31 protein-coding genes (1 of these 31 running past the window's edge) are annotated in these 44,478 nt (G+C 65.8%); 20 read left to right on the plus strand and 11 right to left on the minus strand.

Features of this window, described 5'->3' with window-relative positions; all coding sequences use genetic code 11:
• On the minus strand, nucleotides 1-283 hold the beginning of the coding sequence (locus tag Q0105_RS06010; RefSeq protein ID WP_298209781.1) for a histidine kinase. Its footprint begins 926 nt before the window's first position; 283 of the gene's 1,209 nt are visible here — the first part of the coding sequence; it begins with the start codon at nucleotides 281-283; its stop codon lies beyond the left edge, outside the window.
• Nucleotides 284-335: 52 nt separating this feature from the next.
• Between Q0105_RS06010 and argH the strand changes: the two genes are divergently transcribed.
• The 3 genes from argH (at nucleotide 336) to Q0105_RS06025 (ending at nucleotide 4,399) form a co-directional block, all read left to right on the plus strand.
• Complete coding sequence (gene argH, locus Q0105_RS06015) at nucleotides 336-1,805, plus strand: argininosuccinate lyase (RefSeq protein WP_298209784.1); 1,470 nt, start codon at nucleotides 336-338, stop codon at nucleotides 1,803-1,805.
• 57 nt (nucleotides 1,806-1,862) lie between these two features.
• Nucleotides 1,863-2,852: a Bug family tripartite tricarboxylate transporter substrate binding protein gene (locus Q0105_RS06020; protein WP_298209786.1), complete on the plus strand. Its 990-nt coding sequence runs from the start codon at nucleotides 1,863-1,865 to the stop codon at nucleotides 2,850-2,852.
• A 74-nt stretch (nucleotides 2,853-2,926) separates the two neighbouring features.
• Complete coding sequence (locus tag Q0105_RS06025; RefSeq protein WP_298209787.1) at nucleotides 2,927-4,399, plus strand: rhomboid family intramembrane serine protease; 1,473 nt, start codon at nucleotides 2,927-2,929, stop codon at nucleotides 4,397-4,399.
• Between the two features lie 1,057 nt (nucleotides 4,400-5,456).
• Here the strand turns inward: Q0105_RS06025 and Q0105_RS06030 are convergent.
• Together Q0105_RS06030 and Q0105_RS06035 are read right to left on the minus strand one after the other, a co-directional pair.
• Complete coding sequence (locus Q0105_RS06030; RefSeq protein WP_298209789.1) at nucleotides 5,457-6,782, minus strand: hypothetical protein; 1,326 nt, start codon at nucleotides 6,780-6,782, stop codon at nucleotides 5,457-5,459.
• Nucleotides 6,783-6,798: 16 nt separating this feature from the next.
• A complete protein-coding gene (locus Q0105_RS06035) occupies nucleotides 6,799-7,341 on the minus strand; it encodes a hypothetical protein (protein WP_298209791.1) in 543 nt (180 codons plus the stop codon).
• 160 nt (nucleotides 7,342-7,501) lie between these two features.
• Between Q0105_RS06035 and Q0105_RS06040 the strand changes: the two genes are divergently transcribed.
• From Q0105_RS06040 to Q0105_RS06060, 5 genes are all read left to right on the plus strand, one after another.
• Entirely contained in the window at nucleotides 7,502-13,510 is a 6,009-nt protein-coding gene (locus Q0105_RS06040; protein WP_298209793.1) for an Ig-like domain-containing alpha-2-macroglobulin family protein, read from the plus strand.
• A 237-nt stretch (nucleotides 13,511-13,747) separates the two neighbouring features.
• Nucleotides 13,748-15,832 (plus strand): BCCT family transporter, encoded by a 2,085-nt coding sequence (locus Q0105_RS06045; RefSeq protein ID WP_298209796.1) that lies wholly within the window; start codon nucleotides 13,748-13,750, stop codon nucleotides 15,830-15,832.
• Between the two features lie 41 nt (nucleotides 15,833-15,873).
• Nucleotides 15,874-18,147: a penicillin-binding protein 1C gene (pbpC, locus tag Q0105_RS06050; RefSeq protein ID WP_298209839.1), complete on the plus strand. Its 2,274-nt coding sequence runs from the start codon at nucleotides 15,874-15,876 to the stop codon at nucleotides 18,145-18,147.
• A gap of 84 nt (nucleotides 18,148-18,231) precedes the next feature.
• Nucleotides 18,232-20,514 carry a diguanylate cyclase gene (locus Q0105_RS06055; protein WP_298209798.1) on the plus strand — a complete coding sequence of 761 codons (2,283 nt, stop codon included), beginning with the start codon at nucleotides 18,232-18,234 and terminating at the stop codon, nucleotides 20,512-20,514.
• 264 nt (nucleotides 20,515-20,778) lie between these two features.
• A complete protein-coding gene (locus Q0105_RS06060) occupies nucleotides 20,779-21,948 on the plus strand; it encodes an alpha-hydroxy acid oxidase (protein WP_298209800.1) in 1,170 nt (389 codons plus the stop codon).
• Here the strand turns inward: Q0105_RS06060 and Q0105_RS06065 are convergent, their stop codons facing one another.
• Nucleotides 21,949-22,407 (minus strand): c-type cytochrome, encoded by a 459-nt coding sequence (locus Q0105_RS06065; RefSeq protein WP_298209803.1) that lies wholly within the window; start codon nucleotides 22,405-22,407, stop codon nucleotides 21,949-21,951. It abuts the gene before it with no gap.
• Between the two features lie 198 nt (nucleotides 22,408-22,605).
• On the opposite strand from Q0105_RS06065, the gene Q0105_RS06070 reads away from it, so the two are divergent.
• From Q0105_RS06070 to Q0105_RS06090, 5 genes are all read left to right on the plus strand, one after another.
• Entirely contained in the window at nucleotides 22,606-23,181 is a 576-nt protein-coding gene (locus tag Q0105_RS06070; RefSeq protein ID WP_298209805.1) for a sigma-70 family RNA polymerase sigma factor, read from the plus strand.
• A gap of 16 nt (nucleotides 23,182-23,197) precedes the next feature.
• Nucleotides 23,198-23,989, plus strand: coding sequence for an anti-sigma factor (locus Q0105_RS06075; protein ID WP_298209807.1), 792 nt, complete (start codon nucleotides 23,198-23,200; stop codon nucleotides 23,987-23,989).
• 130 nt (nucleotides 23,990-24,119) lie between these two features.
• A complete protein-coding gene (locus Q0105_RS06080; protein ID WP_298209809.1) occupies nucleotides 24,120-25,058 on the plus strand; it encodes a DUF3034 family protein in 939 nt (312 codons plus the stop codon).
• Between the two features lie 127 nt (nucleotides 25,059-25,185).
• Nucleotides 25,186-25,554, plus strand: a complete 369-nt coding sequence (locus Q0105_RS06085) for a group 1 truncated hemoglobin (RefSeq protein WP_298209841.1) — start codon at nucleotides 25,186-25,188, stop codon at nucleotides 25,552-25,554.
• Between the two features lie 86 nt (nucleotides 25,555-25,640).
• Entirely contained in the window at nucleotides 25,641-26,360 is a 720-nt protein-coding gene (locus tag Q0105_RS06090; RefSeq protein WP_298209811.1) for a plastocyanin, read from the plus strand.
• 34 nt (nucleotides 26,361-26,394) lie between these two features.
• Here the strand turns inward: Q0105_RS06090 and Q0105_RS06095 are convergent, their stop codons facing one another.
• Together Q0105_RS06095 and Q0105_RS06100 are read right to left on the minus strand one after the other, a co-directional pair.
• The gene (locus Q0105_RS06095; RefSeq protein ID WP_298209813.1) at nucleotides 26,395-27,360 is read right to left on the minus strand and encodes a c-type cytochrome; all 966 of its coding nucleotides are present in this window, start codon (nucleotides 27,358-27,360) and stop codon (nucleotides 26,395-26,397) included.
• A gap of 192 nt (nucleotides 27,361-27,552) precedes the next feature.
• Nucleotides 27,553-28,236 (minus strand): DUF4336 domain-containing protein, encoded by a 684-nt coding sequence (locus Q0105_RS06100; protein ID WP_298209815.1) that lies wholly within the window; start codon nucleotides 28,234-28,236, stop codon nucleotides 27,553-27,555.
• Between the two features lie 242 nt (nucleotides 28,237-28,478).
• Here Q0105_RS06100 and Q0105_RS06105 point away from each other — a divergent pair, with 242 nt between their 5' ends.
• Nucleotides 28,479-29,204, plus strand: a complete 726-nt coding sequence (locus tag Q0105_RS06105; protein WP_298209817.1) for an AraC family transcriptional regulator — start codon at nucleotides 28,479-28,481, stop codon at nucleotides 29,202-29,204.
• Here the strand turns inward: Q0105_RS06105 and Q0105_RS06110 are convergent.
• Nucleotides 29,186-30,121, minus strand: coding sequence for a LysR family transcriptional regulator (locus Q0105_RS06110; protein WP_298209819.1), 936 nt, complete (start codon nucleotides 30,119-30,121; stop codon nucleotides 29,186-29,188). The two genes, Q0105_RS06105 and Q0105_RS06110, sit on opposite strands and share 19 nt — an antisense overlap.
• Nucleotides 30,122-30,364: 243 nt before the next feature.
• On the opposite strand from Q0105_RS06110, the gene Q0105_RS06115 reads away from it, so the two are divergent.
• The 6 genes from Q0105_RS06115 to Q0105_RS06140 all read left to right on the plus strand — a co-directional run bounded on the left by Q0105_RS06115 (nucleotide 30,365) and on the right by Q0105_RS06140 (nucleotide 38,813).
• Nucleotides 30,365-31,900 carry an aldehyde dehydrogenase family protein gene (locus Q0105_RS06115; protein WP_298209821.1) on the plus strand — a complete coding sequence of 512 codons (1,536 nt, stop codon included), beginning with the start codon at nucleotides 30,365-30,367 and terminating at the stop codon, nucleotides 31,898-31,900.
• Between the two features lie 135 nt (nucleotides 31,901-32,035).
• The gene (locus Q0105_RS06120; protein WP_298209823.1) at nucleotides 32,036-33,226 is read left to right on the plus strand and encodes an FAD-binding oxidoreductase; all 1,191 of its coding nucleotides are present in this window, start codon (nucleotides 32,036-32,038) and stop codon (nucleotides 33,224-33,226) included.
• Between the two features lie 186 nt (nucleotides 33,227-33,412).
• On the plus strand, nucleotides 33,413-35,110 hold the full coding sequence (locus Q0105_RS06125) for a thiamine pyrophosphate-binding protein (RefSeq protein WP_298209825.1): 1,698 nt from the start codon (nucleotides 33,413-33,415) through the stop codon (nucleotides 35,108-35,110).
• A 139-nt stretch (nucleotides 35,111-35,249) separates the two neighbouring features.
• A complete protein-coding gene (locus Q0105_RS06130; protein ID WP_298209843.1) occupies nucleotides 35,250-36,446 on the plus strand; it encodes a DNA polymerase IV in 1,197 nt (398 codons plus the stop codon).
• A gap of 267 nt (nucleotides 36,447-36,713) precedes the next feature.
• Nucleotides 36,714-38,276, plus strand: coding sequence for a PAS domain-containing methyl-accepting chemotaxis protein (locus tag Q0105_RS06135; protein WP_298209827.1), 1,563 nt, complete (start codon nucleotides 36,714-36,716; stop codon nucleotides 38,274-38,276).
• Between the two features lie 273 nt (nucleotides 38,277-38,549).
• Nucleotides 38,550-38,813: a hypothetical protein gene (locus Q0105_RS06140; RefSeq protein WP_298209829.1), complete on the plus strand. Its 264-nt coding sequence runs from the start codon at nucleotides 38,550-38,552 to the stop codon at nucleotides 38,811-38,813.
• Between the two features lie 3 nt (nucleotides 38,814-38,816).
• Here Q0105_RS06140 and queF read toward each other — a convergent pair whose 3' ends face one another.
• The 4 genes from queF to Q0105_RS06160 form a co-directional block, all read right to left on the minus strand.
• The gene (gene queF / locus Q0105_RS06145; protein ID WP_298209831.1) at nucleotides 38,817-39,665 is read right to left on the minus strand and encodes an NADPH-dependent 7-cyano-7-deazaguanine reductase QueF; all 849 of its coding nucleotides are present in this window, start codon (nucleotides 39,663-39,665) and stop codon (nucleotides 38,817-38,819) included.
• Nucleotides 39,666-39,751: 86 nt separating this feature from the next.
• A complete protein-coding gene (locus tag Q0105_RS06150; protein WP_298209833.1) occupies nucleotides 39,752-40,663 on the minus strand; it encodes a 2OG-Fe(II) oxygenase in 912 nt (303 codons plus the stop codon).
• A 40-nt stretch (nucleotides 40,664-40,703) separates the two neighbouring features.
• Entirely contained in the window at nucleotides 40,704-41,489 is a 786-nt protein-coding gene (gene yaaA, locus Q0105_RS06155) for a peroxide stress protein YaaA (RefSeq protein WP_298209835.1), read from the minus strand.
• A 359-nt stretch (nucleotides 41,490-41,848) separates the two neighbouring features.
• On the minus strand, nucleotides 41,849-44,478 hold a 2,630-nt coding region (locus Q0105_RS06160), incomplete at its 5' end, for a ribonuclease E/G (RefSeq protein WP_298209837.1).

The raw sequence follows: 44,478 nt of genomic DNA on the forward strand, positions 1-44,478 counted from the left end.
TAAGGCTGCAGGCCGTGATGAGCCACAGCAGCGTGGCCGGCAGGGCGCCGCCTGTGAGCAGAGCCAGGCTGGCCAGCCATTGCAGGGGGTTGTGGGCGCCGTACATGGCCCCCACGCCGATCACAATCTCCACAAACAGCACGGCCCGCAGCACCACGCCGACCTGGCAGGCGTCGAACACCAGCGCCCGGCCACGGGGCGGCGGCAGGCCGCGCCGGGGGGGCCTGGAAAGGGCCGAATCCTGCGGCGGGGGCTGGGTCGATAAAATTTGCGTGTTTTGCATTGCGGCATCCGGGCAGTCCGGGTGTCTGAACCATCGGATTATTGCCCTCCTTATGTCCAAAGCCCAAGCCACCAGCTCCGCGTCTGCGCCGTCCCACAACCAGCTCGACACCAAGGCCCAGGCCTGGTCGGCGTTGTTTTCCGAGCCCATGAGCGACCTGGTCAAGCGCTACACCTCCAGCGTCTTCTTCGACAAGCGCCTGTGGCAGGCCGACATTGCGGGCAGCCTGGCGCACGCCGAGATGCTGGCCGCACAGGGCATCATCGGCGCCGATGACCACGCCTCCATCCAGCGCGGCATGGCGCAGATCACGCAAGAGATCGAATCCGGCGCGTTTGAATGGAAGCTGGACCTGGAAGACGTGCACCTGAACATCGAGGCCCGCCTCACGCAACTGGTGGGCGACGCGGGCAAGCGCCTGCACACCGGCCGCAGCCGCAACGACCAGGTGGCCACCGACGTGCGCCTGTGGCTGCGCGGCGAGATCGACCTGATCGGCGATTTGCTGAAAGAGCTGCAGGTGTCTCTGGTCGATGTGGCCGAGCAAAACGTCGAGGTGATCCTGCCCGGCTTCACCCACCTGCAGGTGGCCCAGCCCGTGAGTTTTGGCCACCACATGCTGGCCTATGTGGAGATGTTCAAGCGCGATGCCGAGCGCATGGCCGACGTGCGCCGCCGCACCAACGTGCTGCCGCTGGGCAGCGCGGCACTGGCTGGCACCACCTACCCGCTGGACCGCGAGCGCGTGGCGCGCACGTTGGGCATGGAGGGCGTGTGCCAGAACAGCCTGGACGCCGTGAGCGACCGCGACTTCGCCATCGAATTCACCGCCGCCGCCAGCCTGTGCATGGTGCACGTGAGCCGCCTCTCTGAAGAGCTCATCATCTGGATGAGCCAGAACTTCGGCTTCATCAAGATTGCCGACCGTTTCACCACGGGCAGCTCGATCATGCCGCAGAAGAAGAACCCCGACGTGCCCGAACTCGCACGTGGCAAGACCGGCCGCGTGGTGGGCCACCTGATGGGCCTGATCACCCTGATGAAGGGCCAGCCCCTGGCCTACAACAAGGACAACCAGGAAGACAAGGAACCGCTGTTCGACACCGTGGACACCTTGAAGGACACGCTGCGCATCTTTGCCGAGATGGTGGGCGGCCAGCTCAACCCCGCCACGGGTAAAAAAGAAGGCGGCATCACCGTCAACGCGCCCGCCATGGAGCGGGCCGCGCTCAAGGGCTACGCCACCGCCACCGATCTGGCTGACTACCTGGTCAAGAAGGGCCTGCCCTTCCGCGACGCCCACGAAACCGTGGCCCACGCGGTGAAGGCCGCCACTACACACAACTGCGATTTGTCAGAGCTGCCCCTGGCCGTGTTGCAGGGCTTTCACCCAGAGATCGAAAAGGATGTGTACGAGTGCCTGAGCCTGCGCGGCTCGCTCAATGCCCGCAACACGCTGGGCGGCACCGCGCCCGCGCAGGTGCGTGCCCAACTGGCGCGCCACCGCGCACGCCTGGGCTGAAGAGCCTGTACCCCGCATCGTCTTTTTTGATCACCCCCGTCTCCCGGAGTCTGTTTTATGACCACTTCTCGCCGCAACCTGTTGTCTCGCCTGGTGCGCACCGGTGCTTTTGTGGGGGCCGCGCTGACAGTGGGCCTGGCCTCGGCCCAGTCGGCCAAGCCGATCCGCCTGCTGGTGGGTTTTCCGCCCGGCGGCGGCTCGGACGCGATTGCGCGCACGCTGTCTGAGAAGCTCAAGGATGAACTGGGTGTGCCCGTGGTGGTGGAAAACCGCCCCGGCGCGGGCGGCCAGATCGCTGCGCAGACCCTCAAGGCAGCGGCGCCCGATGGCACCACGCTGTTCCTCACGCACGACCACACCATCTCCATCCTGCCCCAGGTGGTGAAGAACCCCGGCTTCGACCCGGTGCGCGACTTCGTGCCCGTGGCAGGCTTTGCCACCTTCGTGAACGCGTTCGCCGTTTCGGGCGGCACGCCCGCCAAGTCGTTCACCGAGTACGTGGGCTGGGTCAAGACCACGGGCCATGGCAAGGGCGCGGTGGGCATTCCGGCCCCTGCCTCCACGCCCGAGTTCCTGGTCAAGCTGCTGGGCCAGAAGTACCAACTGGACCTGGTCTCGGCCCCGTACCGTGGCGCTGCGCCCATGATCTCCGACATGCTGGGCAACCAGATCGGTGCGGGCGTGGCCTCGGTGCAGGACTTCATGGAAAACCACAAGGCGGGCAAGGTGCGCGTCGTGGGCGTGCTGGGCACCAAGCGCCAGGCCGCCATGCCCGATGTGCCCACGTTCGACGAGATGGGGCTCAAGGGCTTTGAAGACCTGCCGTACTACGGCATCTACGCGCCCACCGGCACGCCGCAGAAGTTCATCACCGACTTCTCGAACGCGCTGGCCAAAGTGGTGGCCATGCCCGACGTGCGCGACCACCTCACGGCCATGGGCCTCACCGTGGGCCACATGACGCCCCAGCAGTTGGCCACCCGCCAGCAGGCCTACACAGAGGCCTGGACGCGCATCATCAAGGCCAGCGGGTTCGTGGCGCAGTAACCTAACCGTCCCCGGCCGTCCATTCGCACGGCCTCGTAACGCGTTCCAGGGCCACAAACCCGCAAAATCGCCCCATGTTTTACGCCATACCCCTGGAACACCGCCCCACCTGGCGCAACCCGCCGTGGATGACGGTGCTGCTGATCGTGGTCAACATGGTCGTGTTCTGGGGCCCCCAGCGCAGCGAAGAAAACGCCCGCGACCGCGCTGCCGCCTTTTACGTGGCCAGCCCCTTGCCCGCCATCGAAGTGCCGCGCTTCGTGGCCTGGCTGGAGGAAACCGGCGACAAGCACTTGAAGGAAGCGCGCACCCTGCAAAAAGCGGGTGAAAACGAACTGTTGCTGCGCTGGATGGAGCAGAAAGACGACTTTCAGAAGCGCCTGAAAAGCCCGGGCTTTGTGCCCCCCGAAGACCCGCAGTATTCCGACTGGAAGGCCGCCCGCACCCAGTACGAAGCCCGGCTGCCCGCGCCCTTCACCCGCAAGTGGTCCCAAAGCTACGCCAAGGATGCCGAGCTACGCCCCATCACCTGGCTCACGGCCACCTTCTTGCACGGCAGCAACGGGCACCTCATCGGCAACATGGTGTTTTTGTTTCTGTTTGGTTTTTCGGTAGAGCTGGCGCTGGGCCGGGGCTTGTATCTGGCGTTTTACCTGCTGGGCGGCGTGGGCGGCTCGCTGCTGGCGGGCTGGGCCTATGCGGGCACGGGCAGCTACGGCCTGGGCGCATCGGGCGCTGTGTCGGCCCTGATGGGCATGTATGCCGTGCTGTACCGGCTGCGGCGGGTGCGGTTTTTCTACCAGTTGTTCTTTTATTTCAACTACGTCACCGCACCCGCCTTGCTGCTGCTGCCCGCGTGGATTGCGAACGAGCTGTTGCAGCACTGGCTCAGCGGCCAAGGCGTGGCCTACATGGCCCACCTGGGCGGCCTGATCACGGGTGCATCGCTGATGGCTCTGACCATGCTGCTGCGCAAGAAGCCGCTGGAGGTGCCCGTGACGCACGATGCCGTGGAAGACGACGGCTTTGACACCCACGTGGCCAACGCCCAGCGCCTGGCGCAGGGCATGAAGTTCGAACAGGCCCTGACCCAATGGCGCGCCGCCGCCAAGCTGCGCCCACAAGACCAGACGGTGCTGAGCGCCTGGTTCAAAACCGCATCGCTCTGGCCCGACAGCGAAGATTTTCACCGCGCCGCGCGCCGCATCTTCCGCCTGCAGGCCCACGATGCGCTGACGCTCAATTTTCAGCACGCTAGCTACCGCACGTATTTTGAAAAAGCCAAGCCCGGTGCCCGCTTGCAGCCCGAGGACATGGCCCGCCTCTCACGCCGCTTTGCGCGTGCGCAGCAGTGGGGCGATGCGGAAAAGCTGTTCAACGCTTTGCATAAAACGGCCCCCACACACCCGGAGCTGGGCGAGACCTTGGGCATGCTGGTGTCGGCCCTGTGCCAGGCGGGGCGGCGGGAGCAGGCGGCTGCTTTCAGGCCGCAGTTGCAGCAACTGGCGCCGGGGAGTCCGGCGTTGCGGGGGTTGGGTGGGGTTTAGGGTTTGAGCTTGATTGGGGTCTAGCGCTTGTTGGATAAGCGCAAATAGCTATTAAATTAATAGCATTTTTTTATCCCCCCAGCCATTCGGGTTTGTCGATGCCTGTGTGTATCCCCGCCCGTTCGGGCTGAGCTTGTCGAAGCCTGGGCTGGTGCACTGGTTTGGTTGCATGCCTGTGCTGAGGGCGGGAGCCGGGTTGTCGCCCCGGCAGGCGAGGTACTTTTCTTTGCTTCGCCAAAGAAAAGTAAGCAAAAGAAAGGCGACCCACAGTCTGCGACCCCTGCGCTTCGCTGCGGGGCAAACCTGCGTCGGGGCGGTTGCGGGGTGCGCCGTGGAACTCGCTGTGCGCTGCGCGCGCCGCTCGGACAACCACGGCGAGTCAGTTCACGAAGCATGGGCGCTTCGACGCCCATGCTCACCCCACAACCGCCCCGCCGCAGGCGCAGCCAGATGGGGTGGATAGCCGAACATCCAAACACCCACACGGGCCATCGCTGCGCCCGGCCGCGCCTGCGCAGCGCGTGGCGCTTGCGCCCGCGAGATGAGGCCGAGCAACGCGATGGCCCGTGTGGATGTCCGATTCGTGGGTTCCCTTCTGTATGCGCCTCGGGCGCGCAGGGCGCGGGGTGGCACGCGCGTCGGAGCGCGCGTGCTTCGTGAACTGACTCACCGCAGTTGTCCGAACGTAGCTGCGTAGCAGCGAAGTGAGTTCTGCGGTGCACCCCGTGACCGAGCACCCCAGGTTGCCCCGCAGCGCAGCGAAGGGGTCGCAGACAGCAGGGTCGCCTTTTCTTTGGTGACTTTCTTTTGGCGAAGCAAAAGAAAGCCACTGCGCCGCCGGGCGCACACCCCGGCTCCCGCCCTGAACGCAGGCACACGGCCCAAACCAGCCAACGAGCCCATGCTTCGACAGACTCAGCCCGAACGGATTGGCGTGGCGCGTTGGCTTCGGCCTTTCAACAAACTCAGCCCGGTAGGATGAGGGTTGTCCATGCGTTTGCTATAAATTCAATAGCTTCTGATGCTTGCTCTACAAGCGCTAAAGACCAATTGAATCCTAAGACCCCGCCGCCCCCTGCGGCACATGGTTGCGCAGCAGCCAGCGCGTCTCCCGCGTGGCTTCCGCATCCGGGTGGCGGGATTCCAGCGTGGCCAGCACGCGCAGGGCCATGTCGGTGCGGTTCATGCCTTGCAGCAGTACGCGAGCGACGAGTTCGTAGGCGGCGGGCACGGTGTCGTGGTTCTTGAAGCGGCGGTCAAAACCTTGCAGCAGGGCCAGGGCCAGCGATGCGTCGCCTGCGTTCCAGGCGGCTTTGGCCAGGTTCAGGGTGGCGGTGGCGTCTTGCAGTGCGAACTGGGCGTCTTTGCTGCGGCAGGTCTGAAAGACCTTGAATGCCTCGCTGCTCTGGCCTGATCGCAGCAGCATCGGGATGTAGCGCTGGGCGTGGTCGAGCAGGGTGGCGGTTTTGCCCTCGGCCAGCGCCAGCACGCGGTGGTAGCGGCGCTGTGCGGGCAGTTCGTCGCCACGGGTGCGTTGCTCTTCATAGGCCAGGCCCAGGGCGCCTGCCACGTCGCCTGCGGTGACCAACTGGGCCACTTGTGCGTCGATGGCGTCTTGCTGGATTTGGGACGGGGTGCGGCGGTCGACGGGGGCGCCGTCGTCGTCGCCCACGCCGGCGCCGGGCAGCAGGTCAATGCCAAAGGCCTCGTGGTTTTGGTACATGGCGTAGCCCAGCAAGCTGGCCATGACCCAGCTGAAGTAGATGAGCACCCAGTTGAGGATGGGCAGCACGATCCAGCCCTTGAAGATGGGCAGCAGCAGGCCCAGCGCAATGCCGGTGCCCTGGCTCAGCAAGAAGAGAAAGAGGCACAGCAGCAGATAGGGCCAGCCGATGGCGCGCACGGCATTCCAGGCGTTGGCGGGGTTCAGGGTTTCGGTGAAGCTGCAGGTCTGCACCAGCACGATCTGGGTGGCGGGCAGCAAAAAGCACATGGCCAGCAAAGCCAGCGTGCCCAGCGTGGGGTTGATGCGCTGCAGCCAGCCCACGGCGAAGGATTGCGCGAACAGGATGGCGAACAGCTTCCAGGGCAGGTTCTTCCAGTCCGGGTCCAACTCGGTGGGGTAGTCCTCGGCCCGGTAGATGCCGCGCGATCCCAGGGCCGTGACTTTGAAGGCATAGCGCGATGTGGCCAGCAGGATGCCGATCTCCACGATCAGGATCGCCAGCGCGTCGGGCAAAAAGAAGATCGCCTTGAACAGCATGCTGGAGAGCGCCAGCAGCACGCTGTACATCAGCGGCTTGCGCTGTAGCGGAAAGGTGAAGAAGGTGTTGAGCCGGTGCCAGAAGGGACGGGGAGCGGTCGTGATTTCGTGCTGCTGCATGTAGGCGGCCCTGGGCTTATTTGGAGAAGAAGTCAGACTGCGCCATCCCGCGCCCGCCCGCCATGCGCACCACGGTGCGCTGGTCAGAGCGCAGGAGCTTTATATGCCCCATTTCGCGCACCAACTGCTGATCGAAGGTGGTGTTGAACTGCATGACGGCTTCCCCCATCTTCAGCAGGCTGGTGCCTTTGACCTTGGCGCTTTTGCGGCCCGGTTCTATCTCGACGCTGTCGATGTGGAATTCGTATTCGATCGTCAGGGTGCCGCCCATGCGGTCGCCGATTTGCTCGAACATCTGAAAGCTGGCCTTGAGTGCTTCGCACTGCTGCTCGTGGTTGAGCGTTGTGCGCACCGTCTGGCCGTTCATCACGGTCTCGTCCTGGATGACCGCTTTGGTGCTGAGCTGTTTGCAGCCCAGTTCGGCATCTCGCTGGTAGAGGGCATGCGCGCCTTGGTCGTAGTAGGTGCGCACCATGGTCTCGTCCAGTGTGCGCCCGCCAATAAAGTAATACCAGGCGCCCACGCACAGAGCGGCCAGCAATGCGATGCTTTTTACCATTCCCTCACTCCCACTGTATTTTTCGGCGCAGTTTACCGGCAAGTTTCTTGTGGGCCAGGAATCTGTGAACGAGTTGTTACCTTTCGCGCCATCGCAGGATGGAGCGGCCTATGGCATATAGGCTAACCTCGTAGGCGAGCAGGATGGAGGAGTAGTCCGAATGAATTTTTTTCAACGTGCCCTGGTGTTGTCTTCTGGGGTTTTGGTGTCTCTGGGCGCGCAGGCATTGCAGATCACCAGTTTCTCGCCCCAGGGCGAAGTGGCGCGTGTGCGCCAGGTGGTGGCCAAGTTTGATACGGCGGCGGTCAATTTTGGCGACCCGAAAGCGCCCGCACCCATCAGCCTGAGTTGCAGCGATGCCAACGCCACCAAGGGCACGGCCCGCTGGACGGGCGAGCGCGAATGGGTGTTCGACTTCGAGCGCGACCTGCCGCCTGGCGTGCGCTGCACCGCCACCGTCAAGCCTGGTTTCAAATCGGCCGCTGGCGCAGAACTGACGGGCGCAAAAAGCTATCAATTCAATAGCGGTGGCCCGTTCGTGCAGACCATCCGCCCCAATACCTACCAGCAGATCGACGAAGAGCAGTTCTTCGTGCTGCAGTTCAACGGACCAGCCACCACGGCCAGCGTGCAGGCCAACGTGTGGTGTGCGGCCAAGGGCGTGGGCGAGCTCATTCCGGTGCGCATGATCGAGGGCGCGCAGCGTGCCGAGATTTTGAAGACCCTGGGCTTGGAAAAAAGCGCGGCGCAGGAGCCGCTGCAGTACGCCACGCTGGCCTGCAACCGGCGGCTTACCTCGGGCTCGCGCATGCAGGTGGTGTTTGGCAAGGGCGTGGCCACACCGAGCGGCGTGCCCAATGCGGTAGAAAAGCGCTTTGAGTTCAAGGTGCGCGAGGCGTTTGCGGCCGAGTTCTCTTGCGAGCGTGAAAACGCCCAGGCCGCCTGCCTGCCCATTCGCCCCCTCACGTTGTCCTTCAATGCCCCGGTGCCGCGCAAGCTGGCGGCGGCGATCCGCCTGAAGTCCGGCAAGGAAACACTCAAGCCCCAGATCGAGGGCGACAGTGAAGGCCCGCAGGCCGATGCGCTGGTCAATGGCGTGCAGTTCGCCGCGCCGCTGCCCGAAGACACCGCCTTCACGCTGGAGCTGCCCAAGGATTTCAAGGATGCCTCGGGCCGCACGCTGCGCAATGCCGACAGCTTCCCGCTCAAGGTCGCCACGGGTGGCATGCCGCCGCTGGCCAAGTTCGCGTCGTCGTCGTTTGGTGTCGTCGAGCGTTTTGCCGAAGGCCCTGCATCAGACAACCCGCCCGCGCTGCTGCCGGTGACGCTGCGCAACGTGGAAGCTGCCTTGCGCGTGCAGGGCCTGCAGCCCGGTACACCAGGGGCCGCCACCGCTGCGGCCCCGGCGGGCAAGGTGAGCACCCTGAAGCCCCGCACTGACGCCGAGATCATCGCGTGGTTCCACAAGGTCAAGAGCTACGACAGTTACGCCATCCGGCGTGAACAGGCGCGCCAGGATGTGACCGGCCCGCTGCCCAAGGTGCTGGACAACGAACGCGACTACGTGCAGACGCGCATGCTGTCGCTGCTGGCAGGCAAGAGCGGTGTGAAGACGCTGGATCTGCCCAAACCCGCCAGCAACGACCCCCGGCCGTTCGAGGTGGTCGGCATTCCGCTGTCGCCGGGTTTCCATGTGGTGGAGATCGCGTCGCAAAAGCTCGGAGCATCGCTGCTGGACAACCGCCATGGGGATGGCCGCACGATGTATGTGCGCACCTCGGCGCTGGTGACCAACTTGGGCGTGCACTTCAAGCTGGGCCGCGAGAACGCGATGGCCTGGGTTACCACGCTCGACAAGGGCCAGCCCGTGCAGGGCGCCACGGTGCGCGTGTCCGACTGCCGAGGCAACGAGGTGGCCAACGCCACGACCGATGTGCAAGGCCTGGCCCGCATCGAAGGCCTGTCGTCCGACCCCGTGCGCTGTGGCAGCGGTTATGACGAGGGCGATGGCGGCCGGGGCTACTTCGTGAGCGCACGCCAGAAGGGTGCTGACGGCGTGGAGGACATGGCTTTCACCTGGAGCGACTGGCAGCGTGGCATCGAGTCCTGGCGCTTCAACGTGCCCACCAGCAGCCAGCCCGAGCCTGATGAACGCGCTCACACCATCTTCGACCGCACCCTGTTCCGCGCGGGCGAGACGGTGTCGATGAAACATGTGCTGCGCACCGAAACCCGCCAGGGCTTCGGGCTGCCCGAGGAGCAGCCCGAGACCCTGGTCATCACCCATGTGGGCAGCGGCCAGCAGTTCAAGCAACCGCTGGCCTGGCGCCGAACCGCTGGCGGCGGCCTGAGCGCGCAAAGCAGCTTTGCCGTGCCGCCTGCCGCCAAACTGGGCGTGTACCAGGTGGAGTTGCGCAGCGACGCGGATCGCCACCGCCGCAGCTTCAACTCGGGTGAGTTTCGGGTGGAGGAATTCCGCCTGCCGGTGCTGGAGGGCCGCATCACGCCCGCCGACAAGAAGGCCCTGGTGCGCGTGCGCTCGGTGCCCACCGACGTGCAGATCAATTACGTGGCCGGTGGCGGTGCGGCCAACCTGCCGGTGCGTGTGTCGGCCATGGTGCGCGGCAAATATCTGCAGTACAGCGACTACGAGGCTTTCAGCTTCAGCCCGCCCCGCAAGCGCGAGCAGTCAAATGCCAGCAGCGACGACGAGGAGGCCACCGCCAGCCAGGATGCGCGTGTGATTGCCGACAAGCTGCCGCTTACGCTCAACAAGGACGGCGCGGGCAAGCTCACCATCGACAACGTGCCCCAGTCGCGCCAGCCGCAAGAGATGGTGATGGAAGCCACCTACGCCGACCCCAATGGCGAGGTGCAGACCATCCGCAGCACCCAGACGCTGTGGCCCGCCGGTGTGGTGGCGGGTGTCAAGACCGAGGGCTGGGTCTCGGCCCGCCAGAAGATCCGTTTTACGGCGCTGGCGCTGCAGCATGACGGCAAGCCCGCCGCCAACACCGCCCTGCAGGTGCAGGCGGTGGCCCGCATCACCACCACCACGCGCAAACGCATGGTGGGCGGCTTCTACAGCTACGACAACCAGACCACCACCAAGGACCTGGGCACGGTGTGCACCGGCAAGAGCGATGCGCGCGGCCTGCTGCTGTGCGAATCCAAGCTCGACGAACCCGGCGAGGTGGAACTGGTGGTGACGGCCACCGACAAGGATGGCAACACCAGCGTGGCCGCGTCGTCGGTGTGGGTCACGCGCCAGGGAGAGCTGTGGTTTGGCGGCGAGGACCATGACCGCATCGACCTGTTGCCGGAAAAGAAGAGCTACCAGAGCGGCGAGATCGCCAAGTTCCAGGTGCGCATGCCGTTCCGCTTCGCCACCGCGCTGGTGGCGGTGGAGCGCGAGGGCATCATCGACACGCAGGTGGTGCAGCTCAACGGGCAAGACCCGACCGTGAGCCTCAAGGTGCAACCCGACTGGGGCCCCAACGTGTATGTGAGCGTGTTGGCCCTGCGCGGCCGTCTGCGCGAGGTGCCCTGGTACAGCTTCTTCACCTGGGGCTTCAAAGCGCCGCGCGAGTGGTGGACGTCGTTCTGGTACGAGGGCAAGGAATACCAGGCGCCCACGGCGCTGGTGGACCTCTCCAAGCCCGCGTTCCGCCTGGGCCTGGCGGAGATCCGTGTGGGCACGCAGGCCCACCAGATCGACGTGAAGGTCGCGGCCGACAAGGACAGCTACCCCGTGCGCGGCAAGGCGCAGGTCACCATCACGGCCACGCTGCCGGGCGGCAAGCCCGCCGCCAACGCCGAGGTGGCCGTGGCCGCCGTGGACCAGGCGCTGCTGGAGCTGATGCCCAACAACAGCTGGAACCTGCTCGATGCCATGCTCCAGCGCCGCAGTTGGGGCGTGGAGACCTCCACCGCGCAGATGGAGATCATCGGTCGACGCCACTATGGCAAAAAGGCCGTGCCCGCGGGTGGCGGTGGTGGCCGCGCGCAGACGCGCGAGCTGCTCGACACGCTGCTGCTGTGGCAGCCCGCTGTTCAGCTCGACGCCAATGGCCAGGCCAAGGTCACGGTGCCGCTCAACGATGCGCTGACCACCTTCAAGATCGTGGCCGTGGCCGATGCGTCCACCGGCTTGTTCGGCACCGGCAGTACCAGCATCCGCGCCACGCAAGACCTGCAGATCATCAGCGGCCTGCCGCCGCTGGTGCGCGAGGACGACCAGTTCCGCGCGCAGCTCACGCTGCGCAACACCACCAAGGCGGCCATGAAGGTCGAGGTGGCGCCGCGCGCCACGCTGCTCGATTTGAAGCCGCAGACCGTGGACATTCCAGCCGGTGAATCGCGCGAGGTGGCCTGGAGCGTCACCGCCCCGGCGCAACTGGCGCAGACCCGCGCCGAAGCCATCCTGTGGGAGATCGAGGCGAAGGACACCGTCAGCGGCGCGCGCGATGCGCTCAAGGCGCGCCAGCGCATCATTCCGGCCGTGCCGCTCACGGTGCAGCAGGCCACGCTGGTGCAGGTGGACGGCAGCTTCAACCTGGACGTGAACCCGCCCGCCGACGCACTGCCCGGGCGGGGTGGCCTCAAGCTGGCGCTGCAGCCCAAGCTGGCCGAAGGCCTGCCCGGCGTGCGCGACTGGTGGGCGCGCTACCCGTTCATCTGCCTGGAGCAAAAGACCAGCAAGGCCGTGGGCCTGCGCGACGGCGCCCTGTGGCAGACCGTGGTGGCGCAGTTGCCCACCTACCTCGACAGCGACGGCCTGGCCAACTACTTTCCGCCGCGCGATGGCGATGTCAACCGGGGCAGCGACACGCTCACTGCCTACCTGCTGGCCGCCACGCACGAGGCCGCCAGCATCAACCCCGCGTTTGCATTGCCCGATGACGTGCGTGCCCCCATGGAGCGTGGTTTGATCGCCTTCGTCGAAGGCCGCATCGAGCGCAGCTTCTGGAGCCCGCGCAAGGACCTGGACATGCGCAAGGTGGCCGCGCTGGAGGCGCTGTCGCGCTACGGCAAGGCGCAGGGCCGCATGGTCAGCAGCATCACCATCGCGCCCAACCAGTGGCCCACGCACACGGTGATCGACTGGGTCAATATCCTCAAGCGCGTTGCCAGCGTGCCCGAGCGCGACAAGCGCCTGGCCGAGGCCATGCAGATCCTGCGCGCGCGCCTGTCGTTCCAGGGCACCAAGCTCCTGTTCAGCACCGAGCAGGACGACTACTGGTGGTGGCTGATGCAAAACGGCGATGTGAACACCGCGCGCCTGATGCTGGCCGTGATGGACGACCCCACCTGGAAGGACGACATGGGCCGCCTGGCCAACGGCTTCATCAGCCGCCAGCAGGCGGGCGCCTGGCACACCACCACGGCCAACCTGTGGGGCGGGCTGGCGCTGGAGAAGTTCAGCGCCAAGTTCGAGGCCACGCCCGTGTCCGGCACCACCAAAGCCGCCATGGGTGGCAACAACGCCAGCGTGGACTGGAGCCGGGTCGAGCGCGTGACCACGAGCGACGCGACCGGTGCCGCGCACCAGACCACCTGGTTCGGCGCGCCCGCATCACCGGGCAACCTCAAGAACAACGGCATGTTTCTGCCCTGGAGCAAGGCCGGTGGCAAGGAGGCCCTGGCGGTGACGCACCAAGGCCCTGGCAAGCCCTGGCTCACGCTGCAGTCGGTGGCTGCCATTGCGCTCAAGGCGCCGTTTGCGGCGGGTTACACCATCACCAAAACGGTGACGCCCGTGGAGCAGGCCAACAAGACGCTGCCGCCCGGCCAGTACACACGCGGCGACGTGCTGCGCGTGACGCTGGAGGTGAACGCCAGCACCGACATGACCTGGGTGGCCATCACCGACCCGATTCCGGGCGGCGCCACCATCCTGGGCAGCGGCCTGGGCCGCGATTCGGCCATTGCCACGCAGGGCGAAAAACGCAGCGGCGCGGGCTGGCCTGCGTTCGAGGAGCGCAGTTTCGAGTCCTTCCGCAGCTACTACGAATACCTGCCCAAGGGCACGGTGAAGATGGAGTACACCGTGCGCCTGAACAACGTGGGTGACTTCGCTTTGCCCCCGAGCCGGGTGGAGGCGATGTACGCGCCCGAAATGTTTGGCGAGGTGCCCAACGCGCGGGTCAAGGTGGGGCCAGGGCAGTGACGGTGTTGACTGTGCTATAATATGTATAGCTTGAAACAATTGCTGAATAAGCGCTGGTGATTGTTTTGTCAATGTATGGCCAATGCGCGGGCCATGGGGTGGCGTGTGCTGCGGGGTGCTTTTCCCCGCGCCACGTGCACGCGCCCCGCTCAGATGGCGCACCCCCTGCGGTGCCAGAATGTGTTTGTATGCCTTGCTAGGCGTGCGGGCGTGCCATCAACACAGGAGAACCGTTCCATGGCTGTGAACACCCCTTCGCCGTCGGAGGCCGCGCGCCAAGCGCCCCCGCCAACTCCCACCCCAGGCGCTAGCGCGCCGCCCCCGCGCACCACGCTGGTGCCCGCCGTTGTGGTGCCCGCGCTGCTTGTGCTGGGCGCCCTGCTCGTGTTTTGCGGGTTCTTCCCGCAGAGCGCCGAGCAACTGTTCTCAGGGGCGCAAAACTGGGTGGTGGGACACTTCGACTGGTTCTATACGGTCGCCGTGACGCTGTTCCTGGTGTTTCTGGTGATGATTGCCTTCAGCCGCTACGGCGACATTCGGCTGGGGCCCGACAACTCTGAGCCGGATTTCAGTTTTCTCTCGTGGACGGCCATGCTGTTTGCGGCGGGCATGGGCATCGGTCTCATGTACTTCGGCGTGGGCGAGCCCCTGCAGCACTACCTCAAGCCCCCCACCCAGATCGGCGGCACGCCCGCCGCCGCGCGCGAAGCGATGCAGGTCACGTTCTTCCATTGGGGCTTTCATGCCTGGGCCATCTACGGAACCATGGGGCTGGTGCTGGCGTACTTCGGGTTTCGCTACAACCTGCCGCTGACCTTGCGCTCGGGGCTGTACCCGCTGTTCAAGGAGCGCATCAACGGCCCCATCGGCCATGGCGTGGATGCGTTTGCGCTCGTCGGCACCATCGCTGGCATTGCTACTACGCTGGGCTATGGCGCCATGCAACTGGCGGCGGGCCTGCACACGCTGACGGGCTGGGACACCTCCACCTCGGCGTTCCGCATTGTCGTCATCGTGGTGGTGGTGGGGCTGGCCGGGATCTCGGCGGTGTCGGGGCTGGACAAAGGCGTGCGCCGCCTGAGCGAGTTCAATCTCACGCTGTCCTTCATCCTGCTGGGCTTCGTGATGATCGCGGGGCCCACGGTGTTCCTGTTCCAGGCGCTGAGCGAGAACATCGGCAGCTACCTGGCGGGCCTGGCCGACATGTCGTTGCGCACCTTCGCCTACGAGCCCCCGCGTGAGGACGGCTGGTTTGGCGGCTGGACCATCCTGTACTGGGCGTGGTGGATCTCCTGGTCACCCTTCGTGGGCATGTTCATCGCGCGCATCTCGCGCGGGCGCACCATCCGCCAGTTCGTGGTGGGCGTGCTGCTGGTGCCTACGGCGTTCAACCTGATCTGGATGACGGCCTTTGGTAACGGTGCGATCTGGATCGACACCCATGTGGCCCAGGGCGCGCTGGCGCAGACGGTGGGCAATGTGGATGCGCTGCTGTTCCGCTTCTTTGAATACCTGCCCCTCACCTCGGCCGTGTCGTGGCTGGCCATCGTGCTGATTTCGGTGTTCTTCATCACCTCGGCCGACTCGGGGGCCTTTGTGGTCGATGCGATTGCCTCGCGCGGCAACGCCCGCTCGCCCGTGTGGCAGCGCCTGTTCTGGGCCGCCATGCTGGGCGTGACGGCGGCGGTGCTGCTGCTGGCGGGTGGCCTCAAGGCGCTGCAGGCGATGACGCTGGTGGCGGCCCTGCCGGTCACCGCGATCATGCTGGCCCTGTGCTATGGGCTGTGGCGCGGGTTGATTGCCGACGTGGCGCATTCTTCGCAAGACCTGGCGCCTGCCACCAATTTCTGGAGCGGCCAGCACTGGCGCCGCCGCCTGGAGCAGATCGTGCATCAGCCCACGCACGACGACGTGCTGGGCTTCCTGCGTGCCACGGTGCTGCCCGCCATGCGCGACGTGGCCGGTGAGCTGCGCGAGCGCGGCCTCGACGTGGAGGTGCATGACGAGACTGCGCAGGACGGCAGCGTGCGGCTTCGTATCCCCGACCCCGCCATGCGCGACTTCGTCTATGGCGTCAAGGCCGTCCACCGGGCCGTGCCGGTGTTCATCGTGAGCGAGGCCTCGCGCGACGTGGAGCGCAGCCAGGTCACCGAGCCCATCACCTTCTTCGCGGACGGCCGCCAGGGCTACGACATCCAGTATCTGCGCCCCGAAGAAATCATCGTGGACATCCTGCGCCACTACGAGCGCTACCTTTCGCTCACGGCCGACCGCCGCACCGAGCTGCTCAACCGCGCTCCCAGCCACCCTTCACCCACGTGACGGCAACACCAGCGCCCATACAAAGGCTGCGCTTGCACTTGGTGCGGCGCGCGGCGTTGTGCGCGCTGGTATGTGCCGTGCCCGTGGCGGCCTTTGCGCTGCCCGCCTTTGACGAGGTGCGGCAGGACTTCCGGCCCTCCGACACCGTCATCCTCTCGCGCGAGGGCGAGGTGCTGCAGCGCCTGCGCACCGACAACACGGTGCGCCGGGGCCAATGGGTGCAGCTGGCCGATGTGTCGCCCGCGCTGCGCCAGGCGCTGGTGCTGAGCGAGGACAAGCGCTTTTTCGAGCACAGTGGCGTGGACTGGCGTGCCGCATCGGCCGCCGCCTGGGGCAACCTGTGGAACCAGCGCACGCGCGGCGCCAGCACCATCACCATGCAACTGGCGGGCTTGCTGGACGGCGACTGGCGCCAGGGCCCCGGTGGACGCACGGTGGTGCAAAAACTCGGCCAGACGGTGGCCGCGCAGGTGCTTGATAGGCGCTGGCGCAAGGACCAGATCCTGGAGGCGTACCTCAACCTGGTGCCGTTTCGCAGTGAGCTGGTGGGCATCGACGCCCTGAGCCGCACGCTGTTCGACAAGGCCGCCCATGGCCTGGACGACCGCGAGGCGGCAGTGGCCGCTGCGCTGGTGCGGGCGCCCAATGCCCGGCCAACGCTGGTGGCGCAGCGTGCCTGCGGGGTGTTGCGCGATATGCAGCAGGGCGGCGGGCGGGTCGATTGTGATGCGCTGGACCTGTTCACCACCGCCGCGCTGCAGCGCCGCGCGTTTGATGCGAGCGAAGGCGTGGCGCCGCACTTTGCGCGCCACCTGCTGCGCCAGCGCTACAACAAGGCGGCGGGCGACGTGGTGCCCGAGCGCGTGCAGAGCACGCTGCGCGCGCCACTGCAGCGTTTTGCGGTGCAGACCCTGCAGCAGCACCTGCGCGAGCTGCGCGGCAGCAACGTGGAAGACGGCGCGGTGCTGGTGCTCGACAACACCACGGGCACCGTGTTGGCGTGGGTGGGCTCGTCGGGGCAACTGAGCCAGGCCAGCGAGGTGGACGGCGTGCTGGCGCTGCGCCAGCCGGGCTCCACGCTCAAACCTTTTTTGTATGGGCAGGCAATTGCCGAGCGGCGGCTCACGGCAGCGTCGCTGGTGGATGACTCGTCCGCGCACATTGCTACGGCGGGGGGGCTGTACATCCCGCAGAACTACGACCGGCAGTTCAAGGGCTGGGTGTCGGTGCGCACGGCGCTGGCCGCGTCGCTCAACGTGCCGGCGGTGCGCACGCTGGTCATGGTCACGCCCGATGCGTTCCACCGCCAACTGGGCGCGGTGGGCCTGCCTTTGCGCGAAAGCGGCGACTACTTTGGCTACAGCCTGGCGCTGGGCAGCCCCGAGGTGCCGTTGTTGCACCTGACCAACGCGTTTCGCACGCTGGCCAATGGCGGGCGCCTGAGCCCGGTGGCCCTGGCAGCGCCCGCGCCGGGGCGCGTGCCCGTGTTCACCCCAGGGCTGGACCCGCGCGCGGCCTTCATCGTGGGCAGCATTTTGTCGGACGGCAATGCCCGCGCCCGCACCTTCGGCACCGACAGCGTGCTCGCCACGCGCTTTTGGACGGCGGTGAAAACCGGCACCAGCAAAGACATGCGCGACAACTGGGCCGTGGGCTGGTCCGAGCGCTACACCGTGGGCGTGTGGGTGGGCAACGCCAGCGGCGCGGCCATGCACGACGTGAGCGGCACCAGCGGCGCGGCACCCATCTGGGCGGCGGTGATGGGCTTCTTGCATGCGCGCGAGCCCAGCCGGGCACCCAAGGCGCCTGCCGGGCTGGTTCATGCCGCCGTGCGGTTTGGCCCGGCGCAGCCACAGCAGCCCGCCACCAACCCCCAGCCGCTGGAGGCCGCGCGCGACGAGTGGTTTGTGCCGGGCACGCAGCAGGCGCTGTTTGCTATGGATTCAGGAGCTGTTAGCGCTCAAGGAATAAGCGCTGGCGGCAAAAAAGGCTTAAAAAATCCTGCTTCTGGTGAAGGGGAAGCATCTTCCGGCGCCATCGCCCGCATCACCGCACCGGCGTCCGGCACCGTGATCGCGCTCGACCCAGACATCCCTCCCACGCGCCAGCGCCTGCAGTTCACCGCCACGGGCCGCCAGCTCTTGTGGCGCATGGACGGCAAGCCACTGGGCCGCGGCCCCGAGGTGGCCTGGCTGCCGTGGCCCGGCAGGCATGTGGTGCAGATCACCGACACGGCAGGGCAGGTGCTGGACGAGATCCGCATCGAGGTGCGCGGTGCGGGCGCCATCGGCCCTGGTGTTGCTCCAGCGCATTGATAGGGATCAAGCCAGGGATTGAAGGGTATTTTGCCTACATGGACGCCTTTAGCGGGTCGCCTAGAATGGTTACAAATCATTTCTATGCCGCTTTTGCGCCAGTTTTTCTCCCATCGCCTGATCTGGCTCGCTGTATTGGTCTCCCTGGGGATCGGTGCGCTGTTTGCGCGCACGATCTGGACGATCCGCAATGACCAATGGAACTACGCGGCACAGACCAACAAAAACCTGGTTCAGACCCTGGAGCAAGGGTTGGGCTGGGCGCTGGGTTCGTTTGACAAATCGCTGGAGGGTGCGGTCAGCGAGGTGAGCCGCCCCGAGGTGTGGGCCTTGCCGCCTGAACTGCGGGCCCGCGTGGTGTTCGACGACTCGCTGCACGCGCGCGGCGCGGGCAGCGTTGTGGTGCTGGACGCCAAGGGCAACATCGTTCTTGATTCAAGCTCCATCGTGCCGCGCAAGGCCAGCCTCTCTGACAGGGACTACTTCGTGGCGTTCCAGACGGGCGGGCACAAGGGCCTGTTCATTGGCAAGCCCGTGCCTTCGCGCATCACGGGCCTGAACATTCTGCCCATGTCACGCGCGTACTACCACGCAGACGGCAGCTTCGCCGGGGTCGTGGTGGGGGCGATTCACCTGAGCTATTTCAACGAGCTGTTTGGCTCGCTGGACATGGGCGCCGACAGCGGCGTGAATCTGCTTCGCAGCGACGGCACCATCATTTCGCGCTTTCCCTACGGGGATGCGGATGTGGGGAAGTCCATCGCCGAATCGCCCAACCTCGCGCGATTCCAGGGGGGCACCGATGGCTTGTTCGTGGGCAAGGGGGTGATCGACGGGGTGGAACGCCTCTACGCCTTTCGCCAGGTGGGCCAATACCCGCTGATCATCAACGTGGCCCAGTCCACCCGTACCATTTTGGCCCAGTGGTATGGCAGTGCGGTGCTGCTGGGCGGTTTTGCGCTGCTGCTGATGGCCGCCTGCCTGGGCCTGGCCGCGCTGTTCGTGCGTGAACTGGCCCTGCGCCAGAAGGTGGCCGCCCAGTTGCGTGAGGCCGAACACGACGTGCGCACCATCCTCAACAACATGCCGTCGATGATTGCCTACTGGGACGCCCAGTTGCTCAACCGGTTTGCCAACAACGCCCATTTCGACTGGTTCGGCCTTGCGCCCGAGCAACTGCGCGGCATGCACTTCAGCGAACTGGTGGGGCCCGAGCGGTATGCGCTGAACAAACCCTTTCTGGAGCGCGCGCTGCGGGGCGAGTCCCAGCTCTTCGAGAGTACCTTGCTGAACGCACATGGTGTCCGGCACCACATCATCGTCTCGTATGTGCCCGACACCGAAAGCGGCGCCGTGCGCGGCATTTTTATGCAGGCCACCGACATCACCGACCGCAAGCGCATGGAGGACGAGCTCTTCGACGAAAAGGAGCGCGTGCGCCTCACGCTGCAGTCGATCGGTGACGCCGTGGTTTGCGCGGACGCAGGGGGCCTCGTCACCTATCTGAACCCGGCGGCCGAGCGCCTGACGGGCTGGCAGGCGTTCGATGCGGCAGGGCACAACGTGGACGAGGTGGTCAGCCTGCGCAGCCCGGACAACGATGCGCTGCTGCCCAGCTCTCTGCGTGCGGCCATCGGGCGGGGCGCTGCCCTGGATGCCGTGCTCGGCGTTGTGGTGCACCGCGGCAGCGGCCAGCGGTTCCAGGTGGAGGAAACCGCCAGCCCCATCACCGACCGACATGGCTCCGTCAACGGTGCGGTCGCCGTGCTGCGCGATGTGACCGAAGCCATGGCCATGACCGAACGCATGGCGCACCTGGCGCAATACGACGCGCTGACCGACCTGCCCAACCGCGTGCTGCTGCACGACCGCGCGCAACTGGCCATCGCACAGGCCCGGCGCGACGGCAAATCGCTGGCCGTGATGTACCTGGACCTGGACGGATTCAAGGAAGTCAACGACCGCCTGGGCCATGACGTGGGCGACGTGTTGCTGGTGCAGTTTGCCCAGCGCCTGAAGGCGGCCGTGCGCGCGTCGGACACCGTGTGCCGCCAGGGCGGCGACGAGTTTGTGGTGCTGTTGCCGGGCCTGGAGGGGGCCGAGCCCGCCTGCAGCGTGGCGCGCAAGATCCTCGCGTCGTGTGATGCGCCTTTTGAGCTGGCGGGCCAGCCCTTGCGGGTGGGGCTCAGCGGCGGCATCGCGCTGTTCCCGCAGCATGGCGACACGTTTGACGCGCTCTCGCGCCACGCCGACAGCGCCATGTACGCAGCCAAGCGCGGCGGCCGCATGCGCTTCATGCTCTACCAGGGGCCAGATACCGAACCCGAGGCCGTGCTGGCCGACCCGGTCGTGGACGCCGCCGGGTAGGCCGCGCGTGGAAGGCGGTGTTCTGGTTGCTTCTAAATTGATAGCTATTAGCGCTTGTGTATAAAGCGCTAGAGCCGAATTTTGTTCAATGGTTTGCTGACCCGCTAGGGCGCAGAGTGGTGCTCCAGTTAGAAATTTGTTGCAATTCGGCCCCAATAATTTTGATGGCCGTGGCACAGGCAACTGCCTAACATCCAGGGCAGTGCTTAGTGCTTTTTTGCTTGGCAACCCGCAACCCTTTTTTTCAGCTTCTGGAGCGTCCGCGTGCCCAACCTGTCCAAAATAACCTCCATCGAAGACCTGCGTGTCATCGCCCAGCGCCGCGTGCCGCGCATGTTCTATGACTACGCCGATTCAGGCTCGTACACCGAGAGCACCTACCGCGCCAACGAAACCGACTTCCAAAACATCAAGCTGCGCCAGCGCGTGGCTGTGAACATGGAAGGCCGCAGCACGCGCACCACCATGATCGGCCAGGACGTGGCCATGCCCGTGGCCATTGCGCCCACGGGCCTCACCGGCATGCAGCATGCCGACGGCGAGATCCTGGGCGCCAAGGCGGCCAAGGCCTTCGGCATTCCGTTCACGCTGTCGACCATGAGCATCTGCTCCATCGAAGACGTGGCCGAGCACACCGGCCGCCACCCGTTCTGGTTCCAGCTCTACGTGATGCGCGACCGCGACTTCATCGAACGCCTGATCGACCGCGCCAAGGCGGCCAACTGCTCGGCGCTGCAGCTCACGCTCGATTTGCAGGTGCTGGGCCAGCGCCACAAGGACATCAAGAACGGCCTCTCGGCCCCGCCCAAGCCCACCATCGCCAACATGATCAACCTGGCCACCAAACCCCGCTGGTGCCTGGGCATGCTGGGCACGCCGCGCCGTAGCTTTGGCAACATCGTGGGCCATGCCAAGGGGGTGGGCGATTTGTCTTCGCTCTCGTCCTGGACGGCTGAGCAGTTCGACCCGAAGCTCAACTGGGGCGACGTGGAATGGATCAAGAAGCGCTGGGGCGGCAAGCTGATCTTGAAGGGCATCATGGATGCCGAGGACGCGCGCCTGGCCGTCAACAGCGGCGCGGATGCGCTCATCGTGAGCAACCACGGCGGCCGTCAATTGGACGGCGCGCCTTCGTCCATCGCTGCGCTGCCCGGCATTGCCGAGGTTGTGGGCAAGGGCATTGAGGTGTGGATGGACGGCGGCATCCGCAGCGGGCAGGACGTGCTCAAGGCCCGTGCCCTGGGTGCACGCGGCACGCTCATCGGCCGCAGCTTCCTCTACGGCCTGGGCGCCCACGGCGAAGCCGGTGTCACCCGTGCCCTGGAAATCATCCAGAAAGAGCTGGACATCACCATGGCGTTCTGCGGCCACACCAGCATCGACGCGGTGGACCGCCGCATTCTGCTGCCGGGCACGTATCCCGTCGCGTTGTGATTACCGGGCGTTGGCAGCCGGGAGCGAGCGCTTGAGTGTGGCCAGGTAGGCCACCACGTCCTCGCGGTCTTGTTCGGCGTCCAGGTAGTAGTCCATGCCCTGGCCGGGAATCAAGGCTTCGGGATTGGTCAGCCAGGCCTTGAGCGTGGCGCGTGTCCACAGGATCTTGCTGGCGCGCAGCGCGGGTGAATAGTCAAAGTCCTTGAGCGCCCCCGCGCGCCGGCCCACCACGCCCCGGTGGGCCGGGCCGTCGCCATGCTGGTCGGCACTGTGGCAACTGCTGCAGTGGGCGGCATACACTGCGCGGCCACGTTCCACCGATTGGGCCTGCGCTGCGCCGCCAGCGGCCCACAGCAGGGCGGTCAGGAGAAGAGGGAGGGCCCGTCGCAACAACAACGGCCAGGGCGTCGGCAGTCTGCGTGCATGCGCCGCGCAGGGGGTCAAAAAATCAGGGGTCATCGGCAGGGCTTTCTTTTCTTGGCCATCACGGCAGTACGGCCCAGTCAGCGTTCTGGATTCAGCCGCGCTGCGCGGCCTTTCTTTGTTTTGTTGCGCAGCGTGCCTGCCGGGTGAATCCAATCGCCCCGCTGTGGCGTATTCACTCACAGAAGATGCCATGACACCGTGAACCCAAACCCATCCCACACAATGTGGCGCATGACCACCCTCCACCCAGACCGTGAATTGATGGACCTCCTAGACCGCATTGCTGCGCAGGATGACTCCGCGCTGAAAAGACTGTACGAGCGCACCTCGCCGCAGCTTTTTGGTCTGGCCCTGCGCATCGTGCGCAACCGTGATGCGGCCGAGGATGTGCTGCAGGAGGCGTTTTTGACCATCTGGCGCGGCGCGGGAAGCTACCGCGCATCGCTGAGCCCGCCCATGGCCTGGATGGGCCTCATCGTGCGCAGCAGGGCGCTGGATGCGTTGCGCAAGCGCAGCAGCGACCGGGCAGACCTCATGAACGAGCTGGACGACGAGATGGCCCAGACGCTGGAGGGCGGCTCGCCCAACCCCATGGATACGGCCGATGCCAGCGAGCAGGCCTTTGCCCTGCACCACTGCCTGGGCAAGCTCGACAACAAGCAGCGCGAGGTGGTGAGCCTGGCCTATCTGCGTGATCAGAGCCATGGCGAGCTGGCCGAGCAGCTCAAGCTGCCGCTGGGCACCGTCAAGACCTGGATTCGCCGGGGGCTGGAGCAGCTGCGCAACTGCATGGCGCGGTACGCCTGAGCACGCAAGGGCCATCATGAACATCACCCAACACCCTGAACTGCTGGACCGCCTGGCTGCCGGCTACGCCCTGGGCACCCTGCGCGGCGGCGCCCGCCGCCGCTTTGAAACCCTGGCCCGCGAACACGCCACCGTGCGTGCCGCCGCCCTGGTGTGGCAGACCCGCTGGTCTGGCCTGACCGAACTGCAATCGGCGGTGGAGCCTTCTCCCGCCGTGTGGACGCGCATCGACAACCTGGTGCGGGCTGGCCAGTTCGAGCAGGCCCTCCAGGCGGCCCGGCAGGCCGAGCCCGCCCAGGCGCCCGGCGGCTGGTGGAGCAACCTGCTGGTGTGGCGTGGTGCCGCAGCCGCCGGGGCGCTGGCCACGCTGGCGGCCGTGGTGGTGGGGGTGCAGGTCAACGGTGGCCTGCGCACCACCACCGGCGCGCAGATTGCGGCCCTGCAACAGCAGTTGCTGGCCACGCCCCAGATCCAGTATGTGGCCGTGCTGGCCGACGACAAAGCGGCTGCCTCGATGCTGGTCACCTTCGACCCCAAAAACAACCAGCTCGTGCTCCAGCGCGTGGGCGGTTTTCAGGAGGGGGCGGACAAATCCCTGCAACTGTGGGCGCTGCCGCCCGCAGGCGGCCCGCGCTCGCTGGGCGTGCTGGGGCAGGAAAAGCTGCTCACGCTGGTGGCTGGCGAAGCGGATGTGAAGCAGGTGCCCACCCTGGCCATCAGCCTGGAGCCCAAGGGCGGCGTGCCCAGCGACACCGGGCCCACGGGGCCGGTGCTGTTCAAGGGCGCGCTGATCCAGCGGATGCTTTGAGCGGGCCTGGGGCGATCTGTGTTTTTTGAAGCCGGGTAAAAATTTCTGGGATTTGTGAATCCGCTCCGCTCCTGGGGGCGTATGTAGAAGGCAACATCCTTTTACAACCGATCTTTCACTGGAGACCGCGATGAAACACAGGCCCCCACTCATCCTGCTGGCCGTGGCCGCGCTGACCTTGGTCAGCGGCTGGGCCCAGGCCGATACCGGCAAGCTGCTGCTCACCGGCGGCGTCAGCACCATCGCCGGGTCGGCTGGTGGCGGGCTCACCCCCTGGGCCGTGATCGGCAGCAACGCCACGGAGGGTGAAGTGGGTGTCAGCGGCTACGCCACCCGCGCAGCCACGCAGGACTACAGCCTCAATGGCTATGGCGTGGCGCTGGGCCTGCACGAGCGGCTGGAGCTGTCGCTGGCGCGGCAGGACTTCGACGCCTCGCCCGCCATTGCGCTCAATGGCATTGCGCCGTTTGGCGTGACGCCGGGCCAGCACATCAAGATGGACGTGCTGGGCATCAAGCTGAAAGTGGCGGGAGACGCGGTGCTCGATAGCGACACCTGGATGCCGCAGATCGCCGTGGGGCTGGAGCACAAGCAGGTGCACGCGGGCTCCATCCGGTCGGTGCTCGACTTTCTGGGCACCAAAACCAGCGGCACCGACGTGTACGTGAGCGCCACCAAGTTGCTGCTGGCGCAAAGCCTGCTGATCAACGGCACCCTGCGCTACACCAATGCCAACCAAAACGGCCTGCTGGGCTTTGGATCGGCCGCACCGGGCAAAAACAGCCGCAGCCTGCAGCCCGAGTTTTCGGTGGCCTACCTCCTCAGCAAAAACCTGGCGGTGGGGGCTGAATACCGCTTCAAGCCCAACAACCTGCAGGCATTGGGCGCGGCGGCGGGCCTGGGCGCTGCGCTGCGCGAGGACGACTGGAAGGACATCTTCATCGCCTGGGCACCCACCAAGAATGTGTCGCTCACGCTTGCCTACGTGGACCTGGGGCGCATCGTGCCCGGCATCACACAAAACCGCCGCCAGACGGGCTACTACCTCTCGGCCCAGGTGGCCTTCTGACCCAGCCGACCCTGCACCGGAGAACCCCATGACCATTCAGCACAAACTCTTCGCCGCCCTGGGCCTGGCACTGGCCTGCCTGTGGGGCCCCGCCGCGCTGGCGCAGCCCGCACCCGCCGCCACAACGATGGCCGCACCCGCCGGCCTGTACGCAGCCCTGGGTGAGAAGCCCGGCATTGCCCGCCTGATGGACGACTTCGTGGACCGTGTGGTCAAAGACCCACGCATTGGCGGCCACTTCAAGGACGTGAAACCCGCAGCCCTCAAGGAAAGCCTGACCGACCAAATCTGCCAGTTAAGCGGTGGCCCTTGCAAATATGAGGGCGCTGACATGAAATCGGTCCATGCCGACATGGACATCCACAAGGGCCATTTCAATGCCCTGGTCGAGGTGCTGCAAAGCGCCATGGATGCCCAGGGCATACCCTTTGCCCAGCAAAACCGCCTGTTGGCGCTGCTGGCACCCATGCACCGTGACGTGATCACCCAGCGATAAAGCGGTTAACAATGAAAAATGCTACCTTTTTTATAGCTGCTTGCGCTTTATCTGCAAGCGCTACAGCCGGAAACGTTCAAATCCAGGTGCTGGACCGCGAAGGCAAGCCCGTGCCCGACGCCGTGGTGGTGATGTACCCCGGCACAGCGGCGGGCGCGGCGCCCAGCCTGTTGCAGGCCAGCCCCACCATTGAGCAAGAGCGCATGCGCTTCGTGCCCGCGCTCACGGTGGTCATGCCCGGCACCACCGTGCGCTTCACCAACCAGGACCGCTGGGACCACCATGTGCGCGGCAACCCCATGGGCGTGGCAGCGGCTGCTGCACCAGGAACAGGCAGCACCAATTTCGAGTTGCGGCTGGGCGGAAAAACCGAAGGCAAGCCCGCCAACTTTGCCGACGTGAAGCTCGACACCTCCGGCGTGGTGCTGTTGGGCTGCCATCTGCATGGCTCCATGCGCGGCCACCTGTTCGTGACCGACTCGGCCTGGACGCTCAAGACCGATAACGACGGCATCGCCCGCTTTGCCGCCGTGCCCGACGGCGCCGCCCAGGTGCGCGTGTGGCATGCCGAGCAACTGGTGGATCTGCCGCGCAAGAGCCTGAACGTGGTGTCCGGCCCGGTACTCGACACCATGCAGCTCAGCGTGGTGCCCCGCGTGCGCCGCGCACCGCCTGCGGCACCGGGCAACTCCACCCCCGGCGGGCCCATGGGCTCGTACAGCCAGGGGCCGGTGCAAGGTGTGCAAGGTGTGCAAGGTGTGCAAGGCGCTCAGGTCCACGCCCACATGCACCATCCGAACCACTGAAGGGTGGTGTAAGCCGCCGCCGATTGCCGATGGATCACCCTGGCTCCGAGGGCGCGGCGTTGGCGCTGCTGCTCTGGGTGCCGGGGGCCGGTGCGCTGCCCCTCATGCCATGTTTTGTCACGCTGTCGGCAGGGGTGTTCAGGTACAGGTAGAGCGCCTGCGCGTCCACATCGCTCAGTTGCCCCAGCGACTCGAACGGCATCGCCTGAATGGGCGTGCCATCAGGTCGTTTGCCGGTGCGCAGCATGGCCACAAAACTGGTCACATGGGGGTAGCGCGCCATCGTGCTGCCCGCGCCAGCGCGGAGGTCCGAGGCCTGCGGCCCGTCAGCCGGGCCGCCTGGCACCTTGCCACCTGCAAGGTCAGCGCCATGGCAGCCGATGCACATGTTGGCCACATACCGGCCGTTGGCCAGCGTCACACCCGCAGGCACGGGGCGCTGGGGCGCCAACTGGTGGTCGATGCGCGCCGCAGCATCGGGGCTGGCCCCCAGCCCATACAGCACCCAGGCCGTGCGCGGCAAATCGATGACTGCAGGCAAGCCCTCCTTGGCGGGCAATTGGCGCAGGTACGACACCAGCGCATTGAGGTCGTCGTTGGTGAGGCGGCTGTAGTCGTCACTGGGCATCTCCAGCACCGGGCGGCCATTGGGCTTCACACCATGGCGTATCGCGCTGTTCCAGTCCTCGGGTTGGTAGCGGGCCACCACTCCGGCAGGCGTGATGTTGGGGCCCACCAGCCGCGTGCCCCGGCCATCGTTCACGAACTCACGGCCCAAGCCCTGAGCGCCATGGCAATCGGTGCAGCCGCGCGACGCATAAAGGTAGCGCCCCCGCTCGATGGTCAGCACATCGGTGGTATAGGCCGCAGGGCGGGGCTTGATGTCGATATACCGGTTGCGTTTCTCTTCAGCCAGATACAGGCCGCTGGCTGCTGTGGCAGCAACCAGCACACCCAGCAGCAGCGCGCTGCCAGCGGTCCAAGTGATCCAGCGTTTCATGGTGGTGCCTTTTCCCTTTTTCTTTTCTTCTTCGAATGAATTCCGATACTCCAGGCGGCGGATTCTGAAGTCGAAGCAGGGGTTGTGGCACCCTTCCTTGGTGGGGTGTGGCGGGGGCGGTGACATTTTTCACAAATGCCCGGCCGGTGTGGGTTCGATGGCGGGGATTGGGGGCCGCGTACCGGCAGTCCGTCAAAACACCGCAAGCGCCCTGACTACTTGCATGTGCGCGTCAGTGTCGATAACCGTGTTGTGGGCCATCACCACGCGCGCAAAGGGCCAGCGCAACAAGCGCTCGGCACTGCGGGCCGCTGCTGCACGGTCGCGCACCAGTGCGCGCACCGTCCATGGCACGGCCAGCCGATGGCGCACCCCGGTAAGCGTGGCATAAGTCCGCGTGGACCAGGGCAGATTGCCCTCCATCCATTGCAGCAGGTCTGTAACGATGAGTGTGGCCGATGGCCGGTGGAACCACACCGACTCACTACCCGCCGGAATACCTTCAAACGCAAAGTGCTCCAGCTCAGGCAGCCATTCGGGCACATCGGTTGCAGGGAGCTCGCGCAGCGTTGCTGCGAGGTCTGGCCGCTCTCGCCCAAGCCCTTTAGGGCCATATACCGTGGCGCCGGGGAACGCGGTCACACAGGGTGCCAGAAACAAGTGGTGCATCCTGTTTGGTGCCACGATGAAAGCCACGGTGCCGAGGGCCTGCACTTGCTGCAGCAACTCGCTGCCCGGCGGCATCGGAATGGGTGAGTGAATCAAGAGTTTTTGGCCCGGCAGGCGCACCACCGTCATGCGTGTGGTGATGGGAAGGCCATTGGCCTTGAAGGCGTGGGTGGCGTGCCAGAGGTGGGTGTCGAGGGGGTGGAGCATGCGGCCGATAGTGCCCAGGCATGTGACCGGTGTATTGAATGATGTCGACATGCCGTGACCGAGATCACTGCCCATACACTTTCCGGATGGCTACTGCTTATCACCCTCTGTCTGATGCTGTTGCCCGCTTGTGGCCACCACGGGTGCATCTGGCAGGCTGCACGCGCGGCGTGATGGCACGGGATACCAGGGCCGTGACACTACAGGCCGAGCAACGATTCAGTCACTACCCGGCGACTCCCATGTGCACCATCAATTGGTGGTTCAGCGGAGAGGTCGAAATGCTTGCACTGGGAGCACCCGCCGCGCTCGATAGCCCGCGATCACCTGCCCCGTCACGCATTGCCTTTGGCGGACCGTTCACAGTGCCTTCGATTTCGTGGAGTCCAGGACCTGTGCACGGAATGATGCTGCTCTTGCTGCCGGATGCTGTTCATCACCTCATGGGAGTTGATCCGAACGATTGGATGAATCGATTGGTCGATATTGGTGATGTTCTGCCGCCAGATTGGTTGGAGATGTGCGCGCTGGTGGCCGTTGAACCTGATGATGACCGGCGCGTTGACCTTATCGAAGATTTCCTTGCTCCGAGATGGCAAGCTGTGCAGCCCCAGCGGGCTCTAGGCTTGCACCGGTATGCAGAATGGTCGGAGGGGCTTGCGTTGCGTGCCGCCTTGTCGCAAACGGGGCGAAGCCTGCGCCAGGTGGAGCGCCGAATTCGGCGGTGGGCAGGACAGCCGCTGCGTGAGCTGAAAGGCTTTGGACGTGCCGAACGGGCGTTCTTCGAGATGATGGCATCTGAAGATGCCCGGCGCCCTGCATGGTCTGCACTGGCCTTGGACGCCGGCTATTCAGATCAGTCGCACTTGTGCAGAGTTTCGCGGCGCATCACGGGTTGCTCGCCCCAGGAGCTTTGGGACCGCATAGAACACGATGAAGGTTTCTGGCCCTATCGGATTTGGCAATGACTGGGCACGGCGGGTGTCTGTCCCGCACACTCCCCCACCACCCAATCCCTGAACGCCTTCACCAACGGCGTCTGCGCCCGCACCTCCGGGTACACCAGGTAATACGCATCGGTGCTCGTCAGCACCTGGTCTGACAGCTCCACCAAACTCCCGGCAGCCAGTTCCTGCTCGATCAAAAAACGCGGCAGCAGTGCCGCGCCCAGGTGGGAGACGGCGGCCTGGGCGATCATGGCGAAGTGTTCGGACTGGGGGCCGCGCAGGGCCAGCGCCGTGGGGGCGCCTACCAGCTCGAACCATTCGGCCCATTGGGTGGGGCGGGTGCTTTGCTGCAGCAGCACCACGCGGGCCAGGTCTTGTGGGGTGCGGATGTTGTGGCGGTCACGGTAGGTGGGGCTGCACACGGGCACGGTTTCTTCGTGCATCAGGTATTCGCACACGGCGCCTGCCCAGTGCGGCGCGCCGAAGTGGATGGCGGCGTCGAATGGCGTGCCTGCAAAGTCAAAGGGCTCGGTGCGGGCCGAGAAGTTGACCATGGCCTCGGGGTGCAGCGCCATGAAGCCACCCAGGCGTGGAATGAGCCAACGGGTGCCCAGCGTGGGCAGCACGGCCAGGTTGAGCAGGCCGTCGGTGCTGGCAAATGCCATGGCCTTTTGGGTGCTGGCCGACAGCTGCTGCAGCACGGCCAACACGTCGGTGGCGTAGATGCGGCCCGCGTCCGTCAGCACCACACGCTGGCGCACGCGGTGGAAGAGGGCGGTGCCCAGTTGTTCCTCAAGCTGCCGGATCTGGCGCGACACCGCGCTTTGCGTGAGGTGCAGCTCCTCGGCCGCGCGCGACACGCTCTGGTGGCGGGCGGCGGCTTCAAAGGCCAGCAGGTCGGTGGTGGAGGGCAGGAAGGTGCGGCGCAGCAGGGTCATGCCAGGTTATGCATTGGTGGAATGATGGTTGATGCCAAAAATTGAGTCTTTTAGGCCCCTGCCGCGCTTTTGGTCTGGGTGGTAGTCCTGGTATTTTCAGGCACTTCATTCTGATTTGTGATCAAGTGGTTCCATTTTTTCGCTATCCAGCGCGGCCCGATTGGCGGATATTGGCGCATTCATTGCGTGTGTTCTCCCACGCTGTTTGCTTTTCTCTGCCTCCATCCACCCTTGCGAGCTGCCATGTCTGCCACCTTTGCCGCCATTCCCCTTGTGCCCGAAGTCGATCAACTGTTGCAACGCCTGGGTGTGCCCCGCGTGGCGTACACCGGCGGCGCGCTGGCGGCGCGCTCGCCCATCACGGGCGAGGTGCTGGCCCAGGTGCCGCAGCACAGCCCGGCCGATGCCACCGCCGCCATTGGCCGTGCGCATGCGGCCTTTTTGGCGTGGCGCAATGTGCCCGCACCGCGCCGGGGCGAGCTGGTGCGCTTGCTGGGTGAAGAGTTGCGTGCGGCCAAGGCCGACCTGGGCCTGTTGGTGACCATCGAGGCGGGCAAGATTCCGTCCGAAGGGCTGGGCGAGGTGCAGGAGATGATCGACATCTGCGACTTTGCCGTGGGCCTGTCGCGCCAGCTGTATGGCCTGACGATTGCCACCGAGCGCCCCGGCCACCGCATGATGGAAACCTGGCACCCGCTGGGCGTATGCGGTGTGATCTCTGCCTTCAACTTCCCGGTGGCCGTGTGGTCGTGGAACGCGGCGCTGGCGCTGGTGTGTGGTGATTCGGTGGTGTGGAAACCGTCGGAGAAAACCCCGCTCACGGCGCTGGCCACGCATGCCATCGCGCAGCGCGCCATCACCCGCTTTGGCAGCGACGCGCCCGAGGGTCTGCTGGAGCTGATCATCGGCCAGCGCGACATTGGCGAGGTGCTGGTGGACGACGCCCGCGTGCCCGTGTTGTCGGCCACGGGCTCCACCGCCATGGGCCGTGCTGTGGGCCCGCGCCTGGCGGCGCGTTTTGCGCGCGGCATTCTGGAGCTGGGTGGCAATAACGCTGCCATCGTGGCCCCCACGGCTGATTTGGACCTGGCACTGCGCGGCATCGCGTTTGCCGCCATGGGCACTGCGGGCCAGCGCTGCACCACGCTGCGCCGCCTGTTTGTGCACGACAGCATTTACGGCCAGCTGGTGCCCCAGCTGGCCAAGGTGTATGCCAACGTGCAGGTGGGTGACCCGCGCACCGCTGGCACGCTGGTGGGGCCGCTGATCGACCGCCCGGCGTTTGACGGCATGCAAAAAGCGCTGGAGCAAAGCCGCGCGCTGGGCGCCACGGTGCATGGCGGTGGCCGTGTGGATGGCGTGGGTGGTGCGGATGCGTATTACGTGCGCCCCGCGCTGGTGGAGCTGCAACAACACGAAGGCCCCGCGCTGCACGAAACCTTTGCGCCCATCCTGTACGTGGTGCGCTACAGCACCATCGACGAAGCCATCGCCATGAACAACGCCGTGGGCGCGGGCCTGTCGTCGTCGATCTTCACGCTCAATGTGCGCGAGGCCGAGTTGTTCATGTCGGCCGCTGGTTCGGACTGCGGCATTGCCAACGTCAACATTGGCCCCAGCGGCGCCGAGATTGGCGGCGCGTTTGGTGGCGAGAAGGAAACCGGTGGCGGGCGCGAGGCGGGGTCTGACAGCTGGAAGGCCTACATGCGCCGCGCCACCAACACCATCAACTACTCCACTGCACTGCCGTTGGCGCAGGGCGTGACGTTTGATGTGTGACCTGGCTGGGGACAGCATGCGGTACGCCCTGGCTTCGACAGGCTCAGCCCGAACGGGTGGGGCAAGGCGAGGCGTGTGCTCCAAACCCGTTCGCACTGAGCCGGTCGAAGGGCCGGTGCACCGCGAGATCTTTGAATGACCTCTGAGCCCTCGCCTATCGTCATCGTCGGCGGCGGCGTCATTGGCAGCGCCATTGCGTATTTCCTCACTTTGCAGCAGCCGGGCTGCGCGGTGGTGGTGGTCGAGCGCGACCCGACTTACGCGCGCGCCTCGTCGGCGCTGTCGGCCAGCTCGATCCGCCAGCAGTTTTCTACCGACATCAATATCCAGATCTCAGCCTATGGCATCGGCTTTCTGCGCAATTTGGGCGCGCTGCTGGCCTGCCACGGCGATGTGCCCGACATTGGCCTGCACGAGGGCGGCTACCTGTATCTGGCCACCCAGGCGGGCGAGGCCACGCTGCGCGAGAACCATGCGCTGCAGCGGCAGTACGGCGCCGATGTGGCACTGCTCAGCCCGCAGCAATTGGCCGAGCGTTTTCCGTGGCTCGCGCTGCAGGACGTGGTGCTGGGCTCGCTGGGCCTGTCGGGCGAGGGCTGGTTTGATGGCTATCTGCTGCTGACGGCACTGCGCAAGAAGGCGCAGAGCCAGGGTGTGCGCTATGTGGCCGATGAAGCGGTCGGCCTGGATGTGGTCCGCAGTGATGGTGTATTGCATGTGAATGCGGTGCGCTTGAAAAGCGGCGACATGCTGCCCTGCCGCTATGCCGTGAACGCAGGCGGCCCGTGGGCTGCTGCCATCGCAAGCTGGGCGGGCATTGACCTGCCCGTGACGGGCAAGCGCCGCACGGTGTTTCACCTCGCCAGCCCTGCGGCGCTGCCGGGCTGCCCACTGCTCATTGACACCAGCGGCATCTGGCTGCGCCCCGAGGGCAAGGGCTTTATCTGCGGCTTTGCACCCGCAGCGGACAACGACGCCGACTTTGCACCGCTAGAGCCTGAATACGACGCCTTTGAGAACCACGTCTGGCCCACCTTGGCCGAGCGCATTCCGGGCTTTGAAGCGTTGCGCATGCAAGGCGCCTGGGCGGGCTACTACGAGATGAATACTTTTGACCACAACGCCATCGTCGGCCTGCATGGGGCCTCCGACAACCTGGTGTTTGCCAACGGCTTTTCGGGCCATGGCCTGCAGCAGTGCCCGGCTGTGGGGCGTGGCCTGGCGGAGTGGATGCTGACGGGGCGCTACCAGAGCCTGGATTTGTCGCCCCTGTCCATCGAGCGCATTGCGCGCAACCAGCCGCTGCTTGAAAAGAACGTGATCTGAATGCACGCCCAGAACCGAGTCGCCTTTGCGTTTGCAAGCCCTGGCGCGAGCAAGCAAGCGCTGCCCGAGCGGTTGGATTGCCATCCAGCCCCGTCGGATGGAGGGCGGAGGGCTGTGAATAATGAGACCGAGGCCTGATGTAGCTGGTATTTCTCTTTGTGACTTCTCTTGTTCCGCATAACTGACATGACAACGCCTTCCACCCCCCGCAACGCCGTTAGCCGCACCGGCGGCCAGATCCTGGTCCAGCAGCTCATCACCCATGGTGTGAAGCAACTGTTTTGTGTGCCTGGCGAAAGTTATCTGGCCGTGCTGGATGCTCTGCACGATGCCGACATTGCCGTCACCGTGTGCCGCCAGGAGGGCGGCGCGGCCATGATGGCCGAGGCGCAGGGCAAGCTCACCGGCCAACCGGGCGTCTGTTTTGTGACGCGCGGGCCGGGCGCCACCAATGCGTCTGCGGGCGTGCACATCGCGCACCAGGATTCCACGCCCATGATCCTTTTTGTGGGCCAGGTGGCGCGCGGGGCGATGGGGCGTGAGGCGTTTCAGGAGCTGGACTACAGCGCCGTGTTCGGCACCATGGCCAAGTGGGTGGTGCAGATTGATGACCCGGCGCGTGTGCCTGAGCTGATCTCGCGCGCCTTCCATGTGGCCACCTCGGGCCGCCCTGGCCCTGTGGTGGTGGCGCTGCCGGAAGACATGCTGACCGAAGCTGCCACGGTGGCCGACGCGCTGTCCTACCAGATCACCGAAACACATCCCGGCGCCGCGCAGATGGCGGAACTGAGCGAGCGCCTGCAAGCCGCCAAGAGCCCTGTGGCAATACTGGGTGGCAGCCGCTGGTCTGAGCAGGCAGTGCGTGAGTTCACGGCGTTTGCAGAAGCCTGGTCCATCCCCGTGTACTGCTCGTTCCGTCGGCAGATGTTGTTCCCGGCCACACACGCCTGCTACGGCGGCGACCTGGGCCTGGGCGTCAACCCCAAGCTGCTGGCGCGCATCAAGGCGTCAGACCTGGTGCTGGTGGTGGGCGGGCGATTGTCCGAAGTGCCGTCGCAAGGCTATGAGCTGTTTGGCATCCCCACGCCCGCGCAGCCCTTGGTGCATGTGCATGCCGATGCGGATGAATTGGGCAAGCTCTATCGCCCCACGCAGGCCATCCACGCCACGCCGCAGGCATTCACCGCAGCGCTGAATGCGGTGCGCCCCACGGTCGCCGTGCCCTGGAAAGCCCACACCGAAGCCGCCCATGCCGAATATCTGGCCTGGAGCGACCCGGCGCCCATTCGCATCCCCGGCACGCTGCAGATGGGCGAGGTGATGCAGCACCTCAAGGCCGTGCTGCCGGCCGACACCATCTTTTGCAACGGAGCAGGCAACTTCGCCACCTGGGTACATCGCTTCTGGCCCTTTACCACCTACGCCAGCCAGTTGGCGCCCACCAGCGGCTCGATGGGCTATGGCCTGCCTGCCGGTGTAGGTGGCAAGCGGCTGTGGCCGCAGCGCGAGGTGGTGGTGTTTGCAGGCGACGGCGACTTTTTGATGCACGGGCAAGAGTTCGCCACCGCCGTGCAGTACGGCCTGCCCATCATCGTGGTGCTGCTGGACAACGCCATGTACGGCACCATCCGCATGCACCAGGAGCGCGAATACCCCGGCCGCATCAGCGGCACGCAACTGAAGAACCCCGATTTCAAGGCCTACGCTCAGGCTTTTGGCGGCCACGGCGAGCGTGTGGAGCGGACCGAAGACTTTGCCCCCGCCCTGGCGCGCGCACGTGCCAGCGGCCTGCCCAGCGTGTTGCACTGCCTGATCGACCCCGAGGCGATCACGCCCACGGGAACGCTGCAGGGGATCCGCAACGCGGCGTTGGCGAAGCAGTGACGACCAGGGAGCCTCTGCACGAATCGCCCCGCCGCGCACAATATCGGGCGTGACCGATTTAGCCCCTGATACCCCTGCAGACGATCTGAACGCCCCGGCTCAGCCCGAGGGCCGCCTGCGCCGCATTGCCCACCTCGACATGGACGCTTTTTTTGCATCCGTGGAGCTGCTGCGCTACCCGCAGCTCAAGGGCTTGCCTGTGGTGATTGGCGGCGGGCGCCGCAAGGTGGATGAGTTGCTGCTCCAGAGCCCGGACGGCCTGGGCGAGCGCGAGCGGCGTTTCATACCGGTGGAGGCTTTCCCGCTGCTCAAGGACTACGTAGGACGGGGCGTGATCACCACCGCCACCTACCCCGCGCGCCAGTTTGGCGTGGGCTCGGCCATGGGCATGATGAAGGCGGCCAAACTGTGCCCCCAGGCCATCGTGCTGCCGGTGGATTTTGACGAGGTGCGCCGCTTCTCGCGTCTGTTCAAAAGCACCATCACCGACATTGCGCCCGTCATGCAAGACCGGGGCGTGGACGAGGTGTATATCGACTTCACCGACGTGCCTGGCGGCCAGCGTGAAGGGGGCCGGGTGCTGGCGCGGCTGATTCAGAAAAGCATCTTCGATGTGACGGGGCTGACCTGTTCCATCGGCGTGGCACCCAACCGGCTGCTGGCCAAGATGGCGAGCGAGTTCAACAAACCCAACGGTATTTCCATCATCCATGAGGCGGACCTGCAGGCAAAAATCTGGCCGCTGCATGTGCGCAAGGTCAACGGCATCGGCCCCAAGGCAGGCGAGAAGCTGGCGGGGCTGGGCATAGAGACCATCGGCCAGCTGGCGGCGCAGGATGCGCAGTGGCTCATCGGCCACTTTGGCAAATCCACCGGCGCGTGGATGCATCGCGTGGCCTGGGGCCGTGACGACAGCCCGGTGGTGACCGAGAGCGAGCCCGTGAGCATAAGCCGCGAGACCACGTTTGACCGCGACCTGCACGCAGTGCGCGACAAGGCGGAATTGGGCGCTATCTTCACCGACCTGTGCATGCGCCTGGCCGAAGACTTGCAGCGCAAGGGCTATGTGGCGCGCACCGTTGGTATCAAGCTGCGCTACGACGACTTCAAGATCGCCACGCGCGACCAGTCTGCCAGCACCTACACGGCCGATGGCGCCACCATCCGCCAACTGGCCGGGCAATGCCTTAAGCGCGTGCCGCTGGACAAGCGGCTGCGCCTGCTGGGCGTGCGCGCCAGCGCCCTGGTGCGGCAGGAGGAAGTGCCAGCAATGCCAGCGCGCGCAGGCGCACGTGCCAGTGCGCGCAAGCAGGCGGTCAATGGGCAGCTTTTCTAGGGAACCTCTGCACGAATCGAGCGGTAAGTGTGCGCGGCAGACCGCCCGAGGCCGCAGATGCACACGGCGCGGCGATTCGTTCAGAGATTCCCTGGATCGTCAATACATTCTGAAACATATGGTTTTCGCTAGGGCTTGACTGCCGGTTTCTTGATGCCGATCAAGTGCGCTTGTTGTCGCCCCATCGCCCTGGCGGGGTTCTGGTAATTTTCACGGTAGCAGCCCTCGGCGCTACCAGGGGGCTACCTTCTATCTGTTGAGGACCCCATGCGATCGAACCTCCCCGTCACTCAGCGAGAGTACGTTTTTCCGGACGACCAACTGCTCGTTTCCACCACCGATGCGCAAGGGCGTATCACCCATTGCAATACGGCGTTCGCCCAGGTCAGCGGCTACACCTACGACGAGCTGATGGGGCAGCCGCACAACCTGATCCGCCATCCCGATATGCCGCCCGAGGCGTTCAAGGACCTGTGGGCCACCATCGGCCGCGGGCGGCCCTGGTCGGGCATCGTTAAGAACCGGCGCGCCAATGGCGACCATTACTGGGTGGAGGCCAACGTCACCCCCATCCTTGATGGCGGCAAGCCCGTGGGCTACATGTCGGTGCGCTTCAAGCCCCGGCGCGAGCAGATCGAGGCCGCCGAGGCGTTGTATGCCAAGGTGGCGCAGGAGCGGCGCTCGGGCCGCCATACCTTCCGGCTGCATGCGGGCCATGTGCGCGCCATCGGTTTGCGTGATCTGCCCGGCCGGATCCACCGGCTTACGCTGACCCAGCGGTTCGGCCTGGGGCTGTGCCTGGTCATGGCGCTGGGGTTTGTGCCCGCGTTGTTGGGCTGGGGCGGCGCCTGGGGGCCTTGGGTCCAGGCGGGCCTGTGGCTGTTGGGGGGCGCTGGGCTCTTGGCATGGTTCCATGCCAATGTGGCGAGTGTGCTGAACGATCTGGAGTCGTTTGCCGGGGCGCTGGCGGCCTGCAACCTCAAGGCAGAGATGCCCAAGCGCCACCCGCATGTGCTGGGTGCACTGGTGCGTAACATTTGGCAGGTGCAGGTCAACCTGCGTGCGGTGATCGGGGATGTGCGCGCCGAGGTGAGTGCCTTCAGCCGTGCCAGCAGCGACATCTCGGCGGGCGCGAACGACCTGGCCAGCCGCACGGAGGACCAGGCCAGCAGCCTGGAGGAAACCGCCGCTTCGATGGAGCAACTGGCCAGCACCGTGCGCCAGACGGCCGATGCCGCACGCGACATCGCGGTGCAGAGCAAGGGCAGCAGCGACATTGCGCAGCGGGGTCGCACTGCGGTGGAGCATGCCAACGAGGCGATGCAGGCCATCTCGGGCTCGTCGCGGCGCATGGCCGACATCATCGGGATCATCGAGGGCATTGCCTTCCAGACCAATATCCTCGCCCTCAACGCCGCCGTGGAGGCCGCGCGCGCTGGTGAGCAGGGGCGCGGTTTTGCCGTGGTGGCATCCGAGGTGCGCGCGCTGGCCCAGCGCAGCGCCACGGCCGCGCACGAGATCCGCGAGCTGATCAAGCGCTCGACCGAGCAGGTGGATTCGGGCGCCGACTACGCAGCCCAGGCGCTGGAAACCATCGCCCAGGTGGAACGTTCGGTGCGCGAGGTGACGAGCCTGATGGGCCAGATCACCAACGCCACGGGCGAGCAGTCGATCGGCATCGCCCAGGTCAACGAGGCGGTGAACCGGCTTGACAACGTGACGCAGCAAAACGCCAACATGGTGGACCGGACGGCCGAGGCGGTGGAGCTGCTGAGCGACCGCACCAAGACCTTGATCCGTGCGGTGCAGGTGTTTCGGATGCTGAATTGATGTGCTATAAAAATAATAGCTATTGCTGATTGATGAATAAGCGGTAGGCCGCATTTTCATGACTGGCTACGTACCTCAGGCACCCCACCATCCGTTCGGGCTGAGCCAGTCGAAGCCAGGGCTTGCCCCGAACGGATGTGAAGCCTGAGGCAAGTCGCCAGCCAGGCATTTTTCTTGAAAGAACCACACCTGCAGCCCCGCCCCGCGTATTGGCTTGTTGACGAATTCTTACGTTAAGCTTACATTGAATTTCCCGTCTTCCGGGAGATTTCCATGACGCTTCACGAGCTGCAACGCATCAAGCAATGGCATGTCGCGCACAGGGTTGAACACCCGGTGGAATACCACCTGTGGGACGCAATACTGACGCTCTGGCTCATGGGCTGGGTGGGCTGGTTTCCCATCTGCGCCTTTGGCGAGCCGTGGACCGCACCGGTGTGCCTGCTCGGCATTTTTGTGCCCAGCCTGTACGTGACCTGGCGCACGCGTGCGCACCTGCGCCACACCTTGCGCTGCGACTGGATCAATGTGGATTGAGGTTTATTGCCGGGCCGTGCGCACATTGCGCGGCAGGCCCTGTGGGTGGCTGGTGCGCAGCGGGTTGATATCGAGGCCGCCCCGGCGCGTGTAGCGTGCATACACCGTGAGCTTGATGGGTTTGCAGCGCGCCCAGATGTCCATGAAGATGCGTTCCACGCACTGCTCATGGAACTCGTTGTGGTTGCGAAAGCTCACCAGGTACTGCAGCAGGCCTTCCTGGTTGATCTGCGGGCCGCTGTAGCTGATCTGCACGCTGCCCCAGTCGGGCTGGCCGGTCACCAGGCAATTGCTTTTGAGCAGGTTGCTGGTGAGGGTTTCGGTCACGGGGGCTTCGCCAAATTCCGCCGTCAGCAGCTCGGGCGCGGGTTGGTACTGCGTGCATTCCACGTCCAGGCGGTCCAGGCTCAGGCCATCGAGTTCGTGCACGGGCTCCTGGTCGAACAGCTCGGGTGCGATGAGCTTCACGCCCACGGTGGCCGGGTGTTCGGCGCCGCGCCACGCGGCCTCGCTGATGTCGGCACGGATGCGGGCCTGCACCTCGGCCATGTCGGCAAAACGCGTGTTGTTGAAGCTGTTGAGGTAGAGCTTGAACGACTTGCTCTCGACGATGTTCGGCGTTTCGCAGGGCACGGTGATGTGCGCCAGCGCCACCTGCGGCTTGCCGCGCAGGTTGAGCCACGACAGCTCGAACGCCGTCCACAGGTCGGCCCCAAAGAAGGGCGCCGCGCCCGTGATGCCGATCTCGGCCCGTTTGCCCGCGCGGGGGATGGGGAACAGCAGCGACGCGTCGTACTGATCGACATAGGCCGATGCCTTGCCGAGTTGGGATTGTTCTGGCGTGTTGTTCATGTTCATGCTGTTCGTGCGGTGCGAAAGTAATTTGCTATTATTTTTATAGCTATTGGCGCTTGTTGAATAAGCGCTAGAGCCTGTTTTTATTTGAATTCCCGCTCGCGCATCCACTTGGTGGCGATCCACTTCTCGCCGGCGACCACCGGGGCTCCGTCGTGCAGGGTGCGGGTGGAGGTGTGGGGACGCTCGTAGCTGAAGAACACGGCGTTGCCGCGCTGTGGGCTGACCTCGACATGCACGTCGGGGAAGGTGGTGCCGCCGCCTTTTTCGGGCGTGTTGAGGTACATCACCAGCGTGCCTACGCGCTGCCCGCCGCGCTTGACGATGGTGGCGGTGCCAGGTTCGGCAGGGTCGAAGTAGTCATAGTGCGGCTTGTACTCGGCGCCGGGGCGGTAGTGCAGCACCTGCAGGCCTTCGCCGTTCTCGATGGGCCAGTTCAGCAGGCGCGCGACGCGCTCTTCGATGCGCTGAATCAGCGGGCTTTCGCCCCGCTGGAAGAACATGCCGTCGCTGGTGCGGTCGGCGTTGATCTCTTCGCCGCCCGTTTGGGTGGCCACGGTGAGCGAGCGCGCCAGGCGCGGCTCGGCGGCAGCGATCAGGGCGTCGCATTCCTCGGGCGAGAGCAGGTTGCCGAACACCACGATGCGCGGCTGGGCCATGGCCAGCAGCACGCTGACCACGCGGTCGCCGCAATCCACCTGGGCGGGGGAGTCGTCCAGCTGCGGTTCGGGCACGGGCAGGGCGGCGGGCAGGCCCTGCTGCACGGCCAGCTCGTTCAGGTGGTCCTGCAGCGTGACTTCGAGCGCATCGGCGGCCACGTCTTCGTCCCAGCCCGCGTCGCGCATGGACTGCAGCACCACGGGCGCTGTGTGGCCGGCCTGGGCCTGCTCGATGATCCAGCGGCGCAGCTCGGGCGTGATGGCCTGCCGTGCGGCGCTGGCGTGCTGGGTGGTTGCTGTGGTGCTGTCCGGGTGCTGGTCAGAACGCGATGTCATGGCGGTCCTTCAACGGTTGCTGGGTTTCTTTCAAACGGAACTAGGCATTGGGTGCCATCTTGCGCCGGAACACCAGGCGCTCCGGCTCGGATGATGCCGGGACGAAGGCATAGCCGTCCAGATCAAACCCTTCGAGCTGGTGCGGCGTGGCGATGCGGTGGGTGATGGCATAGCGCGCCATCATGCCCCGTGCGCGCTTGGCATAAAAGCTGATGATTTTGTAGCCGCCGCCTTTCCAGTCCTCGAACACGCATTCGATGATGCGCGCCTTGAGCGCCTTGCGGTCCACGGCCTTGAAGTATTCCTGCGACGCGAGGTTGACCACCACGGGCGTGGTGTCGGCCCGCAGCCGGGTGTTGAGGTGCTCGGCGATCTGGCTGCCCCAGAACTGGTACAGGTTGCTGCCCGCACCGGTGGCCAGGCGCGTGCCCATCTCCAGGCGATAGGGCTGCATGCGGTCCAGCGGCCGCAGCACGCCATACAGGCCGCTCAGGATGGCCACATGGCTCTGTGCCCAGCCGAGGTCGTCCGCGGCGAGGGTGTGGGCATTCAGCCCCTCGTACACGTCGCCGTTGAAGGCCAGCAGCGCCTGGCGCGAGTTGGCGGCCGTGAAGCGCGGGCGCCAGGCCGCGTAGCGCGCCACGTTCAGGGCCGCGAGCTTGTCGCTCAGCTCCATCAGCGAGGCGATCTGCTGTGGCGACTGTGTGCGCAGCACTTCGATAAGGGCCGTGGATTGCGGCACGAACTGCGGCGTGGTGTGCGGCAGGCCCTCGGGCAGGGGCGTTTCGTAGTCGAGCGATTTGGCGGGAGACAGCAGGAACAGCATGTTTTTGGGACCCCAAAAAGATCGTAAGCACGTTCTTAGAACCTGTTCAATGTCTTTTTGGAGTCGCACAAGTGCCTTGCCGGGATGGGATGCAAGGCGCGGTGTGCAGCCAATAGCTTGGCTATTGGCAAGCACCGTAACGCCGCAGACCGCCCGGCAAGGCACTTGCCCGAAGGGTTGGAGTGAAATCGGGTGATTGGACGCCCCGGCTGCTTGCATGGGCACAAGCCCATGCGGCGCATCCGCAGCATCCACTCATTCCGATTGCACTTCAATGCGATCTCCAAAAAGACATTGAACAGGTTCTTAAATGACCACAGGCCCCAGCGGGGCCTGTGGATGGGCTGGGCAGCGACGCGTTAGCGCGCGGACTCCTGCTCAAACGGCAAGGTCATGGCCGAGAGGTCGCGGCGGGTTTCCACCAGCACCAGCGGGCCTTCGTCCACCACCACGACCGGAGGGCGCTCGCGCGGCACGCGGATGGGCTTGGGCTCGGCGGCAATCGCGGCCTGCACGGCTGCAATTTTGTCCGCGTCGGAGTTCACCCACTGCAGGCCTGACGAGACAGCCACTTGCTGCAGCTCGTCGATGGGCAGCGTGAACGCCTGTACGCGTGGCAGGCCGGTGGGCGCCGGGGCTGCCACAGCAGGGGCTGGGGCGGCTGCAACCGGCGCGGCGACGGCGGGGGCGGGGACCACTGCTGCCACGGGGGCGGCTACAGGGGCTGCCGTGGCCACTGGGGCTGCGACAACAGGTGCGGGCACCGGTGCGGCGGCTTCCACTGCCACGGGTGCTGCGGCGGGTTCGGCAGGTGCTGCAGCGGCTGCGCTGAAGTAGCTGCGGCGCGGTGCTTCTTCGTCCTGCGCTGCGGCTGGCGCGGCTTGGGTGAGGTCCTGGTCGAGCAGCATGGCCGGTGCGGCGGCTTCGGCGCTGTTGCCATTGCCGTCGCGTGGGCCACGCTCGCCGCGCTCGCGGCGGTCACGGCCGTAGCGGTCGCGGGAGCGGCGCTCGCGGCGCTGCTCTTCGGCTGCGGCACCGTTGCCGTTGGCGGGGGCTTCGTTGCCGGTCAGGTCCAGATCGGGCAGCGAGGCCAGGGGCGCGGTGTCCACAAAGTCGCCTGGAACGGCAGTGGGTGCTGCGGCTTCCTGTGCTTCTGCCGTGCGCGGTGTGCGCTCGCCACGCTCACCACGGTTGCCGCGATCACCGCGGTCACCACGTTCGCGGCGGGGGCCACGTTCGCCACGGGGCTGCTGGGGCTGGCCGGATGTGCCTTCTGCGCCGGTGCCAACGTTCGGGCCTTCCACCTGCGCGGTGTTGGCGGTGTTGTTGTTGTCACCGTTCAGGCTGGCGTTCTGGTTGCGCGGCTCAGCGTCACGGCGGCCACGGCCACCGTCGCGTCCACCTTCACGTCCATTGCGGCCGCCTTCGCGGGGCTCGCGGCCTTCGCCTTCGGGGCGGCGATCGGCGTCGCGCGGTGCACGGCCTTCGGCCGAACGCTCGCCACGGCGGCCACGGCCTTCGCCGGTGCCTTCGCGGTTGCCACCATCACGGCCTCCTTCGCGGTTGCCATCGCGGCCAGCACCACCACCACTGCGGCGGCCACGGCCTTCGCCGTTGTTGCGGCCATCGCGGCGGGGTTCGCTGCGGCCGGTGGTTTCAGGCGCGGCGGCGGGGGCGGGTGCCGCCACCGGGGCGGAGGCTGCCGCTGGGGCATCGCCAAAGCCGAACAGGCTCTTGAGCCAGGCGAAGAAACCTTGCTCCTGGGGCGCTGCTGCGGGTGTGGGGACCGGTGCGGCCACGGGGACGGGCGCTGCCGCGCCAGCCTGGGTCCGCTGGCCGCCACGGGCGGGGCGGGCCGCGCCTTCGGGACGGGGCTCGGCCACGGGGGCGGGTGCATCAGGCAGCACACCCTTGATCACGGGCGTTTGGTTGTTGGTGGGCTCTTGCGAGCGGCGCGTCACGGCCGTGGGGTCTTCCACTTCTTCAGCAAGTTTGTAGCTGGCTTCGATGTGGTCCAGGCGTGGGTCGTCGTGCTTCAGGCGCTCCAGGCGGTAGTTGGGGGTTTCCAGCGTCTTGTTGGGAACCATCAACACGGCCACGCGCTGCTTGAGCTCGATCTTGGCGATCTCGGTGCGCTTTTCGTTGAGCAGGAACGAGGCCACTTCCACCGGCACCTGGCAGTGCACGGCGGCTGTGTTGTCCTTCATCGACTCTTCTTGAATGATGCGCAGGATCTGCAGCGCCGAGGATTCGGTGTCGCGGATGTGGCCCGAGCCGCCGCAGCGGGGGCAGGGGATGGACGAGCCTTCGGAGAGGGCGGGCTTCAGGCGCTGGCGGCTCATTTCCATGAGGCCGAACTTGCTGATGGTGCCGAACTGCACGCGGGCGCGGTCCTGGCGCAGCGCGTCGCGCAGGCGGTTTTCGACTTCGCGGCGGTTCTTGCTCTCCTCCATGTCGATGAAGTCGATCACGATCAGGCCGCCCAGGTCGCGCAGGCGCATCTGGCGGGCCACTTCGTCGGCGGCTTCCAGGTTGGTGCGGGTGGCGGTTTCCTCGATGTCGCCGCCCTTGATGGCGCGGGCCGAGTTCACGTCCACGCTGACCAGCGCTTCGGTGTGGTCGATCACGATGGCGCCGCCCGAGGGCAGTTGCACGGTGCGGGCGTAGGCCGATTCGATCTGGTGCTCGATCTGGAAGCGGCTGAACAGGGCGGCGTCGTCGCGGTAGCGCTTCACGCGGGCGGCATGCTCAGGCATGACGTGCGCCATGAACTGCTGCGCCTGTTCGTAGATGTCGTCGGTATCGATGAGGATGTCACCGATGTCGTTGTTGAAGTAGTCGCGAATGGCGCGGATGACCAGGCTCGACTCCTGATAAATCAGGAAGGCGCCCTTGCCGCCCTTGGCGGCGCCGTCGATGGCGTTCCACAATTTCAGCAGGTAGTTCAGGTCCCACTGCAGCTCGGGCGCGGTGCGGCCAATGCCAGCGG

This window comes from Acidovorax sp. (genome assembly GCF_027492855.1).
GTDB lineage: Bacteria > Pseudomonadota > Gammaproteobacteria > Burkholderiales > Burkholderiaceae_C > Acidovorax.

Coding starts and splice junctions, on each gene's coding strand:
- argH (WP_298209784.1), top strand. CDS start 336: ATGTCCAAAGCCCAAGCCACCAGCTCCGCGTCTGCGCCGTCCCACAAC.
- Q0105_RS06020 (WP_298209786.1), top strand. CDS start 1,863: ATGACCACTTCTCGCCGCAACCTGTTGTCTCGCCTGGTGCGCACCGGT.
- Q0105_RS06025 (WP_298209787.1), top strand. CDS start 2,927: ATGTTTTACGCCATACCCCTGGAACACCGCCCCACCTGGCGCAACCCG.
- Q0105_RS06030 (WP_298209789.1), bottom strand. CDS start 6,782: ATGCAGCAGCACGAAATCACGACCGCTCCCCGTCCCTTCTGGCACCGG.
- Q0105_RS06035 (WP_298209791.1), bottom strand. CDS start 7,341: ATGGTAAAAAGCATCGCATTGCTGGCCGCTCTGTGCGTGGGCGCCTGG.
- Q0105_RS06040 (WP_298209793.1), top strand. CDS start 7,502: ATGAATTTTTTTCAACGTGCCCTGGTGTTGTCTTCTGGGGTTTTGGTG.
- Q0105_RS06045 (WP_298209796.1), top strand. CDS start 13,748: ATGGCTGTGAACACCCCTTCGCCGTCGGAGGCCGCGCGCCAAGCGCCC.
- Q0105_RS06055 (WP_298209798.1), top strand. CDS start 18,232: ATGCCGCTTTTGCGCCAGTTTTTCTCCCATCGCCTGATCTGGCTCGCT.
- Q0105_RS06065 (WP_298209803.1), bottom strand. CDS start 22,407: ATGACCCCTGATTTTTTGACCCCCTGCGCGGCGCATGCACGCAGACTG.
- Q0105_RS06070 (WP_298209805.1), top strand. CDS start 22,606: ATGACCACCCTCCACCCAGACCGTGAATTGATGGACCTCCTAGACCGC.
- Q0105_RS06075 (WP_298209807.1), top strand. CDS start 23,198: ATGAACATCACCCAACACCCTGAACTGCTGGACCGCCTGGCTGCCGGC.
- Q0105_RS06080 (WP_298209809.1), top strand. CDS start 24,120: ATGAAACACAGGCCCCCACTCATCCTGCTGGCCGTGGCCGCGCTGACC.
- Q0105_RS06085 (WP_298209841.1), top strand. CDS start 25,186: ATGGCCGCACCCGCCGGCCTGTACGCAGCCCTGGGTGAGAAGCCCGGC.
- Q0105_RS06095 (WP_298209813.1), bottom strand. CDS start 27,360: ATGAAACGCTGGATCACTTGGACCGCTGGCAGCGCGCTGCTGCTGGGT.
- Q0105_RS06100 (WP_298209815.1), bottom strand. CDS start 28,236: ATGCTCCACCCCCTCGACACCCACCTCTGGCACGCCACCCACGCCTTC.
- Q0105_RS06105 (WP_298209817.1), top strand. CDS start 28,479: ATGTGCACCATCAATTGGTGGTTCAGCGGAGAGGTCGAAATGCTTGCA.
- Q0105_RS06110 (WP_298209819.1), bottom strand. CDS start 30,121: ATGACCCTGCTGCGCCGCACCTTCCTGCCCTCCACCACCGACCTGCTG.
- Q0105_RS06115 (WP_298209821.1), top strand. CDS start 30,365: ATGTCTGCCACCTTTGCCGCCATTCCCCTTGTGCCCGAAGTCGATCAA.
- Q0105_RS06120 (WP_298209823.1), top strand. CDS start 32,036: ATGACCTCTGAGCCCTCGCCTATCGTCATCGTCGGCGGCGGCGTCATT.
- Q0105_RS06125 (WP_298209825.1), top strand. CDS start 33,413: ATGACAACGCCTTCCACCCCCCGCAACGCCGTTAGCCGCACCGGCGGC.
- Q0105_RS06130 (WP_298209843.1), top strand. CDS start 35,250: ATGGACGCTTTTTTTGCATCCGTGGAGCTGCTGCGCTACCCGCAGCTC.
- Q0105_RS06135 (WP_298209827.1), top strand. CDS start 36,714: ATGCGATCGAACCTCCCCGTCACTCAGCGAGAGTACGTTTTTCCGGAC.
- Q0105_RS06140 (WP_298209829.1), top strand. CDS start 38,550: ATGACGCTTCACGAGCTGCAACGCATCAAGCAATGGCATGTCGCGCAC.
- queF (WP_298209831.1), bottom strand. CDS start 39,665: ATGAACAACACGCCAGAACAATCCCAACTCGGCAAGGCATCGGCCTAT.
- Q0105_RS06150 (WP_298209833.1), bottom strand. CDS start 40,663: ATGACATCGCGTTCTGACCAGCACCCGGACAGCACCACAGCAACCACC.
- yaaA (WP_298209835.1), bottom strand. CDS start 41,489: ATGCTGTTCCTGCTGTCTCCCGCCAAATCGCTCGACTACGAAACGCCC.